The 54485-nt window shown below is 61.5% G+C and carries 64 protein-coding genes (2 of these 64 running past the window's edge); 34 read left to right on the forward strand and 30 right to left on the reverse strand.

What is annotated here, in order from left to right:
- Positions 1-365: the end of an EamA family transporter RarD gene (gene rarD / locus ACXYL9_RS10950; RefSeq protein WP_459039526.1), read on the forward strand. The gene continues 538 nt to the left of window position 1, outside the view; 365 of the gene's 903 nt are visible here — the last part of the coding sequence; its start codon lies off the left edge, out of view; its stop codon occupies positions 363-365.
- On the opposite strand, the gene pyrC is transcribed toward rarD, so the two are convergent.
- Positions 346-1380, reverse strand: a complete 1035-nt coding sequence (gene pyrC / locus ACXYL9_RS10955) for a dihydroorotase (protein WP_459039527.1) — start codon at positions 1378-1380, stop codon at positions 346-348. The two genes, rarD and pyrC, sit on opposite strands and share 20 nt — an antisense overlap.
- Positions 1381-1448: 68 nt before the next feature.
- On the opposite strand from pyrC, the gene ACXYL9_RS10960 reads away from it, so the two are divergent.
- Together ACXYL9_RS10960 and ygfZ are read left to right on the forward strand one after the other, a co-directional pair.
- Positions 1449-2333, forward strand: coding sequence for an ATP-grasp domain-containing protein (locus ACXYL9_RS10960; RefSeq protein WP_459039528.1), 885 nt, complete (start codon positions 1449-1451; stop codon positions 2331-2333).
- Between the two features lie 67 nt (positions 2334-2400).
- Positions 2401-3150 (forward strand): CAF17-like 4Fe-4S cluster assembly/insertion protein YgfZ, encoded by a 750-nt coding sequence (gene ygfZ, locus ACXYL9_RS10965; RefSeq protein WP_459039529.1) that lies wholly within the window; start codon positions 2401-2403, stop codon positions 3148-3150.
- Here ygfZ and ACXYL9_RS10970 read toward each other — a convergent pair.
- The gene (locus tag ACXYL9_RS10970; RefSeq protein WP_459039530.1) at positions 3147-3749 is read right to left on the reverse strand and encodes a TetR/AcrR family transcriptional regulator; all 603 of its coding nucleotides are present in this window, start codon (positions 3747-3749) and stop codon (positions 3147-3149) included. The genes ygfZ and ACXYL9_RS10970 overlap by 4 nt on opposite strands.
- Positions 3750-3895: 146 nt before the next feature.
- On the opposite strand from ACXYL9_RS10970, the gene ACXYL9_RS10975 reads away from it, so the two are divergent.
- Positions 3896-4777 (forward strand): metal-dependent hydrolase, encoded by an 882-nt coding sequence (locus ACXYL9_RS10975; protein ID WP_459039531.1) that lies wholly within the window; start codon positions 3896-3898, stop codon positions 4775-4777.
- Positions 4778-4854: 77 nt separating this feature from the next.
- Here the strand turns inward: ACXYL9_RS10975 and ACXYL9_RS10980 are convergent, their stop codons facing one another.
- The 3 genes from ACXYL9_RS10980 to rplU form a co-directional block, all read right to left on the reverse strand.
- Entirely contained in the window at positions 4855-5394 is a 540-nt protein-coding gene (locus ACXYL9_RS10980) for a GNAT family N-acetyltransferase (RefSeq protein WP_459039532.1), read from the reverse strand.
- A gap of 209 nt (positions 5395-5603) precedes the next feature.
- Positions 5604-5873: a 50S ribosomal protein L27 gene (gene rpmA, locus ACXYL9_RS10985; RefSeq protein ID WP_459039533.1), complete on the reverse strand. Its 270-nt coding sequence runs from the start codon at positions 5871-5873 to the stop codon at positions 5604-5606.
- Between the two features lie 12 nt (positions 5874-5885).
- Positions 5886-6449, reverse strand: coding sequence for a 50S ribosomal protein L21 (gene rplU, locus ACXYL9_RS10990; RefSeq protein WP_459039895.1), 564 nt, complete (start codon positions 6447-6449; stop codon positions 5886-5888).
- 197 nt (positions 6450-6646) lie between these two features.
- On the opposite strand from rplU, the gene ACXYL9_RS10995 reads away from it, so the two are divergent.
- Together ACXYL9_RS10995 and ACXYL9_RS11000 are read left to right on the forward strand one after the other, a co-directional pair.
- Entirely contained in the window at positions 6647-7165 is a 519-nt protein-coding gene (locus ACXYL9_RS10995; RefSeq protein WP_459039534.1) for a hypothetical protein, read from the forward strand.
- A gap of 23 nt (positions 7166-7188) precedes the next feature.
- Positions 7189-7857, forward strand: a complete 669-nt coding sequence (locus ACXYL9_RS11000) for a Crp/Fnr family transcriptional regulator (protein ID WP_459039535.1) — start codon at positions 7189-7191, stop codon at positions 7855-7857.
- Positions 7858-7900: 43 nt separating this feature from the next.
- On the opposite strand, the gene ACXYL9_RS11005 is transcribed toward ACXYL9_RS11000, so the two are convergent.
- From ACXYL9_RS11005 to coxB, 16 genes are all read right to left on the reverse strand, one after another.
- The gene (locus tag ACXYL9_RS11005) at positions 7901-8329 is read right to left on the reverse strand and encodes a hypothetical protein (protein ID WP_459039536.1); all 429 of its coding nucleotides are present in this window, start codon (positions 8327-8329) and stop codon (positions 7901-7903) included.
- Positions 8330-8409: 80 nt separating this feature from the next.
- Entirely contained in the window at positions 8410-8880 is a 471-nt protein-coding gene (locus tag ACXYL9_RS11010; RefSeq protein ID WP_459039537.1) for a molybdenum cofactor biosynthesis protein MoaE, read from the reverse strand.
- Between the two features lie 4 nt (positions 8881-8884).
- The gene (locus ACXYL9_RS11015; protein WP_459039538.1) at positions 8885-9097 is read right to left on the reverse strand and encodes a MoaD/ThiS family protein; all 213 of its coding nucleotides are present in this window, start codon (positions 9095-9097) and stop codon (positions 8885-8887) included.
- Between the two features lie 31 nt (positions 9098-9128).
- Entirely contained in the window at positions 9129-10127 is a 999-nt protein-coding gene (moaA, locus tag ACXYL9_RS11020; protein ID WP_459039539.1) for a GTP 3',8-cyclase MoaA, read from the reverse strand.
- Between the two features lie 4 nt (positions 10128-10131).
- Positions 10132-10506 (reverse strand): Rossmann fold domain-containing protein, encoded by a 375-nt coding sequence (locus tag ACXYL9_RS11025; RefSeq protein ID WP_459039540.1) that lies wholly within the window; start codon positions 10504-10506, stop codon positions 10132-10134.
- Positions 10475-10846 carry a dihydroneopterin aldolase gene (locus ACXYL9_RS11030; protein WP_459039541.1) on the reverse strand — a complete coding sequence of 124 codons (372 nt, stop codon included), beginning with the start codon at positions 10844-10846 and terminating at the stop codon, positions 10475-10477. Before ACXYL9_RS11030 ends, ACXYL9_RS11025 begins: the two co-directional genes overlap by 32 nt.
- Before the next feature lie 9 nt (positions 10847-10855).
- A complete protein-coding gene (locus ACXYL9_RS11035; protein ID WP_459039542.1) occupies positions 10856-11743 on the reverse strand; it encodes a class I SAM-dependent methyltransferase in 888 nt (295 codons plus the stop codon).
- Positions 11743-13143: a threonine synthase gene (thrC, locus tag ACXYL9_RS11040; protein ID WP_459039543.1), complete on the reverse strand. Its 1401-nt coding sequence runs from the start codon at positions 13141-13143 to the stop codon at positions 11743-11745. The genes ACXYL9_RS11035 and thrC overlap by 1 nt, the downstream gene beginning before the upstream one ends.
- A 64-nt stretch (positions 13144-13207) precedes the next feature.
- Positions 13208-13774, reverse strand: coding sequence for an SURF1 family protein (locus ACXYL9_RS11045; protein WP_459039544.1), 567 nt, complete (start codon positions 13772-13774; stop codon positions 13208-13210).
- Positions 13774-14061, reverse strand: coding sequence for a DUF983 domain-containing protein (locus tag ACXYL9_RS11050; RefSeq protein ID WP_459039545.1), 288 nt, complete (start codon positions 14059-14061; stop codon positions 13774-13776). Before ACXYL9_RS11050 ends, ACXYL9_RS11045 begins: the two co-directional genes overlap by 1 nt.
- A 104-nt stretch (positions 14062-14165) precedes the next feature.
- A complete protein-coding gene (locus ACXYL9_RS11055; protein WP_459039546.1) occupies positions 14166-15047 on the reverse strand; it encodes a cytochrome c oxidase subunit 3 in 882 nt (293 codons plus the stop codon).
- Between the two features lie 75 nt (positions 15048-15122).
- A complete protein-coding gene (locus tag ACXYL9_RS11060; RefSeq protein WP_459039547.1) occupies positions 15123-15701 on the reverse strand; it encodes a cytochrome c oxidase assembly protein in 579 nt (192 codons plus the stop codon).
- Positions 15702-15705: 4 nt separating this feature from the next.
- The gene (locus ACXYL9_RS11065; RefSeq protein ID WP_459039548.1) at positions 15706-15831 is read right to left on the reverse strand and encodes a hypothetical protein; all 126 of its coding nucleotides are present in this window, start codon (positions 15829-15831) and stop codon (positions 15706-15708) included.
- Position 15832: 1 nt separating this feature from the next.
- Complete coding sequence (locus ACXYL9_RS11070) at positions 15833-16762, reverse strand: heme o synthase (RefSeq protein WP_459039549.1); 930 nt, start codon at positions 16760-16762, stop codon at positions 15833-15835.
- 102 nt (positions 16763-16864) lie between these two features.
- Positions 16865-18568: a cytochrome c oxidase subunit I gene (gene ctaD / locus ACXYL9_RS11075; protein ID WP_459039550.1), complete on the reverse strand. Its 1704-nt coding sequence runs from the start codon at positions 18566-18568 to the stop codon at positions 16865-16867.
- 49 nt (positions 18569-18617) lie between these two features.
- Complete coding sequence (coxB, locus tag ACXYL9_RS11080; protein ID WP_459039551.1) at positions 18618-19667, reverse strand: cytochrome c oxidase subunit II; 1050 nt, start codon at positions 19665-19667, stop codon at positions 18618-18620.
- 190 nt (positions 19668-19857) lie between these two features.
- On the opposite strand from coxB, the gene pyrE reads away from it, so the two are divergent.
- From pyrE to ACXYL9_RS11125, 9 genes are read left to right on the forward strand one after another with little or no spacing between them, the layout of a single operon-like run.
- Entirely contained in the window at positions 19858-20439 is a 582-nt protein-coding gene (gene pyrE, locus ACXYL9_RS11085; protein ID WP_459039552.1) for an orotate phosphoribosyltransferase, read from the forward strand.
- Positions 20436-21191: a pyridoxine 5'-phosphate synthase gene (locus ACXYL9_RS11090; protein ID WP_459039553.1), complete on the forward strand. Its 756-nt coding sequence runs from the start codon at positions 20436-20438 to the stop codon at positions 21189-21191. The genes pyrE and ACXYL9_RS11090 overlap by 4 nt, the downstream gene beginning before the upstream one ends.
- A 10-nt stretch (positions 21192-21201) precedes the next feature.
- Positions 21202-21606: a holo-ACP synthase gene (gene acpS / locus ACXYL9_RS11095; protein WP_459039554.1), complete on the forward strand. Its 405-nt coding sequence runs from the start codon at positions 21202-21204 to the stop codon at positions 21604-21606.
- Positions 21603-22496, forward strand: a complete 894-nt coding sequence (lepB, locus tag ACXYL9_RS11100) for a signal peptidase I (RefSeq protein ID WP_459039555.1) — start codon at positions 21603-21605, stop codon at positions 22494-22496. The genes acpS and lepB overlap by 4 nt, the downstream gene beginning before the upstream one ends.
- Positions 22493-23656, forward strand: coding sequence for an AI-2E family transporter (locus ACXYL9_RS11105; protein WP_459039556.1), 1164 nt, complete (start codon positions 22493-22495; stop codon positions 23654-23656). Before lepB ends, ACXYL9_RS11105 begins: the two co-directional genes overlap by 4 nt.
- Positions 23646-24785, forward strand: a complete 1140-nt coding sequence (locus ACXYL9_RS11110; RefSeq protein WP_459039557.1) for a DUF3089 domain-containing protein — start codon at positions 23646-23648, stop codon at positions 24783-24785. The genes ACXYL9_RS11105 and ACXYL9_RS11110 overlap by 11 nt, the downstream gene beginning before the upstream one ends.
- The gene (gene ruvX / locus ACXYL9_RS11115; protein ID WP_459039558.1) at positions 24767-25255 is read left to right on the forward strand and encodes a Holliday junction resolvase RuvX; all 489 of its coding nucleotides are present in this window, start codon (positions 24767-24769) and stop codon (positions 25253-25255) included. Before ACXYL9_RS11110 ends, ruvX begins: the two co-directional genes overlap by 19 nt.
- A gap of 52 nt (positions 25256-25307) precedes the next feature.
- Entirely contained in the window at positions 25308-25751 is a 444-nt protein-coding gene (locus tag ACXYL9_RS11120) for a PaaI family thioesterase (protein WP_459039559.1), read from the forward strand.
- The gene (locus tag ACXYL9_RS11125) at positions 25741-26145 is read left to right on the forward strand and encodes a PaaI family thioesterase (protein WP_459039560.1); all 405 of its coding nucleotides are present in this window, start codon (positions 25741-25743) and stop codon (positions 26143-26145) included. Before ACXYL9_RS11120 ends, ACXYL9_RS11125 begins: the two co-directional genes overlap by 11 nt.
- On the opposite strand, the gene ACXYL9_RS11130 is transcribed toward ACXYL9_RS11125, so the two are convergent.
- Entirely contained in the window at positions 26146-28287 is a 2142-nt protein-coding gene (locus tag ACXYL9_RS11130) for a transglycosylase domain-containing protein (protein ID WP_459039561.1), read from the reverse strand.
- 46 nt (positions 28288-28333) lie between these two features.
- Positions 28334-29326 (reverse strand): cobaltochelatase subunit CobS, encoded by a 993-nt coding sequence (gene cobS, locus ACXYL9_RS11135; protein ID WP_459039562.1) that lies wholly within the window; start codon positions 29324-29326, stop codon positions 28334-28336.
- Positions 29327-29420: 94 nt separating this feature from the next.
- Here cobS and ACXYL9_RS11140 point away from each other — a divergent pair, with 94 nt between their 5' ends.
- The 5 genes from ACXYL9_RS11140 (at position 29421) to ACXYL9_RS11160 (ending at position 32255) form a co-directional block, all read left to right on the forward strand.
- Positions 29421-30263, forward strand: coding sequence for an oxygenase MpaB family protein (locus tag ACXYL9_RS11140; protein WP_459039563.1), 843 nt, complete (start codon positions 29421-29423; stop codon positions 30261-30263).
- Positions 30264-30322: 59 nt separating this feature from the next.
- Positions 30323-30691, forward strand: a complete 369-nt coding sequence (locus ACXYL9_RS11145; protein WP_459039564.1) for a DUF1428 domain-containing protein — start codon at positions 30323-30325, stop codon at positions 30689-30691.
- Positions 30691-31320: a glutathione S-transferase family protein gene (locus ACXYL9_RS11150; RefSeq protein WP_459039565.1), complete on the forward strand. Its 630-nt coding sequence runs from the start codon at positions 30691-30693 to the stop codon at positions 31318-31320. The genes ACXYL9_RS11145 and ACXYL9_RS11150 overlap by 1 nt, the downstream gene beginning before the upstream one ends.
- Positions 31313-31795: a VOC family protein gene (locus tag ACXYL9_RS11155; protein WP_459039566.1), complete on the forward strand. Its 483-nt coding sequence runs from the start codon at positions 31313-31315 to the stop codon at positions 31793-31795. Before ACXYL9_RS11150 ends, ACXYL9_RS11155 begins: the two co-directional genes overlap by 8 nt.
- Before the next feature lie 67 nt (positions 31796-31862).
- Complete coding sequence (locus ACXYL9_RS11160) at positions 31863-32255, forward strand: DUF302 domain-containing protein (protein ID WP_459039567.1); 393 nt, start codon at positions 31863-31865, stop codon at positions 32253-32255.
- Here the strand turns inward: ACXYL9_RS11160 and ACXYL9_RS11165 are convergent.
- A complete protein-coding gene (locus ACXYL9_RS11165; protein WP_459039568.1) occupies positions 32252-32842 on the reverse strand; it encodes a J domain-containing protein in 591 nt (196 codons plus the stop codon). The genes ACXYL9_RS11160 and ACXYL9_RS11165 overlap by 4 nt on opposite strands.
- A gap of 49 nt (positions 32843-32891) precedes the next feature.
- Here ACXYL9_RS11165 and ACXYL9_RS11170 point away from each other — a divergent pair, with 49 nt between their 5' ends.
- The 3 genes from ACXYL9_RS11170 (at position 32892) to ACXYL9_RS11180 (ending at position 34976) form a co-directional block, all read left to right on the forward strand.
- A complete protein-coding gene (locus ACXYL9_RS11170) occupies positions 32892-33167 on the forward strand; it encodes a BolA family protein (RefSeq protein ID WP_459039569.1) in 276 nt (91 codons plus the stop codon).
- Positions 33168-33240: 73 nt separating this feature from the next.
- A complete protein-coding gene (locus ACXYL9_RS11175) occupies positions 33241-34068 on the forward strand; it encodes an SDR family NAD(P)-dependent oxidoreductase (protein ID WP_459039570.1) in 828 nt (275 codons plus the stop codon).
- A gap of 5 nt (positions 34069-34073) precedes the next feature.
- Positions 34074-34976, forward strand: a complete 903-nt coding sequence (locus tag ACXYL9_RS11180; RefSeq protein WP_459039571.1) for an alpha/beta fold hydrolase — start codon at positions 34074-34076, stop codon at positions 34974-34976.
- Here the strand turns inward: ACXYL9_RS11180 and ACXYL9_RS11185 are convergent.
- Positions 34967-36034 carry a DUF2332 domain-containing protein gene (locus ACXYL9_RS11185; protein WP_459039572.1) on the reverse strand — a complete coding sequence of 356 codons (1068 nt, stop codon included), beginning with the start codon at positions 36032-36034 and terminating at the stop codon, positions 34967-34969. The genes ACXYL9_RS11180 and ACXYL9_RS11185 overlap by 10 nt on opposite strands.
- Before the next feature lie 53 nt (positions 36035-36087).
- Between ACXYL9_RS11185 and hisG the strand changes: the two genes are divergently transcribed.
- The 4 genes from hisG to thiL are packed head-to-tail and all read left to right on the forward strand — an operon-like array spanning position 36088 to position 39366.
- Complete coding sequence (hisG, locus tag ACXYL9_RS11190; RefSeq protein WP_459039573.1) at positions 36088-36747, forward strand: ATP phosphoribosyltransferase; 660 nt, start codon at positions 36088-36090, stop codon at positions 36745-36747.
- Positions 36747-38054 (forward strand): histidinol dehydrogenase, encoded by a 1308-nt coding sequence (gene hisD / locus ACXYL9_RS11195; protein ID WP_459039574.1) that lies wholly within the window; start codon positions 36747-36749, stop codon positions 38052-38054. The genes hisG and hisD overlap by 1 nt, the downstream gene beginning before the upstream one ends.
- Positions 38051-38497: a transcription antitermination factor NusB gene (nusB, locus tag ACXYL9_RS11200; RefSeq protein WP_459039575.1), complete on the forward strand. Its 447-nt coding sequence runs from the start codon at positions 38051-38053 to the stop codon at positions 38495-38497. Before hisD ends, nusB begins: the two co-directional genes overlap by 4 nt.
- Complete coding sequence (gene thiL / locus ACXYL9_RS11205; RefSeq protein ID WP_459039576.1) at positions 38494-39366, forward strand: thiamine-phosphate kinase; 873 nt, start codon at positions 38494-38496, stop codon at positions 39364-39366. The genes nusB and thiL overlap by 4 nt, the downstream gene beginning before the upstream one ends.
- On the opposite strand, the gene ACXYL9_RS11210 is transcribed toward thiL, so the two are convergent.
- Positions 39363-40346 (reverse strand): fatty acid desaturase, encoded by a 984-nt coding sequence (locus ACXYL9_RS11210; RefSeq protein ID WP_459039577.1) that lies wholly within the window; start codon positions 40344-40346, stop codon positions 39363-39365. The genes thiL and ACXYL9_RS11210 overlap by 4 nt on opposite strands.
- Positions 40343-40537: a hypothetical protein gene (locus ACXYL9_RS11215; protein WP_459039578.1), complete on the reverse strand. Its 195-nt coding sequence runs from the start codon at positions 40535-40537 to the stop codon at positions 40343-40345. Before ACXYL9_RS11215 ends, ACXYL9_RS11210 begins: the two co-directional genes overlap by 4 nt.
- A 238-nt stretch (positions 40538-40775) precedes the next feature.
- Here ACXYL9_RS11215 and ACXYL9_RS11220 point away from each other — a divergent pair, with 238 nt between their 5' ends.
- The 5 genes from ACXYL9_RS11220 to ACXYL9_RS11240 all read left to right on the forward strand — a co-directional run bounded on the left by ACXYL9_RS11220 (position 40776) and on the right by ACXYL9_RS11240 (position 47623).
- A complete protein-coding gene (locus ACXYL9_RS11220; RefSeq protein WP_459039579.1) occupies positions 40776-42920 on the forward strand; it encodes a sodium-translocating pyrophosphatase in 2145 nt (714 codons plus the stop codon).
- A 187-nt stretch (positions 42921-43107) separates the two neighbouring features.
- Positions 43108-44274, forward strand: a complete 1167-nt coding sequence (locus ACXYL9_RS11225) for a GNAT family N-acetyltransferase (RefSeq protein ID WP_459039580.1) — start codon at positions 43108-43110, stop codon at positions 44272-44274.
- Positions 44271-45110 carry a cupin-like domain-containing protein gene (locus ACXYL9_RS11230; protein WP_459039581.1) on the forward strand — a complete coding sequence of 280 codons (840 nt, stop codon included), beginning with the start codon at positions 44271-44273 and terminating at the stop codon, positions 45108-45110. Before ACXYL9_RS11225 ends, ACXYL9_RS11230 begins: the two co-directional genes overlap by 4 nt.
- A gap of 42 nt (positions 45111-45152) precedes the next feature.
- The gene (locus ACXYL9_RS11235; protein WP_459039582.1) at positions 45153-46067 is read left to right on the forward strand and encodes an acyl-CoA thioesterase; all 915 of its coding nucleotides are present in this window, start codon (positions 45153-45155) and stop codon (positions 46065-46067) included.
- A gap of 53 nt (positions 46068-46120) precedes the next feature.
- The gene (locus ACXYL9_RS11240) at positions 46121-47623 is read left to right on the forward strand and encodes a carotenoid oxygenase family protein (RefSeq protein ID WP_459039583.1); all 1503 of its coding nucleotides are present in this window, start codon (positions 46121-46123) and stop codon (positions 47621-47623) included.
- Here the strand turns inward: ACXYL9_RS11240 and ACXYL9_RS11245 are convergent.
- Positions 47620-48438: a universal stress protein gene (locus ACXYL9_RS11245; protein WP_459039584.1), complete on the reverse strand. Its 819-nt coding sequence runs from the start codon at positions 48436-48438 to the stop codon at positions 47620-47622. The two genes, ACXYL9_RS11240 and ACXYL9_RS11245, sit on opposite strands and share 4 nt — an antisense overlap.
- Positions 48439-48570: 132 nt before the next feature.
- Entirely contained in the window at positions 48571-50538 is a 1968-nt protein-coding gene (gene uvrC, locus ACXYL9_RS11250; RefSeq protein ID WP_459039585.1) for an excinuclease ABC subunit UvrC, read from the reverse strand.
- Positions 50539-50680: 142 nt separating this feature from the next.
- Here uvrC and ACXYL9_RS11255 point away from each other — a divergent pair, with 142 nt between their 5' ends.
- Both ACXYL9_RS11255 and ACXYL9_RS11260 read left to right on the forward strand, forming a co-directional pair.
- Complete coding sequence (locus ACXYL9_RS11255) at positions 50681-52282, forward strand: WS/DGAT/MGAT family O-acyltransferase (protein ID WP_459039586.1); 1602 nt, start codon at positions 50681-50683, stop codon at positions 52280-52282.
- Positions 52283-52310: 28 nt separating this feature from the next.
- The gene (locus ACXYL9_RS11260) at positions 52311-53105 is read left to right on the forward strand and encodes an esterase/lipase family protein (protein WP_459039587.1); all 795 of its coding nucleotides are present in this window, start codon (positions 52311-52313) and stop codon (positions 53103-53105) included.
- A 13-nt stretch (positions 53106-53118) separates the two neighbouring features.
- Here ACXYL9_RS11260 and ACXYL9_RS11265 read toward each other — a convergent pair whose 3' ends face one another.
- On the reverse strand, positions 53119-54485 hold the 3' portion of the coding sequence (locus tag ACXYL9_RS11265; protein ID WP_459039588.1) for a TonB-dependent receptor. The gene runs 1531 nt beyond the window's last position; the window shows 1367 of its 2898 coding nt (coding positions 1532-2898); its start codon lies beyond the right edge, outside the window; it ends in the stop codon at positions 53119-53121.

Here is a 54485-nt window from a genome sequence, read left to right on the forward strand (position 1 = left end):
GCCTGACCGTCGAAAGCGCCATCCTCCTGCTGCCCTCGATGGGGATCGTGACATGGTATGCCGCCAGTGCAAACGGTTCGAGCTTCGATGATTCGCTCTGGCTGAGCCTTGCCATCATGGCGGGCGGAATATTTACCGCCGTGCCTCTGTTGCTGTTCGCTATCGCCGCACGGCGGATGGATTACTCGACGCTGGGCTTCATCCAGTTCCTGGCGCCCAGCATCGTCTTCATCCTGGGCCTCACGGTTTTCCGCCAGCCGCTGCTGCCTGCTCAGGCAGTATGCTTCGCCCTGATCTGGACCGCACTGGCGATATTCGTATGGGATCTGTGGAGCAGGCGCAAACCTAAGCCAGCCGCCACTTGAGCTCCTGCCCAGCGTGGAAGGGCACCAATGTGCCACCTACCGTATCGAGTGTATCGGGGACGGTGTGAGGTAGGCGGTCCAGCGTCACCGTCTCCTCGTTCACAGGCAGGCCGTAAAACGCAGGGCCGTTGAGCGACGCGAAGGCTTCCAACCGGTCGAGTTCGTCCTCTTCGTCAAATACCGCGCAATAGCTTTCCAGCGCGAAGGGCGCATTGAAAATTCCGGCACACCCGCAGGCGCTTTCCTTCGCGTGTTTCTCATGGGGTGCGCTGTCTGTACCAAGGAAGAACTTCGCCGCGCCCGAGGTCGCTGCCTTGCGCAAGGCCAGCCGGTGCGATTCGCGCTTGGCCACTGGCAGGCAGTAGTTATGCGGCTGGATGCCGCCAACCAGCATGGCGTTGCGGTTGATATGCAGGTGCTGCGGGGTGATCGTTGCGGCCACATTCTCACCAGCTGCTTTCACGAAATCGACCGCATCGCGAGTGGTGATGTGTTCGAACACGATCTTCAGGTCGGGGATTGCCGCATGCAAAGGTGCAAGCGTGCGATTGATAAATTCCTTTTCCCGGTCGAACACATCGATCTGGGAATCGGTCACCTCGCCGTGGACGCACAGCACCATTCCGATACCCGCCATGCGTTCAAACACCGGGTAAAGCGCCTCGACATCGGTCACCCCATGCGCCGAATTGGTGGTCGCATTGGCCGGGTAGAGCTTGGCAGCGGTCAATATCCCTTCCCCGTGCCCATGCGCGAGATCGTCTGCGTCGGTCTCGTCGGTCAGATAGGCGGTCATAAGCGGTGTGAATTCCAGCCCATCCGGCACTGCCGCAAGGATTCGCGCACGATAGGATGCAGCCAACGCGCTCGTCGTCACCGGCGGGGACAGGTTGGGCATCACTATGGCGCGGGCGAACTGGCGCGCGGTATAGCCCACCACGCCTTCCAGCATAGCGCCGTCGCGCAGGTGCAAGTGCCAGTCGTCGGGACGGCGGATGGTCAGCGTATCGATCATGGTTCGCGTCACTAGGCCCGTATGCAGTCTCTTTCCAGCAAGCAATTGAGCCCGTAAGCGGACGCGCCATGCGAATTGGATTCCTTACCTGCCCGGGTACCCACCCCGGCTCGCCCGTCCGCCGCAGTGACGCCTACGAGCATGATCTGCAAATTGACGCCCTGCGCCCTGCGCTGGGTGAACTGGGGCATGATCTGGTCGAGATAGATTGGCGCAGCCCGGTCAAAGCCTTTGCGGACATGCCCCTCGTGCTCGTCGGGACGCCGTGGGACTATCAGGATGCCGAGCGCGCATTCCTGGACCAACTCGATTCGCTGGAGAGGGCTGGTCACATCGTCTGCAACAGCAGCGCGGTTGTTCGCTGGAACGCCAGCAAGACATATGTGCGTGACTTGGCGACGCGCGGTGTCGCTACGATACCAACCTGTTGGGTGGAGGCACCGGACGTCAGCGACATTCTCTCCGCGATGGATAATTTCGGCACCGATACCGTCGTCGCCAAGCGACAGGTCGGGGCAGGCGCCGAGGGGCAATCGATACACCACCGGGCGAAGCTCGACACTTCGTGGCGCATGGACCAGCCGGCCATGCTGCAACCCTTTCTGCCGCAGATCCAGTCGGATGGGGAATACTCATTCCTGTTTGTCGAAGCTGCATTCTCGCATGCATTGTGCAAACGCGCCGCGCCGGGCGATTACCGCGTGCAGAGCATTTATGGCGGCGTCGAGGAACCCTTCGATCCATCGCCTGCCGATCGCGCCGCAGCACAGGCCGTGATCGACGCACTGCCGTTCGATCCGCCGCTTTATGCCCGGATCGACATGGTGCGTGGGTCCGACAATGGCCTGCTGGTGATGGAAGCCGAGCTGATCGAGCCGTTTCTTTATCCTGCGCAAGGCCCGCGGCTAGGCTCCATGTTGGCAGCCGCCATCGATCAGCGGCTAAGCCGGTAGACGACACCCACGAGCGATTGTGCAATCGCGAGCTTGATTACCGCGCCCGACGCGCCAACTTGCACCCATGACCACTACCCGCGCCGCCACCCGCCTGTTTGACCGCACCGTCATCCGCCTCTCGCCCCAGGATGAGACCGAGAACGTCGCCGACTTCCTGCAAGGATTGGTGACCAACGATGTCTGCGGCGCTCTGCCAGTCTATGCTGGCCTGCTCTCGCCGCAGGGCAAGACCCTGTTCGATTTCCTGGTCTGGCCAGCAGGTTCAGGCGAGATGTTGCTCGACTGCGAGGCCCCGGCAGCCGACGAACTGGTCAAGCGCCTGTCGCTCTATCGGCTACGACGGAAGATCGTCATCGCCCGCGATGATGAGGTGGCGGTGCATTGGCATGGACATATCGGCGATGGCGGCGCAGCCGATCCGCGGCTGGCCGCTCTTGGCCAGCGCTGGCTCGCCCCTGCTTCCGACAATGACGAACCGGCCGATGCGGCCTGGAATACGCACCGTTTGACGCAGGGGGTGCCAGAAGGCCGCGCCGAGCTGGGCGATATCCTATGGCTGGAAACAAACGCGGTGGAGCTCAACGGGGTGAGTTTCGAGAAGGGCTGCTATGTCGGGCAGGAAAATACCGCCCGTATGAACTGGCGGCAGAAGGTCAATCGGCGACTAATGGTCCTGCCGTTCGATGCTGCCGATGAAAAACGCATCAAGACGCGGCATGAAGCTCTGGGTCTGGCAGTCGTCCATCTGCGTATCCCGGATATTCCCGCCGAGTTCGTGCCCGACTGGATGCGGCTCGAAGCGCCGAAAAACTAACTCTCGACTGTCTGGGCCCTGAGGGCGAGCGACTGCGTAACGAATTGCTCGGCGATATCGCGGGCGGCCGATGCAGGCAGTTGCAGCGATTTCGCCAGAGATGCGCCGATCAGCGACTGGCCGAGCGCCAACAGCACGACCGTGTGGGTGACGCGGTGGGCGGCCATCGTCTCTTCATGGTCCCCTTCTTCGGGGTGAAGGTCATCAACCATACCGTGGATGGTATCGATCAGCGGTTCGATGGCATCTTCGTGGCCAGTAGCCAGCATCCAGCTTACCAACGCTCCGCCGCCTTCCCGCTCGAACGCATCGAAGGCAAGATCGACCACTTCGCGCGGGGAGCCAAGCCCGGCACGGCTGGCGCGAATGGCTTCGGCAACCGTTTCGCAGACCGTGTTAGCCAAATGCGCGGCAAGATCGCGTTGCAGCCCTGCGGCCGAACCGAAGTGATGCAACAAATTGGCATGGGTGCGTCCCACCCGCGCTCCGACCGCCTTTAGCGTAACCGCTTGCGGACCAGCCTCAATCAAAAGCTTGCGAGCTGCCTGCAACGCAGTTGCGCGCGATTCCTCGGGCGAAAGTCGTTTGCGTATGGCCATGGGGGTTCCTGTTTCTCGCGATCGATTGTGTTGAACGCTAGAACCCTACTCTGCAGGCGGCAAGAGCCAGTCGGGCGCTTGTTGACATTAATGTCAGTAGAAGTTACTTACAGTAGTGTCAGTAAGAAATATGTCAGGTTCCTTTTATGAACGCCCAGTCTACCCTCATTGCTGCAGAATCCCGGCAGACTCCGACTCCCGACGATCTCGAAATCACCATTCGCAACCGTCGGTTCGGACGCGGGATCGACGCCCGCCGCTGGTGGCTTGGCGGCGATCCGGTTGGTACTGCATGGATGAATGCGCTGTCGGCCACATTCCCGCGTGGCGAGGCATTCTTCATCGAATCGGTGAAGGCGTTCCGTGACGGCGCGGATCCTCAGCTCGCGTCGGAAATCCGCGCGTTTGTGAAGCAAGAGATCAACCACACGCGCGAACATGTCGCCTTCAATCGCATGGCGAGCGACCATGGTTACGATATCGATGCCATCGACGCCCGCGTTGCGGAACTCCTTGCCGAATTGAAAGGCCGTCCGCTCATTCTCAACCTCGCCGCGACCATGGCGCTGGAGCATTTCACCGCCATGCTAGGCCATGAACTGCTCGGCAATCCCGCCTATCTCGAGGGCGCCGACGGCGATCTGGGTGATTTGTGGCGCTGGCACTCTGCTGAAGAGGTTGAACACAAAGGCGTTGCCTACGACACATGGCTCCACGCCACGCGCGACTGGAGCCGGTTCAGGCGCTGGAAGGTAAAGAGCCTGATGATGATGCTGGTGACCGTCCGCTTCATCCGGCACCGGACACAGGACACCATGGAACTGCTCGCGCAGGATGGCCTCACGGGATGGAAATGGCGCTTCAAGCTAGCGCAATACCTGTTGGTAAAGCCAGGTTTCCTGCGTCGTATTGTCCCGGGCTGGCTGGCCTATTTCATGCCCGGCTTCCATCCATGGAACGAAGACGATCGCGCTCTTATCAAGGTCTATGAGGGTGATTTCGAAGACGCGTTGATGCCAGCGGAATAATTTCGCAACCGCGAACTGGACGAAAACACGAAAGACCCCGCAACCAGTTGCGGAGCCTTTCAACTTTAAACGAGCATTCAGGCTGCGACTGCATCATCTCCGACAGTCTGCAAACGCAATTCATACATGGCTGCCTCGGTCGGCCGTCCCCGCGCCAGACAGTCACGTTGCTCGGTCCGGCCAGTTGGCTGGAAGCCAAGCTTGCGCAGGACTCGGCCTGAGGCGGGATTGTCGAGATAGTGCCCCGCGACGATCCGTTCGTGGCCCAGAATCGCCGCGATATCGAGGACAGCGCGCGCGCCTTCGGTGGCGAAGCCCTGCCCCCAGAACCGGCGAGCGATCCAGTAGCCTAGCTCGACCACGCCTTCCCGACCGTCGATGCCGCAGCACCCGACCAATTGCGACCCCTGCTCACCAGGCATGGTCAACAGGAAGCGAGGGAAACGAGGGTCGCTTACCGGGGATGCGGCGAATGCTTGCGCATCCCTCTCCGTATAAGGCCATGGAGCCCGCGCCAGGTTGCGGACGACGCCTTCGTCGGCGATCCCGGCCAGTAACATCCGCCAGTCTTCGGGCCAGACCGGTCGCAACAGCAGTCTTGGGGTGCGATGAAACATGTCTCTCTCCTCGTCGCCCCGCGCACCTGATCCCCGATCAGGATATAAGGCAGCCAGATGGCAATCGCGTGGCAGCGACGATAAAATTCGCTGAACCGTGAGGGAGAAACGACAAGAGGGAGACGGGTCGGCCCCATCTCCCTCTTGGTTCGCCGGCATTGCAGCCGGCTGGGACCATCCCGGAGGACGATCCCGTTATGATCGTCCGCTTATTCTGCGGCCTCGGCAAGCATGTCTACGGACACGAACTTGCGCGCCATCTTGCCGGTGTGGAATCGCACCACGCCATCGGTCAGCGCGAACAGCGTGTGGTCCTTGCCCATGCCGACATTGGTGCCGGGATAGAACTTGGTACCGCGCTGGCGCACGATAATGTTACCGGCAATCACGCCTTCGCTGCCGAACTTCTTCACACCGAGACGACGACCGGCTGAATCGCGACCGTTACGCGACGAACCGCCTGCTTTTTTATGTGCCATGGTCGGTAATCCTTACTTCTTGTCGGCTTTGCCGCCGGAAGCCTTCGGCGCTGCCTTCTTGGCAGCAGGCTTCTTGTCGGCAGCCTTTTTGGTTGCGCCAGCCTTCTTCGGAGCGGCCTTCTTGGCCTCTGCAGCAGTCGACTTGGTTTCGGCAGCTGCGCCCTTAGAGTCTGCCTTCTTTGCCGGAGCTTTCTTGGCGGCAGGCTTCTTCTCTTCGGTTGCGGCGTCGTCGGCCTTCTTGGCCGGAGCCGCCTTCTTCGCAGCAGGCTTCTTGCCGCCTTCACCGACGTCGGTGATGCGCAGCAGCGTCATGTGCTGGCGATGGCCGGCCTTGCGGCGATAATTATGGCGGCGACGTTTCTTGAAAACGATCACCTTTTCGCTCTTTGCCTGGGCGATGACTTCCGCCGAAACGGTCACCTTGCTGGCATCGGCGATATTGTCGCCTTCGCCTGCCATCAGGACGTCGTCCAGCGTGATGGTCTCGCCCGCTTCACCAGCGAGTTTCTCGACCGCGATTTTGTCTCCGGCGGCAACCCGGTACTGCTTGCCGCCCGTGCGCACTACTGCGAACATCGGTTTAACTTCCATTCGTATTGCTATGCCGATTCCGTTTAGAAGCGGCGCGACGGGCAACCCGCCAATAGCGAGGCCCCGAAAGATGGGTGCCGTTAAGGGATGGTCGGGCCAAAGTCAACGCGCCTCACGTTAATTTGTGGCCTTTTACTGATCGCCGCATGGCAGGTTTGGCCCAGCATGATATGGGAGTCGGCATGATCCGACGCCATACCTCGCCGTTTTTCCTGGCCCTCCCCGCCATCATGGCCGTTTTCTCTGCTGGATGCACGTCGTCCGGGGCGGATTATCCCTCGCTGGCGATTCGTGATGCGGAAAGGATATCGAACGAAGTCCCCACCCCCTCTCGGCCCGAGCCAGCGGAACCCATTCCAGCCAGCATCCTCGCCGAGGTAAAGGCCGCGCTGGCAAAGGCTGAACAGGCGCAGGCCAGTTTCACCGCGCGCGCGCCGGCCGTTCGCAATACCATAGAGGCGGCCCGCGGCTCTGCTATCGGAAGCGATCGCTGGGCAGGCGCACAGGTGGCCCTGTCCGAACTCGATTCGCTCCGCGCCAGCACTGCCATCGCACTTGGAGAGCTCGACGTGCTCTTTGCCGCCCGCGCCGTCGAACTGGAACGGCGCGATGCTATCGCCGGGGCGCGCGACGAATTGACGACAATTCTGGCGCGGCAGGACGCTGTATTAGCTTCGCTCAAACCGATTCTCTCGCAATGAGCGTTGCTTGCGCCACCTGCCCCGTGCGCGACAGTGCCGCCTGTTCCGTCTTGTCCGAAGAAGACCGGGCCGAATTGGCAAAGGCCGGTCGAACCGTGACGCTGGGCAAGGCCGAAACGCTGTTCGTTGCGGGCGATGCAGATCCCGTTTGCGCAACGCTGGTCAGCGGCGCGATGAAGGTTACGGCCTACGACCAAGACGGTGAGGAGCGGATCCTCGCCCTCATTCATCCGTCGGGCTTCATCGGCGAACTGTTCCAGCCCTTTGCCCATCATGATGTCGTGGCTTTGACCGATTGCCGTCTGTGCCTGTTCTCGCGCAGCGCTATGGAACGGGCGCTTGAACGTCATCCCGCGCTGACCAGGGCACTGCTGCGGCGTTCACAGGACGATCTGCATGCTGCGCGCGACCTCCTTGGGCTCACGGGCAAGCAGGACGCGCAGACCCGGCTTGCCGGATTGCTGCTGTCGATGGCGCGCGCTGCCAGTGATTCACCCTGCCATCCGGCTGGCCAGTTCGATCTGCCGCTCTCGCGCGGCGAAATGGCGCAGATGATCGGGTTGACGATCGAAACGGTGAGCCGCCGGATGAGTCGATTCGAGAAGGACGGACTGATCGCCAGAAATGGTGCGCGCGGGATCGAACTGGTCGACCCCGCGCGGCTTGCGGCGTTGGTTGGAGTGGGCCTTTAAGGGGTAAGACCCGCAACCTCTCCCGTCCGCGGGTCCGATACCCTCAGACCAGCGCCGCAATAACGATACATGCCAGTCCCCAAATGAGGAGGAGCACTGGCAGGATTAACATCTGGACCACTGCTTCGCCGGCCGGCAGACGACCGGTCAGGGTGTCGATGCCGCGCATCCTGAATTGACCCCAGCTCATTGCTTTATTGGCGTGATCCGGCGCTTCGCGAACGAACAGCGCAGGGATGCCGAAGAAGCCGACCAGGAAGACGGCGCAAATCGCCATCGGGATGGCAAGAGCGGGGTTGCCGAAGCCGATCGTCATTACCACAAGAAACGCCACGAAGAATCCGAGGCTGGCGGCGAAAAGCTGAGTCGGAAATTCGAAAGTCTGGTCGGGAAAACCACGGCGAATTACCGGATTCTCGCTGTGTATGACTGCCTTTTCGGCAACAATCTCATTGTGCAACATTCTAGACACGGGGCCACTCCTTCTTTGTCTAAAGAGGTAAGTGGCAGGCCGTGGCGCCCAATTCCTTGACCTAGGTCAAAATCGACAAATTATTTGCTCCAGCGCTCCCGGTCCGCGTGATCGACGGCACGGGGCTCTATCCAGTGCCACCCTCCCGCGCCCTTCTCGCGTTTCCAGAACCACGAAGCGCTCTTGAGGTGGTCCATGCAATAATCGACCGAATCGAAAGCGGCGCGGCGGTGGGGAGCAGCGGCGGCCACCAGCACGATCGCTTCGCCCGGCACCATCACGCCGACCCGGTGCCACAGAAGCAGCCCATCGCAGCCAAAGCGTTCAAGCGCATGGCCTGCAAGTTCACGCATCCCCGGTTCGGTCAATGGTTCGTAATGCGACAGCTCCAGCGCCTGAGCATTGTTGTCAGACCGGACCTTGCCAAGAAAGCTGGCGATCCCGCCCGCGTGCGGATTGGCGGCGTTGAATGCTGCGAGGGCCTCGCCTGCCGACAGCCCCTTGTCGAGCAACCTGACGTCAGCAGGAGTCTCCAGCGAGAGCCGGGGCATCGTGCTATCCTCCGCTGACGGGCGGCAACAGGGCCACCTCGTCGCCATCCTCGGCGCGCAATGCTGCCTTGTCGTGCAAGACCTTGCCTCCGCACGCGATGTTGATCCGGTCCTGCTGCAATTGCTCGGCCACCTGCGGACCAACTGCAGTCAACAGCCCTGTCCAGTCGAGCGGCGCACTGACCTCGCGCTCTGCCTCCCCCGCGATGTCGCGCAACGGGCCGAGAAAGATGATAGTGATTGCCAGATCAGCCCCCTGTCACCGACATGTGCCGTGCGAGCGCCGGGGCCTGCCCCTCGCCGATACGGAAATCATGTCGCAATGGCTTGATCTTCATTGCGGTATCCAGTGCTGCCTGCAGCCTGCATTCGGGATCGTCTGAGCGCAGAGCAGCGCGCAGGTCGACCCGCTCGCCGCCACCGAGGCACGGGAAAAGCTGTCCGGTGGCGGTCACCCGGATGCGGTTGCAGCCAGCGCAGAAATTCTCGCTCATCGGCGTGATAAAGCCTATCCTGCCACCGGTTTCCGCCACCTCCACATAGCGCGACGGCCCGGCGGTGCGATGCCTGCTCTCGATCAGCGTCCAGCTTTGCTCCAGTTTACGCCGTATTCCGTCAAGCGCGACAAACTGGTCAACCCGCTTCGTGTCAATCGCCCCCAGCGGCATGGTCTCAATCAACGAGATATCATGGCCTTCGCCATGTGCCCATTCAATCAGTGCGGGGATCTCGCCTTCGTTGACGCCCTTCATCACCACCGTGTTGAGCTTGACCTTGAGGCCGGCGGCCCTGGCTGCGGCAATCCCGCCCAGCACGCTAGCCAGCGAATCACGTCGCGAAAGCCGTTCGAAAATGGCGCGGTCAATGGTATCGAGCGAAACATTGATCCGGCGCACCCCGGCATCGGCAATGGCCTGGGCGTGTCCCGCAAGTTGCGTGCCGTTAGTCGTTATCGTGAGCTCGTCCAGCCCGCCCCCGACATGGCGTCCCAAAGCGCGGATGAGGTCCAGGACGTCGCGCCTGACGAGGGGCTCTCCCCCGGTCAGACGAATCCGGGTGATCCCGCGCGCCACGAAGGCAAGCGCAAGGTCACGCAATTCTTCGAGCGTGAGTATCTCTGCGCGCGGCAGGAACTGCATCCGCTCGGGCATGCAATAGGTGCAGCGCAAGTCACAACGGTCGGTGACCGAAAGCCGCAAATAGCTGATACTCCGCCCGAAGCCGTCGATAAGGGTCTCACCACTCATGGCGCTACCCTAACGGATTTCCTGCGCCCTCGCTATCGAGCGGAAGATATTGCCCCGTCACACCGGAAGCATTCTCGAGATAGGCAATCGTGGCCTCCCGTGAAACGGTATCGACGCCCCCGATGACATTGAACCGGCGGGGTGCGTGGGCACGTGCAAGATCGCGTGCAGCGGCCCGGCGCCAGTCGTCGTGATCGAAGGCACCATGCGGTAGAAGGACAACAAGGTCATCGTTCGTTTCGCGCAAGGCCTGTTCGATCCGTGGCAACCATTCGGCGTAAAATTCGGTCGCGGCCTCTGTCGGGCGTTCGGGCAGATCTCGGCAGTCGATTATGGCCTGCCCCATGTCAGCGTCGCTCGCGGCGGAGGGTGATGCCAATCTTTTCGTTGCCCGTCGCGATCGCCAGCTTGACGATCTTCACCGTCACTGCGCGAACCTTTTCGTCCTGCAGAAACAGGGTCTGGCAAATGTGGTCGGCGACCGATTCGATCAGCTTGAAATGGACCCCCTCCGGCAACGCCTCGGTGGCGGCGAACTTGAGGTCCATGTAGTTCTTGCTCTCGTCGAGCGGGGTGTCCGGACTGTAACTTTGAGCCACCTTGTAATCGACCGCGATGGAAATGCGCAGCGGCTGCGGCTTGCCCGTTTCCTCCGAATAAATCCCGGTCAGGACATCGGTTTCGATATCGTCGAATTGCAGGGTCAGCGAATCGGCCATTGCGCCCCCCTAGCCCGGATTCGACCAGCGCGCGAAGATCGCCGTCGGCAACAAACGTCCGTCGTCCTGTTGCCGGACAGCCAGGTCGCCATGTTCGATTGTTCCCGGCAAGCCAGTGAAAACCTCGTCGAACAGGCCGGCCAACGACAAGCTGCTCATCCGTACCGCGTAAACGGTCAGGAACAGAAACCGACTGTCATTGTCGAGCACCGCGCGGCAATCGCGCACGAGCGGAGCGAGGCCCTCCTCGATCCGCCAGGTCTCGTTCTTGGGCCCGCGTCCAAACTTGGGCGGGTCGAGGATGATGCCGTCGTAGCGATTCCCGCGCCGGACCTCGCGCGCTGCAAACTTGGCCGCATCGTCCACGAGCCAGCGGATCGGTCGCCCCTCCATGCCGGCCAGTGCAGCATTATCACGCGCCTGGGCGACCGATTTCTTCGAAGCGTCGACATGGGTGACGGGACCGCATTTGCTCAAGGCCTGCGTGCCAACGCCCGTATAGCCGAACAGGTTTAGCGTCTGCGCCTCGGACTTGTCGGCAAGCTGTTCGCGCATCCAGTCCCATATCGGCGCCATGTCAGGAAAGAAGCCAAGATGACGGAAGGGCGTGCAGGTGGCGGTAAAGCGCGTCTCGCGCCAGCTTGACGGCCAACCGCCCGTGGGCACCTCGTCGGAGAGATGCCAGCGTCCGCCGCCGTCCTCGTCGGCACCGGGAATGAACTCTCCGTCGGCCTGCCACTCGCTATCCTTCGGTGTCCACATCGCCTGCGGTTCAGGTCGGATGAAACGATAGGGGCCGAATTGCTCGAGCTTGCGCCCATCGCCGCTGTCGACCAGCGCGTATTGATCCCATCCCTCACCCACCATGAGCTGCGGCTGTTGGATCAGGTCGGCCATCAGTTGGCCTCGGCTGCGTTGGCGAGGATGAATTCCACCAGCTCGTCATATTCGCCCGAAAGCTCGCTACACTGTTCCTCGCGTCCGAACAGGTCTCCGATGCGCGCGGGCAGGGCGGGCCGTGTGCCCGTAGACCGTTCGACAGCGTCGCGGAACTTGGCCGGATGGGCGGTTGCCAGCGTAATGATTGGGACATCGCCAGGAAGGTCCGACTCTTGCGCCGCATAAAGCCCGATCGCCGTATGCGGATCGATCACCTCGTCGCAATCCTGGAAGGTGCGATGCATGGTGCGCGCCATCGCGTCCTGGTCGACCCGCACGCTGGTAAACAGCTGCGATGCTCCATCACGCTGTGCATCGGTGAGGCGCATTGCTTTCGTGGATTCGAACCCGCGCATTTGATTGGCCATCGCCTTGCCGTCGCGCCCGCCGCAATCGAACAACAGCCGCTCGAAGTTGGAACTGACCTGGATATCCATGCTCGGCGCGGCAGTAGGCGTAACCTCACCTGCCGAGTAGTCGCCCTCACTCAGGGCGCGGTGAAGGATATCGTTGATATTGGTTGCAACGATCAGCTGCTCGATCGGTAGGCCCATCTGCGCCGCGACATAGCCGGCAAAGACATCGCCGAAATTCCCCGTCGGCACGCTAAAGGCCACCTTCCTGTCGGGTGCGCCAAGCTGTACCGCGCTGGTGAAGTAGTAGACTACCTGCGCCATCAGCCGCGCCCAGTTGATCGAATTGACCGCGCCCAGCCGCACCTTTTCGGCAATCGCCGGGTCGGTGAACATCCGCTTCACTGCGGCCTGGCCATCATCGAAGCTGCCGGAAATGGCGATATTGTGGATATTGGGCGTGCGCACCGTGGTCATCTGGCGGCGCTGGACATCGCTGATCCGTCCCTTGGGGTGGAGCATGAAAATCTCCACACCCTCGCGCCCGGCGACTGCATCGATAGCTGCGCTGCCGGTATCTCCGCTGGTAGCGCCGACCAATGTAAGGCGTTCCCCACGACGGGCGAGAAACGTCTCGAACAGTCGCCCGAGCAGTTGCAGCGCCACGTCCTTGAATGCCAGCGTCGGTCCGTGAAACAGCTCCAGCAGCCAGTTCTGCTCGTCGATCTGGGTCAGCGGCACGACTGCGGCATGGGCAAAGGTCCCATAGGCATCGCCGGTCATTGCGCGCAGCCCCGCGAATGTCAGGCTCTCGCCGACAAAAGGGTGCATAACCCGCGCCGCTACTTCAGCATATGGAAGTCCACGAAATTCGCGGATTTCAGCGGAGCTCAGCGTGGGCCATTGCTCGGGGAGATAAAGACCGCCATCGTTGGCGAGGCCGGTCAGGGTCACTTCCTCGAAGGACAGCGTTGGCGCAGAGCCACGGGTGGAGATGTATCGCATCGCGAGGCGGGTTAGCGGTGGCGCGTCATGCGGGCAAGAAAGACGGCATTGGCGAGGCTAAACCTCAGTCCCGGCGTTGCTGGCGGCGCAGCGCGAGAATATAGATGATCAGCGCGGTAAGAGCGAAGAAGAACCATTGTCCGGCATAGGCGAGATGGTTATTGGGTACGTCGGCTGGGTCCGGTCGCGCCAGCGGTGCCAGACCTGCTTGCGGCGGGATGGCGACCAGGCGCGGTCCCGGGGCGATTACGCCAGTAACGGTGCCCCCTTGCCAGTCACCCTCTACCGGTCGCCGGGTAAAGCCGAGCGCGATATCGGCCATGCTGCCATTGTCGAGACGACAGGTAGCGATCTGGGCCAACCCTTTGACGCCATCTTGTGCAGTTGCAGCGCTTGTCCTGCGAGCAATGATTTCGGTGCAGTCTACCTGCGACATGCGATAAAGTCGCTCGGTCGCCTGCTCTTCGCTTTCCGGCCATGCGACAGAATCTGAGCTAGTCTCGGCTGCTTCATAGCTCGCGATCAGTGCCCGTTTTTCTTCCAGCCGCCCAAGCTGCCAGACGCCCAGCGCAATCATCGTCGCAATGGCCGCGGCCACCATGATTGTAGGCAGGAAGGGAAATCTCGGCATTAACAAATATCCTCCAAGCTCGCCTCGCGCGCCCGGTTGCGATATTCCGAGATCAGCAGTGCAGCCTTCGCCAAACGGAGACCGCCGAGCGTCAGGCCAATGGTCATCGGAATCCACAGGATGGCATGGACCCACCAGGGTGGTCCGAAGCTAAGCTGCAGCCACACCGCCGAACCCACGAGCAAAGCGCCGATCAGCAGGATCAGGAAGGCTGCCGGGCCATCGCCAATATTGAACTGGTCATAGTCGAGCCCGCATTGGCAGCAACGCGGGGCCAGCTTGACCATTCCGTCAAACAGCGCGCGCTCGCCGCACCGAGGGCATAAACCGAAAAGGGCGGCCTCGCCAAAAGCGGGCCGCCCTTTCGTGTCGATCGGCGAATTTGGCGCCATCAGTGGATCGGTGCGCCCCAGCCACCCCAGATGTAGATGGCTACGAACAGGAACAGCCACACCACGTCAACGAAGTGCCAATACCATGCAGCCGCTTCGAAACCGAAGTGCTGGCGCGGTGTGAAGTGGCCTTTGTAGGTGCGCACGAGGCAGACGATCAGGAAGATCGTGCCGACCAGGACGTGGAAACCGTGAAAGCCGGTCGCCATGTAGAATGCCGAACTGTAATTGTTGCCGCCGAAAGCGAACGGAGCAACGGCATACTCGTAAGCCTGGATGCAGGTGAACAGGATGCCGAGCAGAATGGTTGCCCACAGGCCCTTCTTCAGACCCTCACGGTCACCGTGCAGCAGGGCATGGTGCGCCCACGTCACCGTGGTGCCTGAACACAGCAGGATCAGGGTGTTGAGCAGTGGAAGGCTGAACGGATCGAGCACTTCGATGCCCTGTGCCGGGAAGGTGGCAAGGGCCGCAGCGCCATCCTGGCCAACCAGGTTTTCCCAGAAACCGCCACTTTCAGTAGCGGTGAATTGCAACGGCTGGGGGAACAGGGCGAAATCGAAAAAGGCCCAGAACCACCCCACGAAAAACATCACTTCCGAGGCGATGAACAGGATCATGCCGTAGCGCATGTGCAGTTGCACCACCGGTGTGTGGTCGCCGGCATGCGCTTCGTCGACCACGTTCTTCCACCACGAGAAGAAGGTCGCAATCATTCCTGCAATACCAAGGCCGAGAACGATCTTCCACGCATCGTCGAAGAAGTTGTCGTTCATCATCATCACCATTCCGACAAAGAAGGTGAGTGCCGAGATGGAGCCGATCAGCGGCCAGATATCGGGTTCGAGAATGTGATAGTCGTGGTTCTTGGCACCAGCCATCGATCATGTCCTGTTATGCGTGTCTCGTGCTGCCCTTAATGCCCCCGTGGCAGCGGGTCTAGGGGGGAGTCGAAGCTATTTCCCGTCCGCGTTGGTCTTGTGGAAGGTGTAGCTGAGCGTGATCTGCTCGACCCCCTCCATGTTCTCGTCATCGAGCGCCGCTGGATCGATATAATACAGCACCGGCATACGAATTTCCTCGCCCGGCTGGAGAGTTTGTTCGGTGAAGCAGAAGCACTGGATCTTGTTGAAGTACCGCCCCGCCTGCTCCGGCTCGACATTGAAGCTGGCCGTGCCGGTGATCGGTACATCGGCATTGTTGCGCGCGGTGTAGAAAGCCAGGTCGCGCTGGCCGATCTGCACCGTATCGGTGGTCTGGACCGGTTTGAATGTCCAAGGCACATCGCGCGCAACGCTGGCATCAAAGCGGATCGAGATCGGCGGCGCCCCGGCGCTGGAAGCCATTTGTGCGGCGAGGCTGGCATCGCTCTCGCTCGCCACTTGGGTCGTGCCACCAAAGCCGGTGACGCGGCAGAATAGATCGTAAAGCGGTACGGCGGCATAGCCCATGCCCAGCATGAACAGCGCACCTAGGATGGCGTAGAACCCCACGCGCAAGTTCTTGCGATCAAGGTCCTGCGGAACGCTAGCCATCGTCTCAGTCCCCCATCCGCACGATGGTGATGGCGTAGAACAGCACCACAAAAAACAGCAGCACGGCGCCGACTACGAGATTGCGACTTTTCTGACGGCGCTTGAATTCGGCTTCTTCATCAGGGGTCATGTCAAACGCTCACTTGCTGCGACAACAGGGGCGACAGATAGCGATCCGCCACCAACGCGGCGAATAGCGCGAACAGATAGATGATGCTGAAGGCGAACAGTCTCTTCTCCGGCTTCATCAAATCATCCGTCACAGATTGCCGCATGGCTACAGGTAGGGAAAGCGCAACGAATGCAAGCGTCAGCGCGAGCGCTGCAACGCCGTAAATCGCGCCGGTCCCGCCGATAATCCACGGCGCAATGGCCACGGGGACGAGTGCGATGGCGTAGACAAGAATTTGTCGCCGTGTCGAGCGTTCGCCCCTCACCACCGGCATCATCGGGATGCCGACCTTTGCGTAATCCGATTGCACGAACAGCGCCAATGCCCAGAAATGGGGCGGCGTCCACATGAAGATAATCGCGAACAGCAGTACCGGCATGGCGGTGATCTCGCCCGTTACCGCAATCCACCCGATCAGCGGAGGAAACGCCCCGGCGCCGCCGCCGATGACGATATTCTGCGGCGTGCGCGGCTTGAGCCAGATCGTGTAGACCACCGCGTAATAAACGATGGAAATCGCCAGTATCCCGGCTGCCAGCCAGTGGATCGCCAGGCCCAACACCATCACCGACGCTGCCGACAGCAGGATTCCAAATGCCAGCGCATCGCCCTTGGCCATCCGGCCCGCTGGCAGCGGGCGGTTCTGCGTACGCTTCATGCCGCTATCGAGATCGGCTTCCCACCACTGGTTGAGAGCTGCTGCGCCTCCGGCACCCAGCGCAATGCACAAGATCGCGGTGAACCCGAGAACCGGATTGATCGAGCCTGGCGCGGCCAGCAAGCCGCACAACCCGGTGAAGATCACCAGGCTCATCACGCGCGGCTTGGTCAGCGCGAAGAAATCGCGCCAGTCGGCCGGTAGCTGGATGGGGGCGGTGGTGGCAGTCATGCGTCGGTTCTAGCAGGTCCTTGGCAAGAGAGGGGCGCACCATTCCTGGCGCGCCCCTCCATTTGCTTTGTATCTTTGGGCCTGAGCGCCAGGCCCGTACCATCAGCCCTTGGCGGGCAATTGGTTGTGATAATCGTGGTGATCTTCAATCACCGGCAGCGTTTCATACTGGTGGAACGGCGGCGGGCTCGACAGGCTCCATTCCAGCGTCGTCGCGCCTTCGCCCCAGTAATTGCCAGCCGCTTTCTTGCCAGCGATGAAGGCGTAACCGATGTTGATGAAGAAGATCACCATCGACAGCGCCATGATGGCGTAACCGGCGGACGAGACCTCGTTCCAGAAGGCATAGGCCTCGGTGTAGTCAGGATAGCGGCGCGGCATGCCCTGCATCCCGAGGAAGTGCTGCGGGAAGAAGATCACGTTCACGCCAATGAAGAATAGCCAGAAATGGATATGGCTGAGCAGTTCGCTGTGCCAGCGGCCGCTCATCTTCGGGAACCAGTAGTAGAACCCCGCGAACAGCGAGAACACCGCACCCATCGACAGCACGTAATGGAAATGCGCCACCACATAGTAGGTGTCGTGCAGATTGTCGTCGATACCACCATTGGCGAGCACGACGCCGGTTACGCCGCCGACGGTGAACAGGAAGATGAAGCCCAGGGCCCAAACCATTGGCGATTTGAATTCCATCGAGCCGCCCCACATGGTGGCGATCCAGCTGAAGATCTTCACGCCGGTGGGCACCGCGATAACCATGGTAGCGGCGGTGAAATACATCTTCGTGTTTACGTCGAGGCCGACCGTATACATGTGGTGCGCCCACACGATGAAGCCGATCACGCCGATGGCGACCATGGCGTAGGCCATGCCGAGATAGCCGAACACCGGCTTGCGGCTGAAGGTCGCCACGATCTGGCTGATCATGCCGAAGCCAGGCAGGATCATGATGTAGACCTCAGGGTGACCGAAGAACCAGAACAGGTGCTGGTACAGGACCGGGTCACCGCCACCCGACGGGGTGAAGAAGGTGGTGCCGAAATTACGGTCGGTCAGGAGCATGGTGATGGCCGCGGCCAGCACCGGCAGTGCCAGCAACAGCAGGAAGGCGGTAATCAGCATCGACCACACAAACAGCGGCATCTTGTGCAGGGTCATGCCCGGCGCACGCATGTTGAAGATGGTGGTGATGAAGTTGGTGGCACCCAGGATCGAACCGGCACCGGCAAGGTGCAGCGCGAAGATCGCGAAGTCGACCGCCGGACCGACCGAACCGGTCGTCGACAGCGGGGCATAGACCGTCCAGCCCACGCCTGCGCCCAGCCCCGTACCACCGGGGACGAACAGCGAGAAACACAGGCTCAGGAAACCGGCCACCGTCAGCCAGAACGAGATGTTGTTCATCCGCGGGAAGGCCATGTCCGGCGCGCCGATCATCAGCGGCACGAACCAGTTGCCGAAACCGCCGATCATCGCTGGCATGACCATGAAGAAGACCATGATCAGGCCGTGAGCGGTGATGAACACGTTCCACATGTGCAGATTGGCATCGAAGCTCTGCTCGCCGCCGAAGAATTCGACCCACCAGCCGAGATACTGGATACCCGGCTGGGCCAGTTCCATCCGCATCACACCCGACATAACGCCGCCGATGATCCCCGCCATGATGGCGAAGATCAGGTATAGCGTGCCGATATCCTTGTGGTTGGTCGACATGAACCAGCGGGCGAAGAAACCCGGCTTGTGATCCGCGTGGTGCGCGTGATCGTCGTGGTGAGCTTCAAAGCCTTCAGCGGTGGTAGCCATTGTGTCTGGTCTCTACTTTCGCGAATTGCGTATCGTTGTCGTAATCGAATTATTCGGCGGCGACGGCAGTGTCACTACCGGCTTCGGCAGTAGCCGCGTCGGCAACGGTTTCATCGCCGCCGAAAGAGCCGCCCTTGGAAGCGACCCAGGCGCGGTACTGCGCCATTGGGACCGCTTCGACCGAGATCGGCATGTAGCCGTGCCGCGCGCCGCACAGCTCGGAACACTGACCGTAATAGATGCCCGGCTCGTTGATGGTCAGCATCTTTTCATTGATGCGTCCCGGGACGGCGTCGTGCTTGAACCACAGGCTCGGCACGGCGAAGGAATGGATAACGTCTGCTGCCGTGGTCTGGATCCGCAGCGGCACGCCCACCGGTACTACCATACGGTTGTCGACCGCAAGCTGCGGCGGCAGACCCTTCGCGCGCGCTTCTGCCTCGTCCATCATGTTGGAGACGATCTCAAAGCCGCCCTGGTCGGGATAGGTATAGGTCCAGTACCACTGGTAACCGGTCGCCTTGATGGTGATCGCGTCTTCCGGCGGAGTTTCATACTGGCGCGCCAGCAGCGTGATCGAAGGCACGGCGATGACCAACAGGATGATGATCGGGATCACCGTCCACACCACTTCGATCAGCGTGTTGTGCGTCGTCTTCGAAGGCTCGGGATGCTTCCCACGGCGAAACCGCACCACTGCAAAAAGCATCAGGCCAAGGACAAACAGGCTGATGATGGTGATCACCGGCAGCAGGATCGCATTGTGCATCCACAGCGCGTATTCGCCATCGTCGTTATACTGGTCCTGGAAGGTCATGCTGGCGAGGGCATCCTCGCTATAGGGCGTCGGCTGCCCCTTGATCATGTCCGGCCCGAGCGGCACGTAGGCGCCGGCGGCTTCGCGCTCGACCCCTTCGACCGGACCGGTTTCGTCCAGTGCAGCCTGCGCCGGCGCGGTATCGCCCGGTTGGGTCTGGCTTTCCTGCGCCATTGCGGCCTGCGCGCCGAGCGCCAGGACCAGCGCAGCCAGCAGCAGCGCCATCGAACGAGTGGTGTCACGAAGCCATGTGGCAGAGATCATCTTGTCGACGCTTCCCATGTTGCAATCAATGGCCGCCAACGCGACAGCCGGAATCCGCCCTCAACGGGCCATTTGCGGCGCGCTATACGCGCGCTTGCCGATAGTCACAAGCGCCCCTAGGGAGAAAAATACACAAGCGCGGTTCGTGTTCTTGCAACCGCCTTTGGATTGCCGCCCAGTCCCCACGAGGTTAGATACCGGCCCTGCCATGACCGACGAAGAAGTCCTGTCCGAATTCCGCCATTCCGAAGCTTTGCTGGAAGGGCATTTCCTGCTCTCCTCGGGCCGCCATAGCGGACATTACCTGCAATGCGCGCGCGTGCTGATGAATGCCGAGCGTGCCGCTCGCCTGGCAGTGGCGATGGTGCAGAAGATACCGCGCGAGCTTCGCAGTGAAATCGACACTGTGGTCTCACCTGCCATGGGCGGGCTGATCGTGGGGCACGAAGTCGGCCGGGCGTTGGGCAAGGATGCCATTTTTCTTGAGCGTCCCGAGGGCACCTTCCAACTGCGCCGCGGCTTTCGGCTGGAGCCGGGTGCCAAGGTGCTGATGGTCGAAGACGTGGTGACCACGGGCCTTTCCAGCCGTGAGGCCATCGAGGCCGTGGCGCGCGAAGGTGGCGAAGTGCTGGCCGAGACCGCGCTGGTCGATCGTTCGGCAGGCGAAGTCGAGCTCGGCGTGCCATTTTATCCGTTGGTGGCGATCAAATTCCCGACCTACGGCGAAGATGAGGTTCCAGCCGAACTGGCCGCCATTCCCATTACCAAGCCCGGCAGCCGCGCCAAGTGACAGCGCCGTCTCGACCCAACCCGCTCAGGCTGGGCGTGAATATCGACCACGTCGCCACGATCCGCAACGCGCGCGGCGGAGATCACCCCGATCCAGTCCGCGCGGCGGAGATTGTCGCTGCAGTAGGCGGTGACGGCATCACCGCGCATCTTCGTGAGGATCGGCGCCATATCCGTGACGAAGATCTCAAGCGCATCCAGGAAGCGACCGACCTGCCGCTCAATCTCGAAATGGCGGCGACCGACGAAATGCTGGCTATCGCGCTGCGCCACCACCCGCACGCCGCCTGCATCGTTCCCGAAAAGCGAGAAGAGCGCACGACGGAAGGCGGGCTTGATGCCGCCGGCCAGCACAACAAGCTGGCGCCGATCGTCTGGAAGTTGAAGGATGCCGGAATCCGCGTCAGTCTGTTCATCGAGGCCGAGGAACGCCAGCTTGACGCCGCCCTGCGTCTTGGCGTGCCGGTGGTCGAATTTCACACCGGCGAATATGCCCACGCCCACGACGATGGTGATCGCGAAAAGACGGCGACCGAGTTGAAGCGAATCGCCGACATGGCTGCGCTCGCGACCAAGAACGGGATTGAGCCTCATGCCGGCCACGGTCTCACATATGAAAACGTCCAACCTATCGCCGCCATCCCGCAATTGGCCGAGCTTAACATCGGTCACTACCTGATTGGCGAGGCGGTGTTCGTCGGACTGGAGAATGCCGTACGCAAGATGCGCGACATGATGGACGAAGCGCGGTGAGATACGAACCATGATCATCGGCCTCGGCTCCGACCTCTGCAATATCGAACGCATCGGCAATTCGCTTGCGCGGTTTGGCGAACGATTCGAGAATCGCGTCTTCACCGATATTGAGCGCGCCAAGGCGCACCGGCGCCCATTCACGATTGCCGGGACCTATGCCAAGAGGTTCGCCGCCAAAGAGGCTTTCAGCAAGGCCGTTGGAACCGGTTTCAGGCGTGGAGTGTTCATGAAGGATATCGGCGTGGTCAATGCGAAGTCGGGCGCGCCAACCCTAGCGCTGGAAGGCGGCGCAGCGATGCGGCTTGCGGAATTGACGCCGGATGGCCATGAGGCCGTCATTCATCTCACCCTCACGGATGATCACCCATGGGCGCAAGCTTTCGTGATCATCGAGGCTTATCCGAAAACATGACCCCGAGTTCCCAAACAACAGTGACCGACAGCAAAACCAAGAAACAGGGCGAGCCGATCAACTGGCTGGCAGAATTCCGCGGACTGGCGCTGATGCTGCTGGCCGTGCTGGCGTTCCACAGCTTCATCGCCAAGCCGTTCTACATACCCTCGCAATCGATGATGCCCAACTTGCTGGTAGGCGACCGATTGGTGGTGACCAAATATCCTTATGGTTACAACTGGTCCTCGGTCAGCTTCCACCTGCTGCCGCGCGACGATTGGCGCGTACTCGGTTCGACGCCTGAGTATGGCGATATCGTCATTCCGGTCCATCCCCTGCGAAGCGAGGATTACATCAAGCGCGTTGTTGCCTTGCCCGGTGATACGATCGCAGTCCGCGATGGCCAGATCATTCTCAACGGCACGCCCGTCCCGCAGGATATGGAGCCAGCGCTCGACCTGCCCTACGATCTTAACAATCCCTGTGATGAGTCCGGTTTCGTCGTGACGAGTGACGACAATGGCGAACAGGTTTGCCGTGTGCCGGTTTTCCGCGAGACCATGCCCAACGGTGTCACCTACCTTGTCATCGATTCAGCCGAGGACCGGCCCAATGACAATTTCCCGGAAATTACCGTCCCGCAAGGCGCTGTGTTTGTCATGGGCGACAATCGCGACCATTCCGCAGACAGTCGCGCGCCGGTAAACGAATTCTATGGCGGCGGCCTTGGCGGGCCGGTTCCGCTGGCCAATATCGGCGGTCGGGCGGAATTTATCACCTTCTCACTCGATGGAACCGCTAACTGGAACCCGTTCAGCTGGTGGAGCGCCCTGCGCGATAACCGCGCATGGTCGACCCTGCGACCGGCCAGGATCGAAAACCAACAGCAACCGTCCGGAGGCCAATGAGCGAAGCCCCTCCTTCTCCGCCCGTCGAGGACGATTTCGAGCCTGATCTGCGCGCGAGTCCGTCTTATATCGACAGTCCGGAATTGCGGCAGGAGGCCTACAAGGCTTTCGTGTGGGTCAGCATCGTCGGGCTTGCTGCTCTGGCGGTCTATATATCGCAATCCCTTCTGATCATCTTCGGCGGCCTCGTGTTTGCCGCCATGATCGACGGCGGTGCACGGCTGATCGGCAAGGTAGCGCCCTTGCCGCGGATGGTGCGGGTCCTGTTGGTCATGCTCGGGGTTGTCGTATTCCTGGTGTGGCTGACATTGTTTGCCGGTGACCAGATAGCCAGCCAGGCAGCTGCCCTGCCAGCCATCGTGCAAAGCCAGATCGAACAGATCTTCAGTTGGGCGGCAGCAAACGGCTTGGCCATTGAAGCGGCCAACATGCAGACGATCACGAGCCAGTTGATGAGTGGGGTCGGCACCGTCACGCGTGCGTTGACGGGAATTGCTGGCGGCCTCACCTCGATGGTCCTGATCGTCATTCTAGGCGCCTATATCGCGCTCGATCCCAATATCTACGAACGCGGAGTCGAGTGGATGGCGCCGCGCGGAGAACGCAAGGAACTGCACGTCACCCTCGCCCGCATGGCCGCGACATTGCGGCGGTTGATGGCCGGACGGCTGGTAGGAATGGTGATCGAAGGTGTGCTTACCTACATCTTGCTGACCGGCGGCGCCCAGTTGATCGGGATCGGCACGGTGCCGATGGCGGCGCTGCTAGCCATCCTGACTGGCCTGCTCGCCTTTGTGCCTAACATCGGTGCGATCATTTCCGGCATTCTCATGGTCACGGTCGGCTTCTCGGGCGGCACGGACATGGGGCTTTACACGCTGTTCGTGTATTTCTTTGTTCAGAACCTCGACGGCTATGTCATCATCCCGCTGATCGCCAAGACCACGGTCGACCTCGCCCCGGCAATAGTGTTGGCGGCGCAGTTGATCATGGGCCTGCTGTTCGGGATCCTCGGCCTATTTCTGGCCGATCCCCTCATCGCCATGATCAAGGTCGCGCTGGAGCGGCGCTCGGAACGCAACCAGGTGCTGCAGGAAACTGCGCGTGAGCGCCGAAGGCGGCGAAGGAAGAAGGCAATGGATCGCAACAATGGTGCGTAAGTTCCTTTATTTCATCGCGATAGTCGCGGTTCTTGTCATTGCTGGCGGATTCATTTTGAGCATCTGGTCGCGCGAACTGACGCAAATCGCGCTCGTTCCCTCGGCCGACTTTGTCGAGCAGGATCCGCTGGCAGACAACGCCTATGCCGATCCGGGGATGTGGTATTCGCGCCCCGGCATCGGCACCGACGATCCAGCCCGCTGGCAACCAGCCGTCCGTGGGCAGGAGCGCACCATGGCCACACCTGCCGGTGCACAGGTACCCGACTTTGCCGTGTTTTTCGTCCACCCCACCAGCTACTACAATCGCGCTAACTGGAATGCCCCGTTAGACGATGCAGATGCGGTCGATCGCGCGCGCGTGTTTCTCCGCGGTCTCGCAAGCCCGTTCAACCAGGCGAGCGAGATCTGGGCTCCTCGCTATCGCCAGGCGACCGTCGGCGCATTCATGACTGACGAGCCCGAAGGCCAGCAGGCCATCGACGCCGCCTATGAAGACGTAGCCCAGGCCTTCGCCTATTTTCAGGATACCGTCGACGACGATGTTCCGATCATCCTTGCCGGACATAGCCAAGGTGCGCTGCACCTGCTTCGCCTGCTGCGTGAGCGGGTGGCCGACAAACCCATCGCCGATCGAATCGCGGCAACCTACATCGTCGGCTGGCCGATCTCGGTCGAACATGACCTGCCATCGCTGCCCTTTCCCGCCTGCGCCACCGCGCAGCAGGCTGGATGTATCTTGAGCTGGTCGAGCTATGCCGAGCCGGCCGATGCCAGCGACCTGTTCACCGCCTATGGCAAGTCGATCGGTTTCGACGGCATAGCTCGTGGCGAGAGCCCGATGCTTTGCACCAACCCCCTCACGGGCGCAGTGGGCGGCTCGGCCCCGGCCGAGGCCAATATCGGCACGCTGGTTCCTGATGACAACTTGGGCGCCGGGGAGCTGGTTCCAGGACTCGTGCCGGCACGATGCAGTGCAAGAGGCCTTTTGCTGATCGGCGACCCGCCCGAATTGGGCAGCTATGTTCTGCCGGGGAACAATTATCACGTCTATGATATGCCGCTGTTCTGGCAAAACGTGAAACGCGATGCCTTGCGCCGCGTCCGGGCATGGCAAGCGGCGTCTTGATCACCCAAAACGCGGCCGAATTCGCCGATGCGTTGCCTGATGGCGGTGCGCTGCTGGCGCTCGACCTTGGCACGAAGACCATCGGCACAGCCACCAGCGACGCTGGCTGGCGATTTGCTACTTCCGGCAAGACGGTACCGCGCGGCCGCTTTAACAAGGATCGCGCAAAGCTGGCGGAGCTGGTGGATTCGCGCACGATACGCGGCCTGGTGCTTGGGCTCCCGCGCAATATGGACGGGTCCGAAGGTCCACGCGCACAGGCAAGCCGCGCCTATGCCCGCAACCTGGCCGAAGCCTTCTCGTTGCCAGTGCTGCTGTGGGACGAACGCTGGTCAACCCAGAGCGCAGAAGCGGCGATGATCGGACAGGATATGAGCAGGGCCAAGCGGGCCGAGCGGATCGACAGCCATGCTGCGGCCGTTTTTCTGCAGGCTGCGCTCGATGCGTTGTCGGGCGAAGGCTTGGTCTGACAGAACGCCGAACAGGATTGTAAGCGACCACGCAATTGGCCAAGGGTCTGGCATGACATCGCAATTCGACCCCGAACAGGCCGCCAAGTTCGTGCTCAAGGTGGGCCATTCGGGCTGGCTGGGCATGCAGTATCGCGCCAGCGGCGATGATTGGGCCGAACTGGCCTTGCCCTGGCGCGAGGACCTGATTGGCGAGAGCGAGCGTCCAGTGCTCGCGTCCGGCCCTATCGTCAGCCTGATGGACATGGCCAGCGGCCTTGCCATCTGGACCCGGATGGGCACGTTTCAGGCCATCGCCACGCTCGACCTGAGGGTCGACTACCAGCGCCCCGCACGCGAGCGGCACGACGTAATCGGACGCGCCGAATGTTATCGCCTGACCCGCTCGGCTGCGTTCGTTCGCGGGGTTGCCCACGATGGCGATCCCGATGATCCCGTGGCGCATATAGCGGGGGTATTCATGGCCCTTCCGGGAGTTTCGCGCGATGGCAAATAAGCCCCCCGAACTGCCACCCTATGCCCTTTCGCTGGGGATCACCCTCGACAGCATGGAAGGCGGATTGCCAGTGCTATGCGTGGGCGGCGAAAAGATTACTGAGGGGCGACCCGGCTTCTATCACGGCGGTGCCATCAGCGGCCTGCTTGAAACTGCCGGCTACACCGCACTGCGGATGGCGCTGACAGACGCTGGCCGCACAGCGCGGTTGAAGCCGATCAATATCACGGTGCAATTCCTCGCCCCGGCCAAGGCTGCGCCTTTATGGGCCAAGGCGCGCATAACCAAGCTGGGCAGGCGCAATGCCAATATCGAGGTCGAGAGCTGGCAGGATGAACGCTCGCGCCCAAGGGCGACCGCGGTGATGAATGTATTGCTGGCTGCTGAGGACTGATTAGCGCGCCGGTTCGCGCGCTGGCTCGCGGTTCTGCTCTCCGGGAGTGATCTCTACGCCATCCGGCCCCATCCGTACATCCACCGGGAAGCCATCGATTTCGGTTTCGATTCGCAGGCTGTCATTCTCGATGCGCATCCCGTCTCCGAGCGGGATATCGTCGGGCATCGGCATGTCGAAAGGTTCGACCGGGCCGGAAGGATCGGCCCGTGGCGTGTTACTCGCGGGTCCACTGCCTTGGGCCTGCAGCATGAATTCGCGCCACATGCGTGCCGGCAGACCGCCGCCAGATACCCCGGCCAGCGGCGCGTTGTCGTCATTACCGATCCACACGCCGACCACCAGGTCACCGGCATAGCCGACGAACAGAGCGTCGCGATTGCCCTGGCTGGTTCCGGTCTTGCCGAAATTCGGCACGCTCAGCATCGCCGCCCGGCCCGTGCCGCGATTGACCGCCGCGCGCAGCATACGCTCCATATCCTTGTGCACGCGTTCGGAATAGCTTTCGGGACCGTTCCACATCCAGTCCCACCAGCTTTGTTCAGCAACCGGCAGCGGCGTGGGTCGGACGGGGAAGCGATTGCCGGCAATCCCGGCATAGGCCGCGGTCAGTTCTATCAGGGTCATCTCGGCCGTACCCAGTGCGACACTCGGGTCGCCGGGGGTTAGCGGGGCAGTGATGCCCAATTCACGGGCGGTTTGGATGACCGCCTCATCGCCGACCGACTGATAAAGTCGCACCGCGGCGACATTGCTCGAACGGGCGAAGGCATCTTCCAACGTCAATGTGTCCGAATAGCGTCCTGCGGCATTGCGGGGCCGATAGCCGCCTTCGGTGATTTCTTCATTGCTGACCGTATCGCCCGGTTCGGCCCCGGCCTTGATGGCCGCCAGCCAGACGAAGGTCTTGAAAGTTGATCCGGGTTGCCGCCTCGCCTGGGTGGCGCGGTTGAAGGGACTGGTCGCGTAATCCTTGCCCCCGACCATGGCAACGACTTCACCATTGCGACGCATCGCCACCAGAGCGGCCTGGGCACCGCCGAGGTTGGCGCGGCGCACAACATTGCCTGCAATTCCCTGGAGCCGCGAGTCAAGCGTGGTGGTGATGGTCTGCGCTTCGTAGCCAGCCTCACTCCCCTCACGCAGCATCGGCAAGGCCCAGTCGGCAAAATAGGTCCCGGTCGGCAAATCGTTCTTGGTGCGCACGTCGAGCCTGGGCGACTTCGCCGCCGCTGCCCGTTCCGGTGACAGATATCCGGCATCGACCATTGCCCCCAGCACCACGCGCATCCGCCGCTCGGCCCGCTTGTAATGCGCGGTCGGGCGCAGTGCGGACGGCGCCTGCACCAACCCCGCCAGCATCGCCGCCTGTTCCAGCGTCAGGTTTTCCGGCCGACGGTAGAAATAATGCATACTAGCCGCCCGCAAACCGTAAACATTGTCGCCGAAATAAGCGTTCGAAAGATATCGCTCGAGGATCTGGTCCTTCGTCAGCCACGCTTCGAGCCAGAAGGCGATCAGAGCCTCGCGCGCCTTGCGGGTCAGCGTGCGGTCGGCAGTGAGGAAGGTGAACTTGGCCAGTTGCTGGGTGATGGTGCTGCCGCCGCCATGCCCTGTCCACGCAGCACGGGCGATGCCGCGAGGGTCGATGCCCCAATGGGTGCGGAACCGCCGATCTTCGATCCCCATGAACGCTTCGATGACATGAGGCGGCAATTGTTCAACCTCGATCGGGGCCGCCGTGATTGCACCGTTGCGCGCTATTGGCGTGCCGTCGGCCGCCAGAATTGTCATCTGCGGCGGGACGACCGGCTCGAGCGATTTGGACAGCGGCGTTGTAAGCGCCAGCCACGCGACCATGCCGATGAACAGCGCCAGCAGCGCAGCGATGGTGCGCACCACCCACCAGCGTTTGCGCCGTCCGCGCCAGTAGCGCGGCTGGAACCAGCGCTGGCGCCGCCGCTCTTCGCGCGTGGTCGCCGCGTCCAGCCGGCCCAGCCGGTCATCCCATTTGTCATATTGCGGACGCTTCGGCGCTAAGCCGTCATCTGCGTCCGGGGCAAAATAGCCTGCATACGCTCCTTCAGCGCGATCAGAAGATCGCCGCCAAGGGACAAGTTTGCGGAACCAGGGGGAATTCATTGCCCAGCTGTATTATCAGACTAATACGCCGTTGGACAACCCGCAATTACGCCGGTTTGACCACGCTTTCGGGCAATTCCTCACCAAAGACGCGCTGATAGTATTCAGCCACCAGCATCCGCTCGGCCTCGTCGCACTTGTTGAGGAAGCTGAGGCGGAAGGCGAGGCCGATATTGCCGAAGATAGCAGCGTTTTGCGCCCAGGTGATCACGGTACGCGGGCTCATCACGGTCGAGATATCGCCATTGATGAAACCCTGCCTGGTGAGGTCGGCAACCTTGATCATGTTGGCGACGACCTTGGCATCGGTGTCTGGGTTCTTGGCCGTAACGATCTTCTGCTCGACATCGGCCGGCAAGTAATTGAGGCCGACGACGATGTTCCAGCGGTCCATCTGGCCCTGGTTGATCTGCTGCGTGCCATGATAGAGCCCGCTGGTATCGCCCAAGCCCACGGTGTTCGCCGTTGCAAAGAGCCGGAAGTTGGGATCGGGGCGAATGACGCGGTTCTGGTCGAGCAGGGTCAGCTTGCCTTCGGTCTCCAGTACGCGCTGGATCACGAACATCACGTCGGGTCGGCCGGCATCGTATTCGTCGAATACCAGCGCGACAGGATGCTGCAGCGCCCAGGGCAACAAACCTTCGCGGAATTCAGTCACCTGCAGGCCGTCGCGCAGCACGATGGCGTCGCGTCCGACCAAGTCGATGCGGCTGATATGCGCATCGAGGTTGATGCGGATACACGGCCAGTTGAGCCGGGCTGCGACCTGCTCGATATGAGTCGACTTGCCGGTGCCATGATAGCCCTGCACCATCACCCGGCGGTTGTGCGCAAAGCCGGCCAGGATCGCGAGCGTGGTGTCGGCGTCGAAAACGTAGTTTTCGTCGAAATCGGGCACGCGCTCATCCGCCTTGCTAAAGGCGGGCACTTCCCAATCGACATCAATGCCGAAAACCTCGCGCACCTTGACGGTGGTGTCAGGCGCGGAAAGGGTCGTCTTGGCGTTGGGTTCGAAGCTTTTATCGGTCATATCATTCATCTCGGGGCGTGGACTAGACGCGGCGGGTGGCGTGCGCAAGCGGGACGAAAGACGACATTTCCTTTTGTGCACCCTCACCCCTATTGTCTCACCCATGCCCGCCCCTTCACCATCCGAATTCTTGCGCCAGCGCCTCGTCGTTCGGGTTCGAGCAGTGTTCAATGATGTCGAGGGCGGCCAACATCCGGTGCCGCCCAGCGAAGATGCGCTGTTTGCAAAGGATTCGCCGATCCGCTGCGTCCATGCCGACGTCGTGGGAATGATGGTCGGAGGTATCCGATCGCTGCTGCTGCAAATGCTCCACCCGGCGGCGCTGCAAGGGGTGCTCGATCATTCCAATTTCCGTGAGGACATGCATGGACGCCTGCGCCGAACCGCGCGGTTTATCGCTGTCACCACCTTCGGCCACCGCGACACAGCGATGGAGGCGGTGGAGCGGGTCAATTCCATCCACGCGCAAGTGACCGGCACGCTGCCGGACGGGACGCCTTATTCCGCCACCGATCCGCGCACGCTGGCGTGGGTCCATGTAGCAGAAGCGACCAGTTTCCTCGCCGCCTATCTCCGTCATGTCCGGCCCGATATGTCCGGCAGCGAGCAGGACGAATATTACCGCCAGTTTGCTGTCATCGCCCGAGCCTTGGGCGCAGATCCTGTGCCGATCGACCGAAACGAGGCTGAAGAGATCTTTCGCGAATTGCGCCAGGAGCTTAGCACCAGTGTAGCCGCGCGCGAGATCGCCGATCTCGTCCTGAACCAGCGGCCTGAAGGCGCCCCGGCCGCCGTGCAGGCGGTGCTAGGGGCCGAAGCAGTCACATTGCTGCCAGCCTTTGCCCGCTCCATGCTTGGCCTTGAGCGGCCAGGCCTTGGCGCCTTGCCAGCGCGGGCCGCGACATGGAGCATGGGAAAGACGCTACGCTGGGCGTTTCGCCAATAACTCCTTTCTCTGGTCACATTCTCGGACCATGACGGTGGCCGAGCATGAGGAGGAATGGGATGTATGTGATGGGCGTAGTGCTGGCCGTTCCCGAGGGACACGAAGCCAAATATCGCGACATGGCCGAGGAAATGGCCGCCATTTTCATGGACTATGGCGCGCTCGAGGTCGTCGAAAACTGGGAAGTCGATGTGCCCGATGGCGAGGTCACCGATTTCCGCAAGGCCGTCGCGGCAAAGGAAGGCGAGAAGATCGTATTCTCCTGGGCGACTTTCGCCAGCAAGGAAGCGTCCGACAAGGCGCATGAAGAGATGATGGAAGATGAGCGGATGAAGGCTCAGCCCGAAACCATGCCCTTCGATGGCAAGCGCATGATCTTTGCCGGATTTCGCACAATATTCTCGACCCGCAAGGAAGGAGGTTCCTGATGGCCGATTTCACCTTTTATACCGTTGCGATGAGCCGTGGGATGATTGCCCGATGGGCGCTGCACGAGGCGGGGGCCGACTATGAGACCGAACTGTTCACATGGGAAACCCGGCCTGAAAGCTTCCGCCAAATCAACCCGATGAACAAGGTGCCAGCGCTGGTCCATCACCATGGCGGGCATGACCACGTGGTCACTGAATGTGCTGCCATTTGTCATTACCTGGCCGAGACACACCCCGACGTCGGGCTCCTCCCAAATGTGCACGAGAAAGCGGATTATTTCCGCTGGCTGTTCTTCGCGGCCGGGCCGCTCGAACAGGCCGTGGTCGCCAAGTCGATTGGCTGGGAAGTACCCGAAGACCGGAGCGGGATGGCCGGATTCGGCTCGTTCGACCTGACCGTCGACACGCTCGATGGGTGGCTGTCCGAGCAGGAATATGTCTGTGGAGAGCGGTTCACCATGGCCGATGTCTATGTCGGTAGCCAAGTCGATTGGGGCATAGAGTTCGGCACCTTGCCCGAGCGCGACAGCCTGGTTTCCTATCGTGAACGCATCAATGCACGCGAGGCGAAGAAGGCAGCCAACGCGATCGACGCAGCGGCAATGGCGGAGCCAGCCGATGGCTGACGGCAAGCTCGCGGTATGCATATGGTTTGCTAGGGAGGCTGAGGAAGCAGCGAACTTCTATTGCGACCTGTTCCCGCAAAGCGAGATTTCCAGCGTCGATCGCTCGCCTTCCGATTGGCCCGGCGGCAAGGCGGGTGACGTGATAACCGTTGGGTTCACACTACTGGGGGTACCGGCCATGGCGATGAACGGTGGACCTGGAGAGGGACCAAATAACGCCATTTCGCTACAGGTCTTCACGGATACCCAGGAGGAGACCGATCGCTATTGGGCCGCGCTGACCGATGACGGCGGGGAGATGGCATGCAGCTGGTGTTTTGACCGCTATGGAGTCCGCTGGCAGGTAGTGCCGCGGGTGCTGATGAATGGCCTGGGACACAAAGACGCGGATGTGCGTACACGGGTATTTTCCGCCATGCAGACCATGGTCAAGATCGACCACGCGCAGATCAAGCAGGCAATTGCAGCCACCTAAGGACAGTGGTCATGTCTATGCGGAACGCAAGTAACGCTGGCGGATTGAGTAAGCGAAGGAGAATTCCGTGAGCTACTACATTTCGACAACGATGCGCGCCTCTTTCGACGAGGCCATATCCAAGACCGAGAAAGCTCTGTCGGAACAAGGCTTCGGCGTGGTTACCCGGATCGACATGCGCGAGACGCTAAAAAAGAAAATCGGCGCCGATTTTCGTCCCTATACGATCCTCGGAGCCTGCAACCCCAAGGCAGCTCACGAAGCACTGCAGGTCGAAGACAAGGTCGGCACCATGTTGCCCTGCAACGTTATCGTGCAGCAGTTGAACGACAACCGGATCGAGGTTGCGGCAATCGACCCGGTCGCTTCGATGCAGGCAATAGACAATCCCGATCTCAAGCAAGCCGCCAGCGAGATTCGCGAGAGTCTTTCGAAAGCGATCGCGTCGCTGGGCGGCTAGTCAATCGCAGTCGATTTTCTGAGCATCTGGTAGGCTTCGACCACGCGGGTGAGCCTTCGTTCGTACTTGCGATCCCCGCCGTTGCGGTCAGGATGGTATCGGCGCACAAGCTCGCTATAGCGCTGGCGTAGCCGACGCCGGCTTGTCTCCAGGCCTAGCCCCATGACTTCCAGTGCTTGCGCTTCGTCCGGCGAGAATCGGCCGTCCATCGCCATCTCGGCTTCGCGCCGCACGCGACTCTTGATGCCGCTGACGCGGGCGCCGATGGCATCGAGCGGATCGTTGAAATCAGCCCAGCGCGGCATCCCGTCGACCCCGGCGGTGGGCTTGAAAGCAGGCGTCTCGGTCTGCCATCCCGCGGCTGGCGATTGCGCCTGCAATATCTCGTCCGCGCTCATGCCGTCGAACCAGTCATAGCCGGCATTGAATTCGCGCACGTGTTGCAAACACATCCAGCGCCATTGGCCCGGCCCGTCGAAACTGTTGCCAAAGCCGGGCGCACGGAATTCTCCCGCCTCGCAGCAGGCAGGATGGTCGCAGACTCGCCCTTCGGCTTCGTATCGTCCATGAAAACGGTCGGTGCGCATAGCGCATTAGGATGGTAACGCGGCGCGCGTTTTGAAAGGAAGAATTGCGATGGGCACGATGCAGTCGGAAATCGAGGCGAGACTCCGGGAGAAGTTTGCCCCCACGACATTGAAGGTCATCAATGACAGCGCAAAACACGCTGGCCATTCAGGCGACGATGGATCAGGCGAATCGCATTTCACGATCCAGATCGAAAGCGCCGCCTTCACCGGTGTTTCGCGCCTGCAGCGCCAGCGCCAGGTAATCGCCGCGCTCGGCGACATAGTCGGCGAGCGGGTTCACGCCGTCGCCATCAAAGCCAGTGAACCGGCAGACGCAACATAATAAACCGAACAGGTTCCGCTGCCTGACCAACCCACGACAGTGAGCTATCCGTAAGATCAACAGAGGACAGGACATGAGCTACAAGGGACAATGCTGGTGGATCACCGGCGCATCGAGCGGCATCGGCGCGGCCCTGGCCGGCGAACTGAGCAAGCGCGGTGCGAATGTCGTCCTTTCGGGCCGCGACGAGGCGCGGTTAGCCGAGGTCGCCGAACCGCTGAAGACTGATACGCTCATCCTGCCCTTCGACGTGCGCGACGAGGAAGGGATGCAGGCCGCAACAGCCAAGGCCATCGAGTGGGCAACACAGCGATCGGGCGGCATCGACGGGTTCGTTGCCAATGCCGGGGTTTCGCAGCGCAGCCGCGCCGCGAAAACTGCCATGCGCGTCTATCGCGAAATCATTGATATCGATCTGGTCGCGCAGATCGCTGCGACCCAGGCCCTGCTTCCACACATGACCCAGCGACAATCAGGCAGACTGCTCTTCATCTCCTCGATCGCGGGAAAGGTCGGCGTCCCGATGCGGACCGCCTATTGCGCGGCCAAATTCGGCCTTGCCGGATACGCCGATGCATTGCGGGCGGAATTGAGCGTCGACGGTATCGAGGTCCATGTCATTTACCCCGGCTCCATCGCCACTAATGTCAGCCGCAACGCGCTCAGCGCCGACGGGGAAGCGCGTGGGCGCAGCGATGATGTCATCGACAATGGCATCGCCCCTGATGAAGCAGCCAGGACCATGATTGACGCAGTCGCCCTCAATCAGCGCGAGATCATTGTCGCACAAGGGATGGAAGAAGCGATGGGCGAGATGCGCCGCACACCCGATCAATTGTTCGACCAGGTCGCGGCGATGGTGGCCAAGGGTTACATGGACAAGATGGAAGCGGACGACTGAAGCAGATGGAACAGCAGCGGGTCACGCTCGCCAACGGGATTGAACTCGATGTGGTCGATACAGGCCCTCGCGACGCGCCGGTGCTGCTTTTCCTGCACGGCTTTCCCGAGAGCCATCGCACCTGGCGGCACCAGATCGCCCGGTTCTCGGGCGAATATCGCTGCATTGCTCCCGACCAGCGCGGCTATCGCGGCTCTTCCAAACCGGCAGGCGCAGAAAACTACACGCCGGACAAATTGATCGGCGATGTGTTCCAACTCGCAGATGCATTGGGTGTAGGTCGCTTCACCGTCGTCGGTCACGACTGGGGCGGCGCATTGGCGTGGGGCGTGGCCATGCGCGGCCAGCAAGAGCGGGTCGAGCGTGCCATCTTGTGCAATGCAGCGCACCCGGTGATTTATTCGAAACTGCTCTGGACTGACCCGGCCCAGCGCGCTGCTGGCCAGTATATGCGGGTCTATCGCGATACTTCGCGCGATGACGAGATCCGCGATCGTGGACTCATTGCCCTTATCGAAGGCACCTCCAACGCCACTGGGGCCCTACCCGAAAATGATTTCGAGGAACGCGCCAAGGTGCTTGAAGACTGGAGCAACGGCGAGGCGGCCATCGCCATGCTCAACTGGTATCGCGCCACCCCGATGGCTGTTCCGGCCCCAGATGCACCGTTCGAACTGCCCAGCGATGCCAGACTACCCAAGGTGCCCAGGCTGACCATCCCGACGCTGGTCGTATGGGCGATGGACGATCACGCACTATCCCCGGGCAATATCGAGGGGCTGGAGGATCATGTGGAAGACCTCGAGCTTATACGCCTCGAGGATTGCGGCCATTTCCTCACTTGGCAGGCGCCGGACAAGGTCAATGATGCGCTCGCACGGTTCCTGGCCCGCACCGGTCAACCGTAAAGCCACTCCACCCACGCCCCGTGCGGATGGGCGCAAGCAAGCAATGTCGCTTCCTCGCCGCCGGGCCAGTAGCGGACCTGCAATTCGTGGCGGAAGGTAGCACGATTGGTCTCGAGGCTGAGCCACGCGAGCGGACGCTCAATGCTGGCTTCGGTGCCCGCTTTGCTCATTGCCTGTCGGATTTGCTGCTGCTCGCAATCGGGCAGGTACTGCCAGACGATCGAGTGGAACAACACGCGAGTAGTGCCTTCTTCCTGCGGCTGCGCCAGCGCCTCGGCCACAAAGCTGCCTGCGTCTTGCCTGACCACGTCTGGCGGACTGCGCCGCGCGAGTTCGACTGCGGCGTCGATCCGACCCATACGCATGATGGCTTCGGGCCAGACATAACTCTTGAGACGCAGGGCGGCCTCGCGATCGGCCAGATCGACAGGTGCAATGTCGCAGCCGCGAATTGAGATGATCCGTGGCGTCGAAGCGGGCGGCGCATCGCCGCGCCATTCGGGCGCGATCTGCATCGGGCTGTCGGCTGACCCGATCATCACCCCGCCCAGTTCGTAGCCATAGCGATCCATCATGGTATTGATGCCGGCGCTTGATCCGATCTCGATCATTTCGAATTGCGCCGGAACCCGCTCGGCAAGCCACATCAGACCCGCCATCAAGCTCGCCGACCGACCGGCCTCGTTGGTTTGCGGTGGCCCGTCGAGCCACGGCAACAGCCGCGTATCGTAGGTCTCGACCAATTCGCAAACCAGCGCGTCGATGGTCGCCTGGTCGCTGGTAAGCCCGGCATAGACCGCTTCAAGCCGCGTATCCTCGCCGGTCAGGACCAGATTGTGCAGCCCGCCATGGATGCGCAGCGGCATGGCATCTTTCAGCGTCAGCCCCTGCCAATTGGCGATGCGGCGGCCGGTGGCCGTGTCTGTACCTCGAACGGCCTGAAGTGCGCGGATCACTTTGGCCGTGCCAGGCGCGCCGCCCTCCTCCGCGTGCCGTGCCTGCCACTCAATGGCATCGGGCAGGGAAGCGATATCCATCACGTCGCTTTCGTTAGCCATGCGATATGTCCTTTCCATTGCCCTTTGCGCGCGCGCTGCCTATTTGGCGCGCCATGCCGCAAAGCCCGCTGACCTTCGCCGTACCCAAGGGGCGCATCCTCGAAGAGGCGCTGCCCGTGATGGCGCGCGCCGGTGTCGTGCCTGAGGCAGACTTCCACGACAAGGCCAACCGCGCGCTTTCATTCGCCTGCGAGCGCGAGGACATGCGGTTGATCCGGGTTCGCGCTTTCGATGTCGCGACTTTCGTCGCCCACGGCGCGGCGCAACTGGGTATCGTCGGCTCCGACGTGGTCGAGGAATTCGACTATTCCGATCTCTACGCCCCGGTCGATCTCGACATCGGTCATTGCCACCTCGCGGTTGCCGAGCCTGCAAAGGGGGCGAACACGGGTGCAAAGGCGAGCCATCTGCGCGTTGCCACCAAGTACCCCAATCTTACCCGCCGTCATTTCGAACGGCAGGGAATCCAGGCCGAGTGCGTCAAGCTCAACGGGGCGATGGAACTGGCTCCCTCGCTCGGACTGGCCGGTCGCATTGTCGACCTGGTCTCGACGGGGCGCACGCTCAAAGACAACGGCTTGGTCGAAACCTCGCGTATCCTCGACATTTCGGCGCGGCTGATCGTCAATCGCGCGGCACTCAAGACAGACCCGCGCGTCGCCGCGCTAGTCGAAGCCTTCCGCGCCGATGCCGAACGGCGCAAGGTCGCCTGATGCAACGCCTGTCGATCACCGATCCCGATTTCGAGACGCGCTTCACCAATCTGGTCGATGCCCGCCGCGAAAGCGCTCACGACGTCGGCCACGATGTCTCCGACATCCTCGCCCGCGTGAAAGCGAAGGGCGATGCTGCGCTGATTGACTACACCATGCGCTTCGACAGTCATACGCTCGGCGAAGGGCTCGACGGGTGGCGGATTGCGCCCGGAAAATGCGAGGCAGCCCACGCCGCGCTCGAGCCGGACCTGCGCGATGCACTCGAGCTCGCAGCGCAGCGCATCCGCGCCTATCACGAAGCGCAATTACCCGATGACCGCGACTATACCGACGAAGCAGGCGTCAGGCTTGGTGCGCGGTGGACACCGGTCGATGCTGCGGGGCTGTATGTCCCCGGCGGCCGCGCTGCCTACCCATCTTCGCTCTTGATGAACGCAATCCCGGCCCGCGTCGCCGGAGTCGAACGGCTTGCTATCGTCACCCCGACGCCTCGGGGCGAGATCAACCCCTTGGTGCTGGCCGCCGCCCATATAGCCGGGGTCGAAGAGATCTGGCGTGTTGGCGGAGCACAGGCGGTGGCGGCTCTCGCCTATGGGACCGAGCGGATCGAGCGGGTCGATGTCATCACTGGTCCCGGCAACGCCTGGGTGGCCGAAGCCAAGCGCCAGCTTTTCGGCGTGGTCGGCATCGACATGGTGGCCGGACCAAGCGAGATTCTCGTCATCGCCGATGGCTCCAACGATGCCAGCTGGATTGCCGCCGACATGCTGAGCCAGGCCGAGCACGATCCGACCAGCCAGTCGATCCTCATCACCGACGATGCCATTTTCGCCGAGCAGGTAGAGGATAGAATCGACGCCCAATGCGCCATGCTGTCGACCCGCAAGACCGCACGCGAAAGTTGGGACGCCAATGGCGCGCTGATCGTGGTCGAGAATCTCGACCAGGCCATCCCGCTCGCCAATCGCCTTGCTGCCGAGCATGTCGAATTGGCTGTGGATGACCCCGAAGCTCTGATGGCCAGCCTGCGTCATGCCGGCAGTGTATTCCTTGGGCGCATGGTGCCCGAGGCTGTCGGAGATTATGTCGCCGGTCCAAACCACGTGCTTCCCACGGGTCGCCGGGCGCGCTTCGCCAGCGGGCTGTCGGTACTCGATTTCATGAAGCGGACCAGCTTTATCGCTATGGACCGGCCTGCGCTCGAGGCGATCGGCCCGGCTGCGATCAAGCTGGCCCACGCCGAGGGGCTACCCGCCCACGCCGCCTCGGTAGAATTGCGGCTCAAGAATAGGTCGAACAAATGAATCAGCGTAGCCAATCCCGTTCCGCCGCCCGCCTCGCCGCGGTGCAGGCGCTGTACCAGAAGCACATGGAGCGCACCCCCCTTGCTCGGCTTCTCAACGAGTTTCACCAGCATCGGCTGGGTCGGGAAATCGAGGAAGGCGAGCAATACGCCGATGCCGAGGTCGATTTCTTTGACGATATCGTGCGCGGGGTCGATGCGCGCGGCGAGGAAATCGATGGCATTATCCAGGGCAAGCTGGCTGAAGGCTGGACCATCGTGAGGCTCGACAAGACCATGGTGCAGGTTCTGCGCGCCGGCACGTACGAATTGCTCGCCCGTCCGGATGTGCCGGTGGCGACCGCGATCAGCGAATATGTCGATGTCGCCAAGGCGTTCTTCGACGACCGCGAAGCAAAATTCGTCAATGGCGTGCTGGATGCTGTCGCCAAGCAGGTGCGGTGAGCGGCGAGTTCGACCTGATCGCCCGATTACGGGCGCTGGCGACCGATCCGGCAGCACGCGGTCTCGACGATGATGCGGCTGTGATCGAGATCGGCGGGCAGGAGCTCGTCGTAACCCATGACATGATGGTCGAGGGCATTCACTGGCTGCCCGGCCAGGACATGGCCGATGTCGCCTGGAAGCTGGTGGCGGTGAACCTCTCGGATCTCGCTGCGAAGGGTGCCAAGCCAATCGGACTGATCCTTGGGCAAATGCTCGGGCACGATGATAATCGGTTTCTCGATGGCCTGTCCGAGGCGCTGGCGGCTTTCGATGTGCCGCTACTCGGCGGAGACACGGTTGGCGCTGGCGATGGCCGCGTGGCACTCGGGCTGACCGCGCTTGGCAGGGCCACCTACTCTCCGGTCCCGGGCCGCAACGGGGCGCAACCGGGCGACCTGCTCTACCTAACCGGCCCGGTTGGCGCGGCGATGGCAGGATACGAGCATTTGCGCGATACAGGTGAAGGGGATTCCGGCGCATTTTGTCGCCCCGTTCCGCTGCTCGAGCACGGCGCGGCATTGGCACCGTTAGTGACTGCCATGATGGATGTCTCCGACGGCGTATTGCTCGATAGCTGGAGGCTGGCGCGGGCCAGCGGCGTGACCCTGGCGATCGCGAGCGAGGATGTACCGCTATCGGTGCCCGAAGCGCGCCGGGACGACGCGCTGCGCTGGGGCGAGGACTACCAATTGCTGTTTACCGCACCGCCTTCGGTCGCATTGCCGGTGGAAGCCTTCCCCATCGGAACTGTCGAAGAGGGTGAACCGCCGCTGCTGATAGATGGATTGGCGGTGTTCGATCCGAACGGCCTTGGTTACCGGCACTAGAAGGCCGAGCAATCGACTCCGCGTTTTTCCAGCACCGGCTTCAGCTCGAGATAGGCATCGCGGGTGCGGTGATTGGGGATACCCGGATACAGATGGTGGATGAGATGGGTTTCCATGCACATCGACCAGAAATGCCCGACCCGGCTCTTGAAGATATGGGCCTGTTCGTAGCGACCGGTCTGCCCTTCGCGTGGGTGGTGCGGTGCCCAGCTCAGGAAGAAGCGGATATAGCTCAGGCCAAGTTGCCGCGGCAGCCACCAGCACACCGCCGCCGCGATGGCGTAGCCGTTCCAGGCCATGGTAAATAGCGTCGCGAGATAGAACATCTGCACATAGGCCGTCTGCTTGAGCGCCAGCCGTGCCTCGGGCGTATCGAGTTGCTCGCAGACCGATTTGTAGCGATTGATTGTGCCGTCGACCCGTGGCTGGCGGTTCCACCACGTCTTGTACCAGGCCATCCACCAGTTCGGCGCCTCGTCGGTGTAATCGGGATCGCGCGTGGGGTGGTTGCAGTGCTTGTGATGCTCAAGATGCGTGATCCTTCCCATGCTGAACGGCACCGCGATGGGGATGAGCGACACCTCCCCTACCCACTTGTTCATCCAAAAGTTAGGATCGCCCCTTTTGGCGATGTTCCCGTGCATTGCCTCATGACAGGTGACGTAGCCGGCGACGGTCAGGAATGTCGAAACCATCAGTGTCGCCCAGGCGGGGACAATGCCCAACATCGTCAGCGGGAACAGCGCCACCCATAGCGCAAAGCCACCGAAGGCGGCGACGACATAACCCCACATCTGACCACCGTGATATTTCGCGGCAATTGCGCGTTCCTGCTTGAGCAGATCGATGCGCGTATGTCGGTCAAGCTCATCGTCTTTTCCGAGCGGGATCGCTGGCACGCCCTTGTCGACGGCGACATCATCGGCCGGGCCAAGGTCGAAATCATACTCCGAATCGGCAAGATCGGGCCGGTCGGTCATATCCACCGCCCCCGGATCGTGGCGTACAGACCCCAGGTCCCGCCGATCAGCAGGCCGAGCATTATCGGGGTAAGAGCCAACGGTGCCTCCCAACCCCAATAGGTCATGGTCTGGGCAATCAACGGCGCAATAAAACCGATCCCGAACAGGAAGGGCATCACCTGGAACAATCTTTTTATCGCGACCTGCATGGGCGTTTACTTATCGCTAACCATGGAATCCGGCAAGAGTCCGCGCCTGGTCAGCGAAATTTGCCCCGATCCGGCACGGCGCGAAGCTATTCGGGGATGAGCTTGCAAGGAGGCTCGTAACCGCTTGCCAGATGCGGCGGTGCGCTTTAGCCATACGCGGCACATGGGCTCCGTGTAGGCGGGGCCCTTGTCTATAAACGAATGTCAATAACGAACGAAAAACGAGGGGGGATTCGTCGTGTTTCTTATACAGATCGCGATCGGCCTGGGACTGCTTGCCATTGTCTATGGCTTCGTCACCAGCCGCCAGGTTCTCGGCGCCAGCGCCGGGAACGAGAAGATGCAGGAAATCGCCGGCGCCATCCAGGAAGGTGCGCAGGCCTATCTCAACCGTCAATACACAACCATCGGCATTGTCGGCGTCGTTGTCGCCGTGCTGGTGGGGTATTTCCTTGGCGCCACGTCGGCCATCGGCTTCGTCATCGGTGCCGTGTTGTCGGGCGTAGCTGGATATATCGGGATGAACATCTCGGTCCGCGCCAATGTCCGGACCGCTGCGGCAGCCGAAACCGGCTTGCAGCAAGGGCTCACGCTGGCCTTCCGCGCCGGGGCCATCACCGGCATGCTGGTGGCCGGCCTCGCGCTGCTCGCAATCGCCGTATTCTTCTATGTCCTGATCGGCCCGATGGGCAAGGATCCTGCCAGCCGTGAAGTGATCGACGCACTTGTCGCGCTCGCCTTCGGTGCTTCGCTGATCTCGATCTTCGCGCGTCTTGGCGGCGGCATCTTCACCAAAGCCGCCGACGTCGGCGCCGACCTCGTCGGCAAGGTCGAGGCCGGTATTCCCGAGGATGATCCCCGCAACCCGGCCGTGATTGCCGATAACGTGGGCGACAATGTCGGTGACTGTGCCGGCATGGCTGCCGACCTGTTCGAAACCTATGTCGTCACCGTCGGGGCCACCATGGTCCTTACCGCACTGCTGCTGACCGCCATCGGCGATCTGCTGCTGCCATTGATGGCATTGCCTCTGCTGATCGGCGGGGCGTGCATCGTCACCTCGATCATCGGGACCTACTTTGTCCGTCTGGGCAAAGGGAAGAACGTGATGGGCGCAATGTACAAGGGCTTCCTTGTCTCCGCCATTCTTGCCATTCCGCTGATCTGGCTGGTCACCAGCTTCGCACTGGGTACTGCCGGTACTGGCATGAACGATGTCATCAACGCTGGCACCGGCATGGTCGAGTTCACCGGCACGGATCTGTTCTGGTGCGCCATGCTGGGCCTGGTCATCACCGGCCTGATCATCTGGATCACCGAATACTACACCGGCACCGGTTTCCGTCCGGTTCGCTCGATCGCCAAGGCATCGGAAACGGGCCACGGCACCAATGTGATCCAGGGCTTGGCCATCAGCCTTGAATCGACCGCGCTGCCGACTCTCGTGATCGTTTCAGGTATCGTCATCGCCTACCAGTTGGCCGGCCTCATGGGCATTGCCTATGGCGCCACCGCGATGCTGGCCCTGGCCGGAATGGTCGTCGCACTCGACGCCTATGGCCCTGTCACCGACAATGCCGGCGGCATTGCCGAAATGGCTGGCCTGAACGACAGCGTTCGCGAGAGAACCGATCTTCTCGACGCTGTCGGCAACACCACCAAGGCGGTGACCAAGGGCTATGCAATCGGATCGGCTGGCCTTGGCGCGCTGGTGCTGTTTGCCGCCTACACTACCGATCTGAAGGTGTTCTTCCCGGCCTATAACGACGGCAACCTCGCAAATGGCGAAGTGTCGTTCAGCCTCGAGAACCCCTATGTGATCGTCGGCCTGTTCCTCGGCGCGCTGCTCCCGTACCTGTTCGGTGCGATGGGCATGACCGCCGTGGGACGTGCTGCAGGTGACGTGGTCAAGGACGTGCGCGAGCAGTTCGCTGCCGACAAGGGCATCATGGCCGGCACCAGCCGTCCCGATTATGCTCGCACGGTCGATCTGGTGACCAAGGCTGCGATCAAGGAGATGATCATTCCTTCGCTGTTGCCGGTGCTGGCGCCGATCGTGGTGTATTTCGTCATCACCGCGATTGCCGGCCAGGACAACGGCTTTGCCGCCCTGGGCGCATTGCTGCTGGGCGTCATCGTCGGCGGTCTGTTCGTCGCGCTTTCCATGACTGCCGGTGGCGGCGCATGGGACAATGCGAAGAAGTACATCGAGGATGGCCATCACGGCGGCAAGGGCTCCGAAGCCCACAAGGCCGCAGTAACTGGCGATACCGTGGGCGATCCCTACAAGGATACCGCGGGTCCGGCCGTTAACCCGATGATCAAGATCACCAACATCGTCGCGCTGCTGCTGCTCGCGGTGCTGGCGGGCCACGCCGGCTAACGGGTCTTTCACAGACACCAAGAGGGGGCGCGGGAACACTTCGTTCCCGCGCCCCTTTGTTTTTTCGTGTTAATTCTTCCCTTCGCGCTGTTCCGATTTTGAACGCGCACCGTATCGTTAAACCTTCTTCAGTCCCTTTCGCCTAGGACGCGCTACGAAGGCATTGACGGAAAAGGGGAGGGCGCGCGTGGAATCGGCGCTCAAGATGCGCGATTGGGAGGCTTCGTGGAGCGATGGTTCTGGCGAGGCAATCCGCGCCACCGTGCTCGACACGGCCAAGCTTTGCCAGCCGGACATTATCGCCTCCTGGGACGAGTTGGCCGGGCACGCAAGCGATCCCAATCCCTATTACGAAAGCTGGTTCCTCACCCCTTCGCTCATCCATATGGCGCAGGACGGTGAGGTCACCTTGGTTTGTGTTGAGCGGGACAAGGAGTGGATCGGGCTACTCCCACTTGCCCGAGGCAATGATTATTACAGCAGGCCAGTCCCGCATCTTTCGGCTTGGCTGCATCCCAACATCTTCCTCTGCACTCCGCTGGTGCGAAAGGGGATGGAAATCGCTTTCTGGCAGGCTATGCTTGACTGGGCCGATGCCAATGCAGGCGCGGCCCTGTTCCTGCACCTGCCCGAGCTGTCACTCGATACCCGATTGGCCAATTCACTGGAGCAAGTTGCCCAGTTGCAAAGCCGACCTTTCGGAACGGTGGAGCGCTACGAGAGAGCGATACTCGAGTCCGGATTGTCAGCCGATAACTACCGGTTGACCCATCATTCGGGCCGAAAGCGCAAGAGGTTGCGGCGGTGCCTGAATCGCCTTTCAGAATGTGGCGAAGTCGCTTTCGAGTGGCACCACGATCAGGAGAACGTTGATGGATGGATCGATAATTTCCTGCGGATCGAGTCTTCTGGCTGGAAGGGCCGATCAGGATCCGCGCTGGCATGCGGCCCCAGCACATCGGCCCTGTTTCGCGAAGCGGTGAGGGGCGCGGCACGACGTGGACAAACGACCCGTCTCGCCCTGACAGTCGATCAGCGGCCGATTGCCATGCTCGTGAATTTCCTGAGCCAGCCAGCCGCGTTTGGATTCAAGACTGCCTTCGACGAACAATTCGCGGACTATTCTCCGGGAGTGCTGATCGAGAACGAATATCTGGCCGAACTCGATCGGGACGCCTTCGAATGGTCCGACAGCTGCGCTGCCGCCGACCATCCCGTCATGAACAGCATGTGGGCCGAGCGCCGGACCATCGGCAAAGTCTCGGTCGCTATCGGCGGACCAATCCGCCGCGCGCTGGCCACGCCATTGATAAGATTCGAAACCCTTCGCTTCAACAAGGGAGCAGACCAGTGACTATCTTTCCGCAGTCCTCGCGCGATTTTTTCGCTGCAAATTATCCCGAAGTCGCCCACAAGCTCGAGCACAATCTTGATGAGCACGAGTTGCTGACGCTTGATGCGCTGGCCGACCTGGCTGACAGCCTCCCGAAGAAATATATTGAATGCAATGCGGGTGACCTGCCCTTTGGCGTCGAGGAACGACCCAAGCAATTGCTCGACAATGTCGGAGACCGAATCCGCAACATCCAATCCGAGGGCTCGTGGGTGGGCCTGCGCGAAGTCAATCAAAGCCCGGCCTATCAGCGATTGCTTGAAGATATGCTCGACGACCTTCGACCCCAGATCGAGGAGCGTACCGGGGCAATCATCAACATTCAGGGCTTCATCTTCGTAACATCGCCGGGAGGAGTTACCCCGTTTCACTTCGATCCGGAACACAATATCCTGTTCCAGGTTCGTGGTTCCAAGATTTTCAGCCAATTCCCTGCCGGCGATCCGCGCTTCGCCAGCGACGAGCATCACGAAACCTATCATTCGGGCGGTCCGGCAGAACTGCCGTTCCGCGACGAGATGCTCGAAGGCATGAACGAATTTCATCTCGCGCCAGGCGAGGCATTGCACGTGCCCGTAATGGCTCCGCATTTCGTGCGCAACGGACCCGAAGTCTCGATTTCGCTCTCGGTCACCTGGCGCAGCGAATGGAGCTATGCCGAGGCCGACGCCCGCGGTTTTAATCGCCTCACGCGCAAGCTGGGCCTCGCCCCAAAGCCGCCGCAACGCTGGCCCGGCCAGAATCGCGGCAAAGCCTATGCCTATCGCGCATTGCGCAAAAGCGGTCTTGTTGCCTGACCCGGATTGACGTTGCCGCGCCTCCGTCGCAGGAGGCACAGGATGAGCGAAGCACTCTCCCCCGAAAAACTTGTCGCCGGCCTGGTCAAACTCCTGACAGTCGAAAAACGTGCCACCGATGTGTACCAGGGCCAGCCCCAGAAGGGCGGCACTGGCCGGGTTTTTGGCGGACAGGTGATCGCGCAGGCTCTGCAGGCTGCGCAGGCCTCGGTCGCAGACGGCAAACAAGCACATTCGCTGCATGCCTATTTCCTGCGCGGCGGCAAGGAAGGCCCGCCGATCGAATATCGTATCGAACGCGATTTTGACGGTCGCAGCTTCGCCAATCGCCGCGTTGTGGCATCGCAGGAAAACGAAGACGGCTCCAGCACGCCGATCCTCAATCTCACCGCCAGTTTCCAGGCGCCCGAGGATGGCATGGAGCACGATGATGCGCCCATGCCCGACGTGCCTGCACCTGAAGATCTGCGCACCGACATGGAGGTGCGCCGCGAAATTGCCGACAAGCTGGGTGACCGGCTGGGCGATCCGCAACGCGCGATGATGCTGCGTCCGCGCCCGATCGACATGCGCACCTGCGACCGGCTGCACTGGATGAACCGCGAACCCAGCGAGCCGAGTGCACACAGCTGGTTCCGCACTGTCGCCCCCCTCCCTGACGATCTGCAACTGCATCGCGCAATCATTTCCTACGCTAGCGATTACACGCTGCTGGGCACCAGCGCGCTGCCGCATGGCCTCAGTTGGATGCGCGGAGAGCTGGTCGGGGCCAGCCTCGATCATGCGATCTGGTTCCACCGTCCGGCGCGGGCCGACGAGTGGCTGCTTTATGCCACGCAGGCGCCATGGTCCGGCTCTGGCCGCGGCATGAATTTGGGCCGGATCTTCAACCGCGAAGGACAGCTGGTCGCGAGTGTTGCCCAGGAAGGCATGATGAGGCGGCGCAAGAGCAAGTGAAGCTTGCCTGAGCGCAGGGCTGCGCTACCCTTTCCGGCGAGAGGACGTCTTCAATGCAGGTTACTCGTGAACCACCGCTCAATTATTCGCTCGAGCCATCTAACCATCCCTATTTATCGGGCGCTTGGACCCCATTGCACGAGGAGGTCGAGGTTGACGCGCTGGAAGTGATCGAGGGAGAAATACCTGCCGATCTCGACGGCATCTACCTTCGCAACACCGAGAACCAGGTCCACCAGCCGCTTGGCCGACATCATCCCTTTGATGGCGATGCCATGATCCATCAGGTCCGCATTTCAGGCGGCAAGGCAAGCTATCGCAACCGCTTCGTGCGGACCCATTGTTTCGAACAGGAGCAAATTGCCTGTCGCTCTCTGTGGGGTGGGCTGATGGATCCACCCAGCCTCTCGACCCGCCCCGGCTTTGGCGCGCATGGCGGCCTCAAGGATACTGGCAGCACCGATATCATCGTTCATGCCGGAATCGCCTACGCCACCTTCTACCAATGCGGCGAGGCGTGGATGGTCGACCCGGAAACGCTGGAAACGCTCGGCAAGGCGCCGTGGGCTCCGCTCGACGGCGTTAGCGCCCACCCCAAGGTCGACGAAGAAACCGGCGAAATGATGTTCTTCAATTATTCGAAGCACGCCCCGTTCATGCATTACGGCGTGGTCGACCGCAGCGGACGGCTGGCGCATTATGTGCCGATCCCACTGCCCGGCCCGCGCCTGCCGCACGATATGGCGATCACGAAGAACTGGTCGATTCTCAACGATATGCCGCTGTTCTGGGATGAAGACCTGCTCAAGCGGGCCATCCACGCAGCGCGGATGCACGAAGGCGTGCCTACGCGGTTCGCGCTAATCCCACGGCACGGGCAACCTGAGGACATCTGCTGGTTCGAGGCCGAGCCAACCTTTGTCCTCCACTGGACCAATGCTTACGAAGTGAGCGGCGAGGACGGCGACGAAGTGGTGCTTGAAGGCTACCACCAGTCCAACCCCATGCCTGAGCCGATCGCCGAGGCTGGGCAATATGCGCACATGATGGCTTATGTCGACGAACACAGCTTCCAGAGCCGCCTGCACCGCTGGCGCTTCAACCTGACCACGGGGGAAACGCGCGAGGAAAGGCTATTCGATCGCATCGTCGAGTTTGGCACCATCAATCCCGACTTTGCCATGCAGCAAAACCGTCACGTCTGGTCGACCACCACAAAGCCCGGCTGGTTCCTGTTCAACGGCTTCGTCCATCACGACACGCACACGGGCGAAGAGCAAGTCTTCGAGTTGCCAAAGGGCACTTATGCCAGCGAAAGCCCGATGGTGCCGAAACGCGGTGTCAGCGACGAAGCATCGGGCTATCTCGTCACCTTCCTGATCAACGAGAACAGCGGCATAAGCGAATGCGCTATCCTCGATGCCGCTGACATCCAACGCGGTCCTATTTGCCGCCTCGCCCTGCCACACAAGATTTGCAGCGGCACGCACGCGACCTGGGTCGAGAACGGGCGGATCGCGGCAGACCGGACCGCGCGCCTCATGCCTGACAGCTAGTGGGTCATGAATACCGGCAACGTGACATCCGAAAGCATGTCGCGCGTAGCTCCGCCGAAAACCCTCTCGGCCAGCCGCCAATGGCCATAGGCACCCATGACGACGAGACCACACTTTCTCTGTTGCGCCGCATCGCGCAGCACATGCGACACCTTGCGGTCACCCGGCGGCAACTCGACGATTTCGCAATCGACACCGTGGCGTGAAAGATAGGCAGCCCCCTGCGTCGGAGGCAGGTCGAGCTTGGCCCGAGCTTTGCTGCCCTCGTCGACATAAGCGAGAAAGACATGGCTTGCCCGCTTCAGAAGTGGCATTGCGGCGCGCAAGGCATGAGACGCCTCGGCCGAGCCATCCCAGCCGATCAGGATCGGTGCCGATGCATCAAATCGGTCCTGATCGTCAGGCACCACCAGCACCGGACAGCGCGCATGCAACGCGAGATCGCCCACGGTGGCCGACGGCCTGCGCCCGTCCATCTGCGGTTCGCGCGCTCCGACAATGATCAGGTCGCACAGGGCGGAATGGTGCAACAGCACCGACGACGAAGAGCCGCCGACTTCGAGCCAGTCCCACGCAATGTCCTCATTGCCGAGATCCTTGATCGTGCGTTCCCGCAGCTTGTCGGCAGCCTTGCGCCAGACTGGAACCATCGCCGCAAATGCCGCTCCGTAGAAGTCGCCGGGCACACTGGCCTCCACCGGGATGGCGTAGACTATTCCGACATGCGCTTCAAAAGTTCGCGCGAGATCAAGCGCGACCTGCAAGCGGTTTTCGAAGCCTTCATCGTCGAAAGCGTGAACAATAATCGATTTCATGGGCCCTACTCCATAGACTACGAAGGACGCGGAAATGCTTCTCCGACTAATGCAGGTTGCACTGCAAACAACAGCATCGCATTGATACAGGTCAAAATAGAAATTCTCCCCACCCCGTCTCCGTCACTTTCATCACCCGCCCGCGTGGTAGAAATCATAGACCTTGCGCGCCACCGCATCGCTTACGCCCGGAGCGCGTTGGAGGTCTTCCAGCGCGGCGGCACGCACTTTCCCGGCTGTGCCAAAATGCAGAAGCAGGGCGCGTTTGCGGGCCGGGCCGATACCGGGGATCTCGTCCAGCGGCGAGGCAGTGATAGCGCGGCTGCGCTTGGCGCGATGGGCGCCGATGACGTAGCGATGGACCTCGTCCCGCAGGCGCTGGAGATGAAACAGCAGCGGCGAATTGGTCGGTAACGTCTTCTCACGGCCGTCAGGGAAGTGAAAAACTTCGCGGCCTTCGCGGCCGTGTTCCGGTCCCTTGGCAATGGCGACAAGCGGGACGCGATCGATGCCCATTTCCGACAGCGTATCGCGGACCGAACTCATCTGGCCCTTGCCGCCATCGATCAGGACTAGGTCGGGCCAGATCGTTTCATGGGTGTTGGCCTTGCCAGCGGGATCCCCGTCTTGACCGTCACCTTCCGCCAGCTTGCGAAAACGCCGCCGCATCACTTCGCGCATCATGCCGAAATCGTCATTCGACTGCGCTTCGCGGATATTGAACTTGCGGTACTGGTTCTTGATGAAGCCTTCAGGCCCCGCCACCACCATCGCGCCGACAGCCTTGTCGCCCTGGATATGGCTGTTGTCATAGACCTCGATCCGTTCGGGCGGGCCATCCAGCTCGAGAAATTCCGCCATCTCGCGGTTGAGCTTCGCCTGCGTCCCCCGCTCCGCCAGCCGCCTCTCGAGCGCGTCCACCGCATTGCGAGCCGCCTGCTGCATGAGCTTGCGCCGGTCACCGCGCTGGGGAACCGAAAGCTGGACCTTGCGCCCAGCCAGTTCGCTCAATGCGGCCTCGATCAACTCGGTCTCGGGCAATTCGCGGTCTACAAGCACGGTTGGTGGCGGCGGGACTTCCTCGTAAAATTGCAGAATGATATCGGCTAGCACCTGCGCATCCTCGATCTCGCGCGTGTGGCTGGGAAAGATAGCGCGGTGGCCCCAATTCTGCCCCCCACGGATAAAAAAGCTCTGGATACCGATCTGGCCGTTGCGATTGGCGAGTGCGAAGACATCGGCATCGCCGACACCGCTGGCATTGATCGCCTGACTCCCCTGGATGAAGGTCGCAGCGCGCAGTCGGTCGCGCAGGATCGCCGCGGTTTCGAAGTCGAGATCCTTGGCCGCCTGCGCCATCTGCTTTTCCAGATCGTGCTGCACCTGGCTCGACTTGCCGCCAAGGAAATCCTTGGCCTCGCGCACCAGCGATGCGTACTCGTCGGAGCTGATACGGCCCACGCAAGGGGCGCTGCACCGCTTGATCTGGTACAATAGACAGGGGCGATCGCGATTCTTGAAAAACGTGTCGTTGCAGGATCTTAGCAGGAACAGCTTCTGCAATGCGTTGATCGTGGTGTTGACACTGCCGGCGCTGGCGAAGGGGCCGAAGTAATTGCCCTTGGCACGGCGCGCGCCGCGATGTTTCTGGATCCGTGGAAAGGCGTGGTCAGCACGAAGCAGGATGAATGGAAAACTCTTATCATCGCGCAACAACACATTGAAAGGCGGACGATATCGCTTGATCAATTGGGCTTCGAGCAGGAGCGCCTCGGCCTCGGAGTTGGTAGTGACGATCTCCATGCTGCGGGTCTGGCTGACCATCCGCTGCAACCGGTTGGTGAGCGCCTTGATCTGGGTGTAATTTGCCACCCGCGCCTTCAGGCTCCGCGCCTTACCGACATAGAGCGCCTCGCCCCGTGCATCGAGCATCCGATAAACGCCGGGAACTGGCTTTAGCGTGTTCACCACCTCGCGGATCGCCGTGAGTCCTGCCTCAAGGTCAGGCTTTGCCGATGACACCGTATATGCCGCGCGCTCCTCGTTGAAGCGTTCGGCCCCTCTCGGGTCATGCGGGGTTCCGGCAGGTGTGCGAGCCATCGTGCAGCCGACTTAGGGCCTCGGCACGAGCTGCGAAAGGCCTTCTGTAGCGGTCGCCGCTAACGCAAGTGGAACATTGACCTGCCCCGACACTGTGTTAGCTCTGTGTTACAGACCTGCAAAAGCAGGCGAGACCGCGCGAATGCTCGCGCGGCGAAAACAGGAGGATGCCTTGCGGCAATTGCAGGGAATGGACGCGTCGTTCGTCGCGCTCGAAAGCCCGACCTCGCCGATGCATATCGGTTCGATCCTGATCTATAATCCGGAAACGGCGCCAGACGGTTTTGTCCGGTTCAAGGATATTCTCACTTTCTTTGAAAGCCGGATGAAACTGTCGAAGACCATTCGCCAGCGGATGGTGCGGGTGCCGTTTGATCTGGATTACCCGTACTGGATCGAAGACCCCGAATTCGACCTCGAGTATCACGTCCGGCACATCGCCCTGCCCAAACCGGGCGATTGGCGGCAGTTGTGCATCCAGGCCGCGCGCATCTTTGCCCGCCCGCTCGATCTCAACAAACCGCCGTGGGAATTTACCGTGGTCGAGGGTCTCGACAATATTGAAGGGATTGCGCCGGGCAGTTTTGCCATGGTCACCAAGGTTCATCATGCCGCAATCGACGGGATGAGCGGGATCGACCTGATGGAGGCGATGCATACTCTCAAACCCGACGAGCCCCCGCCCGAAGGACCTGACAATTGGAAGCCAGAGGGTATTCCCGGTCCGGTTGAATTGCTGGGCAAGGCCTATGTCGGCGCGCTGACCAACCCGGCCAAGCAGCTGGAGGTTGCCGCCAAGGCGGCCCCCGGCCTGGCAAATGCCGTCAAAGGCCTGGTCACCAAGCAATTCAAGCTGTCCCGCGACATGGTCGCCCCGCGCACGCGCTTTAATCGCAAGATCTCCGCTCATCGCGTCGTCGAAGGCCGCAGTTTCCCGCTGGCCGACATCAAATCGATCCGCAAGCTCGAGCCTGGGGCAAAGGTAAACGACGTTTTCCTCGCCATCATTGGCGGGGCGATGCGCAAATATCTTACGGCGAAGGATGATTTGCCCGCAGCGACGCTCACCGCGATGGCCCCCATTTCGGTGCGATCGGGTGACGAGAAAGGCGACATGGGAAACCAGGTCGCAGCTATGATTGCTCCGCTCGGTACCCATCTCGAGGATCCGGCCGAACGACTCGCCTACGTTCATTCCAAGACAACCAATTCAAAGGCGATGACCGACGCCATGGGCGCGCGGAACATGACCGAAGTAAGCAAGGTCTCGCCTGCGCTCTACATGTCATTGGGCGCGCAACTCTATACCCGCCTTGGCCTCGCCAATCGCGGGGTGGGACCAATGTTCACGACCGTGGTCACCAATGTGCCCGGCCCGCCGGTGCCGATCTATTCCTGCGGCGCGCGGCTGGAGAGCATGATGGGGCTGATCTGCCTGACAGACGGGATGGGGCTGGCCCACACAGTCCAGAGCTATGTCGACGAGGCAACAATCTGCTTCACCGCCTGCCGCGATCTTCTGCCCGACCCCGATTTTTACGTGGAATGCATTGAGGCAAGTTTCGCAGAATTGCGCGACGCAGCCGCTGCGTCCGCCACGCCGAAGGCGAAATCGGGCAAGTCGGCGGGCACAAAGGGCACGACCAAGCGTTCAGGCACCAAGAAGACGAGCGCCAAGGCGCGCACCAAGACCGAATCTAGCAAGAGTCGCAAGAAGCCGGTGCGCAAGAAAACAACGGCTTAGAGCCTCGGATTAGCACAAGGACTCAGACATGAATGCTACCGCTACTGTCGATACGACCGCGGCTCGTCCGCCGAGCCGACTTCTGACGTTGGCAGAACCGGGACGTGCGCTCGGCGAACTGGCTGCGTTCTACGCCATGCGTCCGCTGATGAGCTTTCTGCCCAAGGGCGACGGACACGGCGTGCTGGTCCTGCCGGGCTTCATGGCTTCGGACGGTTCCACGCGACCATTGCGCTCGCTCCTGACCGACCTCGGCTATCATGTCGAAGGTTGGAACCTCGGCCGCAATGTTCGCGTCGATAATGCGCGGGTGAAGGCGATGATGGGCTGCGTTGAAGAATTGCACGATCGCAAGGGCGGCAAGATATCGATTGTCGGCTGGAGCCTGGGTGGAGTGTTTGCTCGTGAACTGGCCAAGATCGCGCCTGAAAAGGTGCGCCTGGTTGTCAGCCTGGGCAGCCCGATCAGCGATGACCGCGGTCACTCCAATGCCGCCCGGCTTTTCGAATATCTCAATGGCAAGGAACCCGAGCCGTTGCGGGGCGGCAATTTCCGCCGCCTGCATGAAGCACCACCGGTGCCGACGACCTCGATCCTGACCAAGACCGACGGTGTGGTGCATTGGCGGGGGTCGGTTCAGGCCGAACACCACGAGGAAACCGAAAACATTGAAGTTCTTGCCAGCCATTGCGGCCTCGGCGTCAATCCTTCGGTCGCCTATGCAGTGGCCGACCGCCTGGCCCAGCCAGAAGGCGCGTGGACACCGTTCCAGCCGAAAGGACTCGCCGCACTCGCCTTCCCGCGCACGCGATTGGCGCACTGATCAGCGCGAGGCGTCAGAACAGCTTGCGAAGATCGATCCCGACGTAGCGGCCCGTCGGGTCAATCAGCAGCGGCTGATAGCTGAGCGGAGTGTTGCCATTGCCATCGCGCACGATCCGGCGCCCGTCGAACAGATTGTCCGCACGCAAGCTGATGCGAACGTTTTTCCAGAAGCCTTCATCGCGATCGAGAATTCTTCCCATATCCGCGAACACGCGCAGGTCGAAAGTGGCCAGATCGTCGATGAATAGATCGGTACTGCCCGGAAGGCCAGAACCTCGCACCGTGCTGGAGCCCGAATAGCTGCCCGATAGCCTCACGCCGTAGCCATTGAAGAACAGGCCTCCCTCGAGCCTCGTGCTATACGCCGGCAAGCCGAAGGCCGCAGTCGATCCTCCATCGAGTTGGTCGAGCAGCGGACCGCCTGGGGCGACCAGCACCGTGTTTTCCAGCTCGATTGAATGGGTGAGATTGAGGAAATAGCGAGCACCGCTGCGATCCCTTCGGTTGAAAGGATTGGGAGTACCCCCGCCGCGTTGCGCTTGTTGGCCGCCTTCTCCGCCAGCTCGCTCGGCTCCCGGCGCTTGATCACCCTGTCCGCTCCCACAGACACGCGTACGCATTTGTGCCAAGCGCTCCGGATCCACCGAGCCATCATCACCGCGCAACCGCGCCTGCATTCGCTCGGGAAGCAATTCCAGCTGCGGAGGATCGCCACAAAGAGCAGTACGAAATGTTGCGAAGCGATCACCTTGCTGCGCGTCGTCTCCACCGCACATCCGCGCCCGTGCCTGCTGCACGCGCTCGGGATCGATCTGGCCGTCGGGTCCTTGCAACCGGGCCCGCATCCGCTCGGAAAGATTCGAAAGGTCGGGCATCTCGCCCTCTGGCGTTGCGCAGAACCGATCGCGCATCTGCTGGAACCGGGCCGGGTCGCCCTCGCCCCGCGCCCTCTCCGTCTGCGTCCCACCTGCCGGGGCAGTTGCCTGCGGCTGGGGTGTCTCTTGCGCGTTCCTCCGCCGACCGCCTGAACCCTCGTCATTGCCTCCGATACGACCACGCATGGTCAGGCCGATGGCGACCCGTTCGGCGCGCGTTTCAGCAAAGGTGACCGGGCGCCTGTCGATCGCCAGCAACGTGCCCGATGCGCTCCGGGTGACCCGGTCGGGGAATGCGTCCTCGATAGCCTCGGTCAGAGTGGGAAAGGTAGTCGAGACGTTGGAGGACTGATTGCGGATGTAATCCACATTCAGCCTGAAATCGCCCTCGACGGGCAATTTCCAATTGGCATTGAACTTCCAGTCGCGCTGCTCTTCGGCGACCAATGCAGGATTGCCACCAGAAATGGTTGTCACCAGCGAAGTGGTGTTGTTGCGGAAAT

This window comes from Qipengyuania sp. CAU 1752 (assembly GCF_054482615.1).

Excerpts from the sequence above, each read along its gene's own strand:
- ACXYL9_RS11215 (WP_459039578.1), bottom strand. The coding sequence starts at position 40,537 with ATGCAGGTCGCGATAAAAAGATTGTTCCAGGTGATGCCCTTCCTGTTC.
- rpmA (WP_459039533.1), bottom strand. The coding sequence starts at position 5,873 with ATGGCACATAAAAAAGCAGGCGGTTCGTCGCGTAACGGTCGCGATTCA.
- ACXYL9_RS10960 (WP_459039528.1), top strand. The coding sequence starts at position 1,449 with ATGCGAATTGGATTCCTTACCTGCCCGGGTACCCACCCCGGCTCGCCC.
- ACXYL9_RS11235 (WP_459039582.1), top strand. The coding sequence starts at position 45,153 with ATGAGCGAAGCACTCTCCCCCGAAAAACTTGTCGCCGGCCTGGTCAAA.
- ACXYL9_RS11070 (WP_459039549.1), bottom strand. The coding sequence starts at position 16,762 with ATGACTGCCACCACCGCCCCCATCCAGCTACCGGCCGACTGGCGCGAT.
- ACXYL9_RS11165 (WP_459039568.1), bottom strand. The coding sequence starts at position 32,842 with ATGCGCACCGACCGTTTTCATGGACGATACGAAGCCGAAGGGCGAGTC.
- ctaD (WP_459039550.1), bottom strand. The coding sequence starts at position 18,568 with ATGGCTACCACCGCTGAAGGCTTTGAAGCTCACCACGACGATCACGCG.
- ACXYL9_RS10970 (WP_459039530.1), bottom strand. The coding sequence starts at position 3,749 with ATGGCCATACGCAAACGACTTTCGCCCGAGGAATCGCGCGCAACTGCG.
- ACXYL9_RS11065 (WP_459039548.1), bottom strand. The coding sequence starts at position 15,831 with ATGACCCCTGATGAAGAAGCCGAATTCAAGCGCCGTCAGAAAAGTCGC.
- ACXYL9_RS11155 (WP_459039566.1), top strand. The coding sequence starts at position 31,313 with ATGGCTGACGGCAAGCTCGCGGTATGCATATGGTTTGCTAGGGAGGCT.
- pyrC (WP_459039527.1), bottom strand. The coding sequence starts at position 1,380 with ATGATCGATACGCTGACCATCCGCCGTCCCGACGACTGGCACTTGCAC.
- ACXYL9_RS11010 (WP_459039537.1), bottom strand. The coding sequence starts at position 8,880 with ATGCCCCGGCTCTCGCTGGAGACTCCTGCTGACGTCAGGTTGCTCGAC.
- ACXYL9_RS11255 (WP_459039586.1), top strand. The coding sequence starts at position 50,681 with ATGCTCGCGCGGCGAAAACAGGAGGATGCCTTGCGGCAATTGCAGGGA.
- thrC (WP_459039543.1), bottom strand. The coding sequence starts at position 13,143 with ATGCGATACATCTCCACCCGTGGCTCTGCGCCAACGCTGTCCTTCGAG.
- ACXYL9_RS11210 (WP_459039577.1), bottom strand. The coding sequence starts at position 40,346 with ATGACCGACCGGCCCGATCTTGCCGATTCGGAGTATGATTTCGACCTT.
- ACXYL9_RS10975 (WP_459039531.1), top strand. The coding sequence starts at position 3,896 with ATGAACGCCCAGTCTACCCTCATTGCTGCAGAATCCCGGCAGACTCCG.
- ygfZ (WP_459039529.1), top strand. The coding sequence starts at position 2,401 with ATGACCACTACCCGCGCCGCCACCCGCCTGTTTGACCGCACCGTCATC.
- ACXYL9_RS11140 (WP_459039563.1), top strand. The coding sequence starts at position 29,421 with ATGCCCGCCCCTTCACCATCCGAATTCTTGCGCCAGCGCCTCGTCGTT.
- ACXYL9_RS11105 (WP_459039556.1), top strand. The coding sequence starts at position 22,493 with ATGAGCGAAGCCCCTCCTTCTCCGCCCGTCGAGGACGATTTCGAGCCT.
- ACXYL9_RS11175 (WP_459039570.1), top strand. The coding sequence starts at position 33,241 with ATGAGCTACAAGGGACAATGCTGGTGGATCACCGGCGCATCGAGCGGC.
- pyrE (WP_459039552.1), top strand. The coding sequence starts at position 19,858 with ATGACCGACGAAGAAGTCCTGTCCGAATTCCGCCATTCCGAAGCTTTG.
- rplU (WP_459039895.1), bottom strand. The coding sequence starts at position 6,449 with ATGTTCGCAGTAGTGCGCACGGGCGGCAAGCAGTACCGGGTTGCCGCC.
- ACXYL9_RS11130 (WP_459039561.1), bottom strand. The coding sequence starts at position 28,287 with ATGAATTCCCCCTGGTTCCGCAAACTTGTCCCTTGGCGGCGATCTTCT.
- ACXYL9_RS10995 (WP_459039534.1), top strand. The coding sequence starts at position 6,647 with ATGATCCGACGCCATACCTCGCCGTTTTTCCTGGCCCTCCCCGCCATC.
- ACXYL9_RS11050 (WP_459039545.1), bottom strand. The coding sequence starts at position 14,061 with ATGGTCAAGCTGGCCCCGCGTTGCTGCCAATGCGGGCTCGACTATGAC.
- ruvX (WP_459039558.1), top strand. The coding sequence starts at position 24,767 with ATGGCAAGCGGCGTCTTGATCACCCAAAACGCGGCCGAATTCGCCGAT.
- ACXYL9_RS11170 (WP_459039569.1), top strand. The coding sequence starts at position 32,892 with ATGGGCACGATGCAGTCGGAAATCGAGGCGAGACTCCGGGAGAAGTTT.
- uvrC (WP_459039585.1), bottom strand. The coding sequence starts at position 50,538 with ATGGCTCGCACACCTGCCGGAACCCCGCATGACCCGAGAGGGGCCGAA.
- ACXYL9_RS11260 (WP_459039587.1), top strand. The coding sequence starts at position 52,311 with ATGAATGCTACCGCTACTGTCGATACGACCGCGGCTCGTCCGCCGAGC.
- hisD (WP_459039574.1), top strand. The coding sequence starts at position 36,747 with ATGCAACGCCTGTCGATCACCGATCCCGATTTCGAGACGCGCTTCACC.
- ACXYL9_RS11035 (WP_459039542.1), bottom strand. The coding sequence starts at position 11,743 with ATGGCCGACCTGATCCAACAGCCGCAGCTCATGGTGGGTGAGGGATGG.
- ACXYL9_RS11045 (WP_459039544.1), bottom strand. The coding sequence starts at position 13,774 with ATGCCGAGATTTCCCTTCCTGCCTACAATCATGGTGGCCGCGGCCATT.
- acpS (WP_459039554.1), top strand. The coding sequence starts at position 21,202 with ATGATCATCGGCCTCGGCTCCGACCTCTGCAATATCGAACGCATCGGC.
- ACXYL9_RS11110 (WP_459039557.1), top strand. The coding sequence starts at position 23,646 with ATGGTGCGTAAGTTCCTTTATTTCATCGCGATAGTCGCGGTTCTTGTC.
- ACXYL9_RS10980 (WP_459039532.1), bottom strand. The coding sequence starts at position 5,394 with ATGTTTCATCGCACCCCAAGACTGCTGTTGCGACCGGTCTGGCCCGAA.
- moaA (WP_459039539.1), bottom strand. The coding sequence starts at position 10,127 with ATGAGTGGTGAGACCCTTATCGACGGCTTCGGGCGGAGTATCAGCTAT.
- ACXYL9_RS11125 (WP_459039560.1), top strand. The coding sequence starts at position 25,741 with ATGGCAAATAAGCCCCCCGAACTGCCACCCTATGCCCTTTCGCTGGGG.
- ACXYL9_RS11240 (WP_459039583.1), top strand. The coding sequence starts at position 46,121 with ATGCAGGTTACTCGTGAACCACCGCTCAATTATTCGCTCGAGCCATCT.
- ACXYL9_RS11185 (WP_459039572.1), bottom strand. The coding sequence starts at position 36,034 with ATGGCTAACGAAAGCGACGTGATGGATATCGCTTCCCTGCCCGATGCC.
- hisG (WP_459039573.1), top strand. The coding sequence starts at position 36,088 with ATGCCGCAAAGCCCGCTGACCTTCGCCGTACCCAAGGGGCGCATCCTC.
- ACXYL9_RS11245 (WP_459039584.1), bottom strand. The coding sequence starts at position 48,438 with ATGAAATCGATTATTGTTCACGCTTTCGACGATGAAGGCTTCGAAAAC.
- lepB (WP_459039555.1), top strand. The coding sequence starts at position 21,603 with ATGACCCCGAGTTCCCAAACAACAGTGACCGACAGCAAAACCAAGAAA.
- cobS (WP_459039562.1), bottom strand. The coding sequence starts at position 29,326 with ATGAATGATATGACCGATAAAAGCTTCGAACCCAACGCCAAGACGACC.
- ACXYL9_RS11055 (WP_459039546.1), bottom strand. The coding sequence starts at position 15,047 with ATGGCTGGTGCCAAGAACCACGACTATCACATTCTCGAACCCGATATC.
- nusB (WP_459039575.1), top strand. The coding sequence starts at position 38,051 with ATGAATCAGCGTAGCCAATCCCGTTCCGCCGCCCGCCTCGCCGCGGTG.
- ACXYL9_RS11120 (WP_459039559.1), top strand. The coding sequence starts at position 25,308 with ATGACATCGCAATTCGACCCCGAACAGGCCGCCAAGTTCGTGCTCAAG.
- ACXYL9_RS11150 (WP_459039565.1), top strand. The coding sequence starts at position 30,691 with ATGGCCGATTTCACCTTTTATACCGTTGCGATGAGCCGTGGGATGATT.
- ACXYL9_RS11030 (WP_459039541.1), bottom strand. The coding sequence starts at position 10,846 with ATGGCCGATTCGCTGACCCTGCAATTCGACGATATCGAAACCGATGTC.
- ACXYL9_RS11060 (WP_459039547.1), bottom strand. The coding sequence starts at position 15,701 with ATGGCTAGCGTTCCGCAGGACCTTGATCGCAAGAACTTGCGCGTGGGG.
- ACXYL9_RS11180 (WP_459039571.1), top strand. The coding sequence starts at position 34,074 with ATGGAACAGCAGCGGGTCACGCTCGCCAACGGGATTGAACTCGATGTG.
- coxB (WP_459039551.1), bottom strand. The coding sequence starts at position 19,667 with ATGGGAAGCGTCGACAAGATGATCTCTGCCACATGGCTTCGTGACACC.
- ACXYL9_RS11145 (WP_459039564.1), top strand. The coding sequence starts at position 30,323 with ATGTATGTGATGGGCGTAGTGCTGGCCGTTCCCGAGGGACACGAAGCC.